This window comes from Enterococcus sp. AZ119, from assembly GCF_050546175.1.
GTDB lineage: Bacteria > Bacillota > Bacilli > Lactobacillales > Enterococcaceae > Enterococcus > Enterococcus faecalis.
The window spans coordinates 1671904-1728282 of sequence record NZ_CP172951.1 but is presented as its reverse complement, the minus strand read 5'-3'; the positions used below and the strand labels follow the sequence as shown (position 1 = coordinate 1728282).

Annotated in this window: 72 protein-coding genes, 2 tRNA genes, 1 other RNA gene and 1 pseudogene (2 of these 76 cut by a window edge); 66 read left to right on the top strand and 10 right to left on the bottom strand. The window is 34.9% G+C overall.

All coding sequences use genetic code 11. The features are described from left to right. The 4 genes and pseudogenes from comGA to comGD form a co-directional block, all read left to right on the top strand. Positions 1-295 carry the 3' portion of a competence type IV pilus ATPase ComGA gene (gene comGA, locus IGL37_RS08605; RefSeq protein ID WP_002364362.1) on the top strand. The gene continues 674 nt to the left of window position 1, outside the view, so 295 of the gene's 969 nt are visible here — the last part of the coding sequence; the start codon falls outside the window, past its left edge; the stop codon is at positions 293-295. Next, a complete protein-coding gene (comGB, locus tag IGL37_RS08600; protein WP_002369171.1) occupies positions 252-1298 on the top strand; it encodes a competence type IV pilus assembly protein ComGB in 1047 nt (348 codons plus the stop codon). Before comGA ends, comGB begins: the two co-directional genes overlap by 44 nt. After that, a complete protein-coding gene (gene comGC, locus IGL37_RS08595; protein WP_002356991.1) occupies positions 1298-1573 on the top strand; it encodes a competence type IV pilus major pilin ComGC in 276 nt (91 codons plus the stop codon). The genes comGB and comGC overlap by 1 nt, the downstream gene beginning before the upstream one ends. Then, positions 1570-2004: pseudogene (comGD, locus tag IGL37_RS08590) on the top strand (competence type IV pilus minor pilin ComGD); the annotation flags it as partial. The gene comGC and the pseudogene comGD, both read left to right, overlap by 4 nt. Before the next feature lie 36 nt (positions 2005-2040). Here comGD and IGL37_RS08585 read toward each other — a convergent pair. The 4 genes from IGL37_RS08585 to IGL37_RS08570 all read right to left on the bottom strand — a co-directional run bounded on the left by IGL37_RS08585 (position 2041) and on the right by IGL37_RS08570 (position 5016). Next, a complete protein-coding gene (locus IGL37_RS08585) occupies positions 2041-3189 on the bottom strand; it encodes a tyrosine-type recombinase/integrase (protein WP_002387264.1) in 1149 nt (382 codons plus the stop codon). Between the two features lie 105 nt (positions 3190-3294). Then, positions 3295-3924: an SHOCT domain-containing protein gene (locus tag IGL37_RS08580; RefSeq protein ID WP_002410530.1), complete on the bottom strand. Its 630-nt coding sequence runs from the start codon at positions 3922-3924 to the stop codon at positions 3295-3297. A 95-nt stretch (positions 3925-4019) separates the two neighbouring features. Beyond that, positions 4020-4670: an ImmA/IrrE family metallo-endopeptidase gene (locus IGL37_RS08575; protein WP_002387266.1), complete on the bottom strand. Its 651-nt coding sequence runs from the start codon at positions 4668-4670 to the stop codon at positions 4020-4022. Positions 4671-4674: 4 nt separating this feature from the next. Continuing rightward, positions 4675-5016 carry a helix-turn-helix domain-containing protein gene (locus tag IGL37_RS08570; RefSeq protein ID WP_002387267.1) on the bottom strand — a complete coding sequence of 114 codons (342 nt, stop codon included), beginning with the start codon at positions 5014-5016 and terminating at the stop codon, positions 4675-4677. Between the two features lie 295 nt (positions 5017-5311). Here IGL37_RS08570 and IGL37_RS08565 point away from each other — a divergent pair, with 295 nt between their 5' ends. From IGL37_RS08565 to IGL37_RS08555, 3 genes are read left to right on the top strand one after another with little or no spacing between them, the layout of a single operon-like run. Next, a complete protein-coding gene (locus tag IGL37_RS08565; RefSeq protein ID WP_002383936.1) occupies positions 5312-5503 on the top strand; it encodes a hypothetical protein in 192 nt (63 codons plus the stop codon). An 11-nt stretch (positions 5504-5514) separates the two neighbouring features. Further along, a complete protein-coding gene (locus tag IGL37_RS08560) occupies positions 5515-5826 on the top strand; it encodes a hypothetical protein (protein ID WP_002403885.1) in 312 nt (103 codons plus the stop codon). Between the two features lie 22 nt (positions 5827-5848). Next, positions 5849-6571: a Rha family transcriptional regulator gene (locus IGL37_RS08555; protein ID WP_002410531.1), complete on the top strand. Its 723-nt coding sequence runs from the start codon at positions 5849-5851 to the stop codon at positions 6569-6571. Positions 6572-6596: 25 nt separating this feature from the next. On the opposite strand, the gene IGL37_RS08550 is transcribed toward IGL37_RS08555, so the two are convergent. Then, the gene (locus IGL37_RS08550) at positions 6597-6785 is read right to left on the bottom strand and encodes a YegP family protein (RefSeq protein ID WP_002357001.1); all 189 of its coding nucleotides are present in this window, start codon (positions 6783-6785) and stop codon (positions 6597-6599) included. 54 nt (positions 6786-6839) lie between these two features. Here IGL37_RS08550 and IGL37_RS08545 point away from each other — a divergent pair, with 54 nt between their 5' ends. The 14 genes from IGL37_RS08545 to IGL37_RS08480 all read left to right on the top strand — a co-directional run bounded on the left by IGL37_RS08545 (position 6840) and on the right by IGL37_RS08480 (position 14703). Beyond that, positions 6840-7049 carry a hypothetical protein gene (locus IGL37_RS08545; protein WP_002378465.1) on the top strand — a complete coding sequence of 70 codons (210 nt, stop codon included), beginning with the start codon at positions 6840-6842 and terminating at the stop codon, positions 7047-7049. Positions 7050-7085: 36 nt separating this feature from the next. Further along, complete coding sequence (locus IGL37_RS08540; RefSeq protein WP_002402484.1) at positions 7086-7424, top strand: hypothetical protein; 339 nt, start codon at positions 7086-7088, stop codon at positions 7422-7424. A gap of 195 nt (positions 7425-7619) precedes the next feature. Then, complete coding sequence (locus tag IGL37_RS08535; protein ID WP_002402485.1) at positions 7620-7937, top strand: hypothetical protein; 318 nt, start codon at positions 7620-7622, stop codon at positions 7935-7937. Beyond that, positions 7930-8664 carry an ERF family protein gene (locus tag IGL37_RS08530; protein WP_002402486.1) on the top strand — a complete coding sequence of 245 codons (735 nt, stop codon included), beginning with the start codon at positions 7930-7932 and terminating at the stop codon, positions 8662-8664. Before IGL37_RS08535 ends, IGL37_RS08530 begins: the two co-directional genes overlap by 8 nt. Positions 8665-8668: 4 nt before the next feature. Further along, complete coding sequence (locus IGL37_RS08525) at positions 8669-9310, top strand: putative HNHc nuclease (protein WP_002402487.1); 642 nt, start codon at positions 8669-8671, stop codon at positions 9308-9310. Positions 9311-9314: 4 nt separating this feature from the next. Further along, on the top strand, positions 9315-9515 hold the full coding sequence (locus IGL37_RS08520; protein ID WP_010816620.1) for a hypothetical protein: 201 nt from the start codon (positions 9315-9317) through the stop codon (positions 9513-9515). Continuing rightward, entirely contained in the window at positions 9515-10387 is an 873-nt protein-coding gene (locus tag IGL37_RS08515; RefSeq protein WP_010715319.1) for a helix-turn-helix domain-containing protein, read from the top strand. The genes IGL37_RS08520 and IGL37_RS08515 overlap by 1 nt, the downstream gene beginning before the upstream one ends. Beyond that, complete coding sequence (locus IGL37_RS08510) at positions 10384-10686, top strand: hypothetical protein (RefSeq protein WP_002368214.1); 303 nt, start codon at positions 10384-10386, stop codon at positions 10684-10686. Before IGL37_RS08515 ends, IGL37_RS08510 begins: the two co-directional genes overlap by 4 nt. After that, on the top strand, positions 10687-10986 hold the full coding sequence (locus tag IGL37_RS08505; protein ID WP_002372047.1) for a MazG-like family protein: 300 nt from the start codon (positions 10687-10689) through the stop codon (positions 10984-10986). 8 nt (positions 10987-10994) lie between these two features. Beyond that, complete coding sequence (locus tag IGL37_RS08500; protein ID WP_002402491.1) at positions 10995-11429, top strand: RusA family crossover junction endodeoxyribonuclease; 435 nt, start codon at positions 10995-10997, stop codon at positions 11427-11429. Positions 11430-12335: 906 nt separating this feature from the next. After that, positions 12336-12752, top strand: a complete 417-nt coding sequence (locus IGL37_RS08495) for an ArpU family phage packaging/lysis transcriptional regulator (protein ID WP_002372045.1) — start codon at positions 12336-12338, stop codon at positions 12750-12752. A gap of 385 nt (positions 12753-13137) precedes the next feature. Then, a tRNA-Trp gene (locus IGL37_RS08490) sits at positions 13138-13209 on the top strand. Between the two features lie 538 nt (positions 13210-13747). Further along, positions 13748-13981 carry a hypothetical protein gene (locus tag IGL37_RS08485; protein WP_002410538.1) on the top strand — a complete coding sequence of 78 codons (234 nt, stop codon included), beginning with the start codon at positions 13748-13750 and terminating at the stop codon, positions 13979-13981. A gap of 143 nt (positions 13982-14124) precedes the next feature. Next, positions 14125-14703 (top strand): sce7726 family protein, encoded by a 579-nt coding sequence (locus tag IGL37_RS08480; RefSeq protein ID WP_002370953.1) that lies wholly within the window; start codon positions 14125-14127, stop codon positions 14701-14703. 37 nt (positions 14704-14740) lie between these two features. Here IGL37_RS08480 and IGL37_RS08475 read toward each other — a convergent pair whose 3' ends face one another. Continuing rightward, the gene (locus tag IGL37_RS08475) at positions 14741-15658 is read right to left on the bottom strand and encodes a beta family protein (RefSeq protein ID WP_002370955.1); all 918 of its coding nucleotides are present in this window, start codon (positions 15656-15658) and stop codon (positions 14741-14743) included. A 268-nt stretch (positions 15659-15926) separates the two neighbouring features. On the opposite strand from IGL37_RS08475, the gene terS reads away from it, so the two are divergent. From terS to IGL37_RS08295, 36 genes are all read left to right on the top strand, one after another. Beyond that, the gene (terS, locus tag IGL37_RS08470) at positions 15927-16730 is read left to right on the top strand and encodes a phage terminase small subunit (protein ID WP_010816619.1); all 804 of its coding nucleotides are present in this window, start codon (positions 15927-15929) and stop codon (positions 16728-16730) included. Continuing rightward, the gene (locus IGL37_RS08465; protein WP_002393615.1) at positions 16702-17991 is read left to right on the top strand and encodes a PBSX family phage terminase large subunit; all 1290 of its coding nucleotides are present in this window, start codon (positions 16702-16704) and stop codon (positions 17989-17991) included. The genes terS and IGL37_RS08465 overlap by 29 nt, the downstream gene beginning before the upstream one ends. Positions 17992-18002: 11 nt before the next feature. After that, positions 18003-19490, top strand: a complete 1488-nt coding sequence (locus tag IGL37_RS08460) for a phage portal protein (RefSeq protein ID WP_002393614.1) — start codon at positions 18003-18005, stop codon at positions 19488-19490. Next, positions 19465-21369, top strand: a complete 1905-nt coding sequence (locus IGL37_RS08455) for a hypothetical protein (protein WP_002393613.1) — start codon at positions 19465-19467, stop codon at positions 21367-21369. Before IGL37_RS08460 ends, IGL37_RS08455 begins: the two co-directional genes overlap by 26 nt. Then, the gene (locus IGL37_RS08450) at positions 21370-21600 is read left to right on the top strand and encodes a hypothetical protein (RefSeq protein WP_002380437.1); all 231 of its coding nucleotides are present in this window, start codon (positions 21370-21372) and stop codon (positions 21598-21600) included. 56 nt (positions 21601-21656) lie between these two features. After that, complete coding sequence (locus IGL37_RS08445) at positions 21657-21977, top strand: hypothetical protein (RefSeq protein ID WP_002380436.1); 321 nt, start codon at positions 21657-21659, stop codon at positions 21975-21977. A gap of 218 nt (positions 21978-22195) precedes the next feature. Further along, positions 22196-22819, top strand: coding sequence for a capsid assembly scaffolding protein Gp46 family protein (locus IGL37_RS08440; RefSeq protein ID WP_002393977.1), 624 nt, complete (start codon positions 22196-22198; stop codon positions 22817-22819). Positions 22820-22832: 13 nt separating this feature from the next. Continuing rightward, positions 22833-23720 carry a DUF5309 domain-containing protein gene (locus IGL37_RS08435; RefSeq protein ID WP_002357030.1) on the top strand — a complete coding sequence of 296 codons (888 nt, stop codon included), beginning with the start codon at positions 22833-22835 and terminating at the stop codon, positions 23718-23720. A 28-nt stretch (positions 23721-23748) separates the two neighbouring features. Next, positions 23749-23931, top strand: a complete 183-nt coding sequence (locus tag IGL37_RS08430; protein ID WP_002357032.1) for a hypothetical protein — start codon at positions 23749-23751, stop codon at positions 23929-23931. Positions 23932-23944: 13 nt separating this feature from the next. Beyond that, positions 23945-24289 carry a hypothetical protein gene (locus IGL37_RS08425; protein WP_002357033.1) on the top strand — a complete coding sequence of 115 codons (345 nt, stop codon included), beginning with the start codon at positions 23945-23947 and terminating at the stop codon, positions 24287-24289. After that, positions 24286-24654, top strand: coding sequence for a hypothetical protein (locus IGL37_RS08420; RefSeq protein ID WP_002357034.1), 369 nt, complete (start codon positions 24286-24288; stop codon positions 24652-24654). The genes IGL37_RS08425 and IGL37_RS08420 overlap by 4 nt, the downstream gene beginning before the upstream one ends. Next, the gene (locus IGL37_RS08415) at positions 24647-25045 is read left to right on the top strand and encodes an HK97 gp10 family phage protein (protein ID WP_002357036.1); all 399 of its coding nucleotides are present in this window, start codon (positions 24647-24649) and stop codon (positions 25043-25045) included. Before IGL37_RS08420 ends, IGL37_RS08415 begins: the two co-directional genes overlap by 8 nt. Before the next feature lie 2 nt (positions 25046-25047). Beyond that, on the top strand, positions 25048-25422 hold the full coding sequence (locus tag IGL37_RS08410; RefSeq protein WP_002387286.1) for a phage tail terminator family protein: 375 nt from the start codon (positions 25048-25050) through the stop codon (positions 25420-25422). Then, positions 25423-26271 (top strand): major tail protein, encoded by an 849-nt coding sequence (locus IGL37_RS08405; protein WP_002387287.1) that lies wholly within the window; start codon positions 25423-25425, stop codon positions 26269-26271. Between the two features lie 52 nt (positions 26272-26323). Further along, on the top strand, positions 26324-26674 hold the full coding sequence (gene gpG / locus IGL37_RS08400) for a phage tail assembly chaperone G (RefSeq protein ID WP_002357039.1): 351 nt from the start codon (positions 26324-26326) through the stop codon (positions 26672-26674). 247 nt (positions 26675-26921) lie between these two features. After that, positions 26922-29819 carry a tape measure protein gene (locus tag IGL37_RS08395; protein ID WP_002410539.1) on the top strand — a complete coding sequence of 966 codons (2898 nt, stop codon included), beginning with the start codon at positions 26922-26924 and terminating at the stop codon, positions 29817-29819. Further along, positions 29809-30543 carry a tail protein gene (locus IGL37_RS08390; RefSeq protein ID WP_002403868.1) on the top strand — a complete coding sequence of 245 codons (735 nt, stop codon included), beginning with the start codon at positions 29809-29811 and terminating at the stop codon, positions 30541-30543. The genes IGL37_RS08395 and IGL37_RS08390 overlap by 11 nt, the downstream gene beginning before the upstream one ends. Beyond that, a complete protein-coding gene (locus IGL37_RS08385; RefSeq protein WP_002410540.1) occupies positions 30525-33332 on the top strand; it encodes a phage tail spike protein in 2808 nt (935 codons plus the stop codon). Before IGL37_RS08390 ends, IGL37_RS08385 begins: the two co-directional genes overlap by 19 nt. A gap of 18 nt (positions 33333-33350) precedes the next feature. Beyond that, positions 33351-34232 carry a phage baseplate upper protein gene (locus tag IGL37_RS08380; protein WP_002387290.1) on the top strand — a complete coding sequence of 294 codons (882 nt, stop codon included), beginning with the start codon at positions 33351-33353 and terminating at the stop codon, positions 34230-34232. Then, complete coding sequence (locus IGL37_RS08375; protein ID WP_002357045.1) at positions 34225-34821, top strand: hypothetical protein; 597 nt, start codon at positions 34225-34227, stop codon at positions 34819-34821. The genes IGL37_RS08380 and IGL37_RS08375 overlap by 8 nt, the downstream gene beginning before the upstream one ends. Continuing rightward, complete coding sequence (locus IGL37_RS08370) at positions 34818-35105, top strand: collagen-like protein (protein WP_002357046.1); 288 nt, start codon at positions 34818-34820, stop codon at positions 35103-35105. Before IGL37_RS08375 ends, IGL37_RS08370 begins: the two co-directional genes overlap by 4 nt. Beyond that, positions 35105-35596: a hypothetical protein gene (locus IGL37_RS08365; RefSeq protein WP_002364194.1), complete on the top strand. Its 492-nt coding sequence runs from the start codon at positions 35105-35107 to the stop codon at positions 35594-35596. The genes IGL37_RS08370 and IGL37_RS08365 overlap by 1 nt, the downstream gene beginning before the upstream one ends. A gap of 13 nt (positions 35597-35609) precedes the next feature. After that, complete coding sequence (locus tag IGL37_RS08360; RefSeq protein WP_002389262.1) at positions 35610-35930, top strand: hypothetical protein; 321 nt, start codon at positions 35610-35612, stop codon at positions 35928-35930. A gap of 1 nt (position 35931) precedes the next feature. Further along, positions 35932-36087, top strand: a complete 156-nt coding sequence (locus IGL37_RS08355) for an XkdX family protein (RefSeq protein WP_002364192.1) — start codon at positions 35932-35934, stop codon at positions 36085-36087. Between the two features lie 34 nt (positions 36088-36121). Beyond that, positions 36122-36343 carry a hypothetical protein gene (locus IGL37_RS08350; RefSeq protein WP_002364191.1) on the top strand — a complete coding sequence of 74 codons (222 nt, stop codon included), beginning with the start codon at positions 36122-36124 and terminating at the stop codon, positions 36341-36343. Further along, the gene (locus tag IGL37_RS08345) at positions 36336-36569 is read left to right on the top strand and encodes a phage holin (RefSeq protein ID WP_002384371.1); all 234 of its coding nucleotides are present in this window, start codon (positions 36336-36338) and stop codon (positions 36567-36569) included. Before IGL37_RS08350 ends, IGL37_RS08345 begins: the two co-directional genes overlap by 8 nt. Next, complete coding sequence (locus IGL37_RS08340; protein WP_002394567.1) at positions 36570-37811, top strand: LysM peptidoglycan-binding domain-containing protein; 1242 nt, start codon at positions 36570-36572, stop codon at positions 37809-37811. A gap of 836 nt (positions 37812-38647) precedes the next feature. After that, on the top strand, positions 38648-38848 hold the full coding sequence (locus tag IGL37_RS08335) for a cold-shock protein (RefSeq protein ID WP_002357053.1): 201 nt from the start codon (positions 38648-38650) through the stop codon (positions 38846-38848). A 71-nt stretch (positions 38849-38919) separates the two neighbouring features. Then, complete coding sequence (locus IGL37_RS08330; RefSeq protein WP_002364188.1) at positions 38920-39171, top strand: hypothetical protein; 252 nt, start codon at positions 38920-38922, stop codon at positions 39169-39171. Positions 39172-39811: 640 nt separating this feature from the next. Then, positions 39812-39885: transfer RNA gene (locus IGL37_RS08325), tRNA-Ile, on the top strand. Positions 39886-39914: 29 nt separating this feature from the next. Then, positions 39915-40856: a ferrochelatase gene (gene hemH / locus IGL37_RS08320; RefSeq protein WP_033595884.1), complete on the top strand. Its 942-nt coding sequence runs from the start codon at positions 39915-39917 to the stop codon at positions 40854-40856. A 755-nt stretch (positions 40857-41611) separates the two neighbouring features. Next, entirely contained in the window at positions 41612-41983 is a 372-nt protein-coding gene (locus tag IGL37_RS08315) for a type II secretion system protein (protein ID WP_171025395.1), read from the top strand. Next, complete coding sequence (comGF, locus tag IGL37_RS08310; RefSeq protein WP_002378441.1) at positions 41973-42407, top strand: competence type IV pilus minor pilin ComGF; 435 nt, start codon at positions 41973-41975, stop codon at positions 42405-42407. The genes IGL37_RS08315 and comGF overlap by 11 nt, the downstream gene beginning before the upstream one ends. Next, a complete protein-coding gene (comGG, locus tag IGL37_RS08305) occupies positions 42407-42760 on the top strand; it encodes a competence type IV pilus minor pilin ComGG (RefSeq protein WP_010820074.1) in 354 nt (117 codons plus the stop codon). Before comGF ends, comGG begins: the two co-directional genes overlap by 1 nt. A 128-nt stretch (positions 42761-42888) precedes the next feature. Beyond that, the gene (locus IGL37_RS08300) at positions 42889-43896 is read left to right on the top strand and encodes a class I SAM-dependent methyltransferase (protein ID WP_002357063.1); all 1008 of its coding nucleotides are present in this window, start codon (positions 42889-42891) and stop codon (positions 43894-43896) included. 24 nt (positions 43897-43920) lie between these two features. Continuing rightward, positions 43921-45108 carry an acetate/propionate family kinase gene (locus IGL37_RS08295; RefSeq protein ID WP_002357064.1) on the top strand — a complete coding sequence of 396 codons (1188 nt, stop codon included), beginning with the start codon at positions 43921-43923 and terminating at the stop codon, positions 45106-45108. Positions 45109-45212: 104 nt separating this feature from the next. Here IGL37_RS08295 and IGL37_RS08290 read toward each other — a convergent pair whose 3' ends face one another. The 4 genes from IGL37_RS08290 to IGL37_RS08275 form a co-directional block, all read right to left on the bottom strand. Continuing rightward, complete coding sequence (locus tag IGL37_RS08290) at positions 45213-45686, bottom strand: universal stress protein (protein ID WP_002357065.1); 474 nt, start codon at positions 45684-45686, stop codon at positions 45213-45215. Positions 45687-46003: 317 nt separating this feature from the next. Further along, positions 46004-46336 (bottom strand): hypothetical protein, encoded by a 333-nt coding sequence (locus tag IGL37_RS08285; protein ID WP_002357068.1) that lies wholly within the window; start codon positions 46334-46336, stop codon positions 46004-46006. A 7-nt stretch (positions 46337-46343) separates the two neighbouring features. Then, positions 46344-46537, bottom strand: a non-coding RNA gene (gene ssrS, locus IGL37_RS08280) — 6S RNA. A 72-nt stretch (positions 46538-46609) separates the two neighbouring features. Then, complete coding sequence (locus IGL37_RS08275; RefSeq protein ID WP_002360030.1) at positions 46610-47887, bottom strand: replication-associated recombination protein A; 1278 nt, start codon at positions 47885-47887, stop codon at positions 46610-46612. Between the two features lie 128 nt (positions 47888-48015). Between IGL37_RS08275 and IGL37_RS08270 the strand changes: the two genes are divergently transcribed. The 9 genes from IGL37_RS08270 to aspS form a co-directional block, all read left to right on the top strand. After that, entirely contained in the window at positions 48016-48693 is a 678-nt protein-coding gene (locus IGL37_RS08270; protein ID WP_002364174.1) for a DNA-3-methyladenine glycosylase, read from the top strand. Continuing rightward, complete coding sequence (locus IGL37_RS08265) at positions 48650-49135, top strand: DUF3013 family protein (protein WP_002388170.1); 486 nt, start codon at positions 48650-48652, stop codon at positions 49133-49135. Before IGL37_RS08270 ends, IGL37_RS08265 begins: the two co-directional genes overlap by 44 nt. 15 nt (positions 49136-49150) lie before the next feature. Beyond that, positions 49151-50098: a 50S ribosomal protein L11 methyltransferase gene (gene prmA / locus IGL37_RS08260; protein ID WP_002357075.1), complete on the top strand. Its 948-nt coding sequence runs from the start codon at positions 49151-49153 to the stop codon at positions 50096-50098. 1 nt (position 50099) lies between these two features. Next, positions 50100-50852, top strand: a complete 753-nt coding sequence (locus IGL37_RS08255) for a 16S rRNA (uracil(1498)-N(3))-methyltransferase (protein WP_002357078.1) — start codon at positions 50100-50102, stop codon at positions 50850-50852. A 214-nt stretch (positions 50853-51066) separates the two neighbouring features. Next, positions 51067-53280 carry a RelA/SpoT family protein gene (locus tag IGL37_RS08250; RefSeq protein ID WP_002357079.1) on the top strand — a complete coding sequence of 738 codons (2214 nt, stop codon included), beginning with the start codon at positions 51067-51069 and terminating at the stop codon, positions 53278-53280. Positions 53281-53303: 23 nt separating this feature from the next. Then, positions 53304-53750: a D-aminoacyl-tRNA deacylase gene (dtd, locus tag IGL37_RS08245; protein ID WP_002357080.1), complete on the top strand. Its 447-nt coding sequence runs from the start codon at positions 53304-53306 to the stop codon at positions 53748-53750. 139 nt (positions 53751-53889) lie between these two features. Further along, positions 53890-54111: a hypothetical protein gene (locus IGL37_RS08240; protein ID WP_025189863.1), complete on the top strand. Its 222-nt coding sequence runs from the start codon at positions 53890-53892 to the stop codon at positions 54109-54111. Next, positions 54108-55409, top strand: a complete 1302-nt coding sequence (hisS, locus tag IGL37_RS08235; RefSeq protein ID WP_002362049.1) for a histidine--tRNA ligase — start codon at positions 54108-54110, stop codon at positions 55407-55409. Before IGL37_RS08240 ends, hisS begins: the two co-directional genes overlap by 4 nt. Positions 55410-55426: 17 nt before the next feature. After that, positions 55427-56379, top strand: the 5' portion of a protein-coding gene (aspS, locus tag IGL37_RS08230) for an aspartate--tRNA ligase (RefSeq protein ID WP_010717649.1). The gene runs 817 nt beyond the window's last position; only the first 953 of its 1770 coding nucleotides appear in the window; its start codon is at positions 55427-55429; its stop codon lies beyond the right edge, outside the window.

Below are 56379 nucleotides of genomic sequence, written 5' to 3'. Positions count from 1 at the left end.
CGCCTTAACGGGTCATACTATTTTTGCGACAATTCACGCCCGTAACTTATTGGGGGTGCAACGGCGTTTGATAGAATTAGGTGGCCCAGAGCATGAATTGGCTGAATGCTTGCAAGGTATCATTTATCAACAGATTTTGACAACCACGATTAATAAGGAACAAGTAGCGGGAATTCTTTATGATTATTTCTTCTTTAAGGAAGCTGTTATAAAGAGTAGTTGGCAAAAGAATCTAAGAAAGGCGTGGGCGTATGGGTTTATTACAGAAAAAACGTATTTTCAAGCCATCGAATAAATTAACGAAAAAACAACAGCAGCTTTTTCTGAAACTATTAGCGGATTTGCTTGCAAATGGTTTTAATATACAAGAAAGTTTTTCCTTCATGAAAAAATCAAACGCCTTACCTCAGCACAGTATAACTTTTTTAGTTGAAGGCTTTTCCTCAGGCATTGCCTTACAAGCTTTAGTCGAAGAATTAGGGTTTTCAACAATGGTCTCGGCACAATTGTCGTTTGCTACTGCACACGGGGATTTGGTAGGGACACTACAAGCGATTTCCGAACATTTTTTTCAAACGGAAAAATATCGGCAACAGTTCTATAAAATAATTAGTTACCCGCTGCTCCTGATTGTTTTTTTGATTCTCGTCATTGTTGGTATCCGGCAATTTTTATTGCCCCAATTAATGGAAAATGATGCCAATAGTTATTCTAAAAATATTGGGATTCTTCTGATTGTTTACAGTCCATACATTCTGGTTACCTTAGTTTTTGTCCTCTCATTTAGTTTCTTCATTTTAAACCGTTATTTGAAGCATCAGTCTGCTATTCAGCGGGCCTTCGTATATCTGAAACTGCCAATTATCCGTGGCCTTTATCGGGAATACGTCAGTGCTTTTTTTGCACTAGAATGGGGGAAGTTGCTTGCGCAAGGATTAGAAATGAAAGAGGTCATCGATTTGATGCGCCATACAACCAATTACCCCTTAATGAAAGAATTAGCTGGAGCAATTAGTGAAGGACTGCTAGTTGGTGAAACCTTACATAGACAATTAGCTGCTTATCCTTTTTTTACGAAAGCATTGGGTTTAATGATTCAACAAGGGGAAGTAAAAGGAAAATTAGGCAAGGAGTTGATGGTTTATAGTAATGTCTGTTTCCAAGGTTTTTTCAAAAAAATCGAACGAGTCATTACCCTTGTTCAACCATTTATTTTTATCATAATTGCTTGTTTAATTATCGGTGTCTATGGGGCAATGTTGCTGCCTATTTATGGCAATATGGAAGGAGTTTTATAATGAAAAAGAAACAAAAATACGCAGGGTTTACATTATTAGAAATGTTGATTGTCTTATTGATTATTTCCGTATTGATTTTACTTTTTGTTCCTAACTTAGCGAAACATAAAGAAACAGTTGATAAAAAAGGCAATGAAGCAATCGTAAAAATTGTAGAATCACAAATCGAGCTCTACACACTAGAAAAAAATAAGACGCCTTCCTTAAATGAATTAGTCAACGAAGGCTACATTACTAAAGAGCAGTTAGATAAATATACAGCAGAAAAGCAATGAACAAGTCAGCAGGATTCACATTAATGGAAACACTTGCTAGTTTAACGATTGTTTGCTTTATGACTATGCTCCCAACACTTGCTATTCACCGCTGGCAAGAAACATTAAAAATTGAACAGTTTCTTGCTACGGTAGAAAAACAACTTCGTTTTGCGCAACAGCAAGCAATTGTTTTAGAGGAAACACAAGAAGTTTGGTTTTTTGAAGAACAACAAAGCTTTTCATTTCCTGATAAATTGAACCAATCAGCTCGAAGGACTTCGCTAGCTGTACCTGAAAAAATGACAGTGAGTGGCCCAAGCAAACTCAGTTTTCTTCATTCGTCAGGGAACAATGGCCGTTTAGTGAAATATATTTTTACTTGGACTGAAAAGAAACAGCAACTTATTTTACAATTTCAGATGGGGAGTGGTAAAGTGCTTATATATCAATGGTTTTTAATGTTTTTACCACAGGTTTACCACAAATCACAAGTTCTCAATAAGTTTATCCATCATATCAGCTGTTTCTTTTTCTTCTTCTTTTAGCACATCGCTATAAACATCCAAAGTTATATTAATATTCTTGTGTCCTAACCGAGTTGAAACGTACTTAATGTTTGCTCCTGCTTCAATTAAAAACGTTGCATGGGTATGTCTTAGGCCGTGTACGGTTATGTTTTGAACTTCTGCTTTTTCACATAACAGGCGAAACATATACGTAATTCTTGATTGTTTGATAGGTAAATTTCGAGAACTTAAAATAAAATAGTCCTTATCGCTTAAAATTATCCCTTCTCTGAAAAGCCGTTCTTTCTCATGATTTTTGTATTTTTTTATTAAAGTGAGTAACGAGTTGTCAAAATAAACTTTACGTATGCTGGTTTTTGTTTTAGGTTTATTTTCACCGTAATCACCACGTGTAGAATTGATATCGAAATATTTTTCGGTTAAATCAATATCACTCCAACGCAGCCCCATCAGTTCGCCTTTCCTCATTCCAGATTTTAGCAGAGTTAAAAATATAACTTGCGTTTGAATATCTTCGTTTTCTAAAACCGCCACAAATCGCTGTAATTCCTTTTTAGAGAACGAACGAACATTATTACTTAAATCAAATTTAAAGCCTGTTAGCGTGTTGCTAGGGATGATTTGATTGTGTACCGCAGCGTTAATCATCCTCATTACAATTTTATGCCACGTTTGAATAGTTGATTCTGTATATTTGTTTTCTTGTCTTAATTTGTCAATAAATTCTCGTTTATAAGTAATCTTATTTAAAGAAGATAGCTTTTGATTTCCAATCAATGGTGATATGTGAAATTTAACAGCGGATTCAATGTTTTGTTTTGTTGAAACACTCCAATTGTCTTGGGCGTAAGGTATCCAGACTTTGATCCATTCATCTATGGTGAGTTGTTTATTTTCGACGAAGGAAGTATTTTGTGTTTCTAAATCATATTGGATTTTTAGCAATGCTTTATTCGCCGCTCTTTCACTTTCAAATCCACGTTTGCTAGCTTCTTTTCGGTGTTTTAGAGAGTTGTAATAAGGATAGCGATATCCCCAAAAAGTTCCTTTTTTATTTGAGTAAGAAAAAACATATTTGTATTTTTTGGACCAATTTAGTTTCGCCATATTTTCACGTCCTTTTCTTTGTGGTAAAATAGGCGTAACAAAATAAGCCTATTTTGGTTCTATTTTTAACGCACTAACTTCTTAGCCGGAGAGGGTGCGTTATTTTTATTGTAACAATTCACGTTTTTTTATTTCAAATTCTTGTTTTGTAATAATGCCATCATCTAACAAGGCTTTAAATTTTCTTATCTCGTCTGCAGAAGATAATACAGTGTTATCTTTATTACTTGAATTAGTTTTTAGTATTTGGTCCAGTTTTGCAATTAATTCGTTGTATTTATCCATTAAACCTTTACCAATCATAGAATCAGTTTTTGTTTCAGTTGTGATTAACATATATTTTACTGTCTGATTATTAGGAAGATGTAACATAACTCCTAATTGCTTAATGGAAGTAAATTCTTTTCCACCTGTTCCAGCACCAACTAAAGCCCCAACAGGACCAGCTAAAACGCTACCAACAACTGCACGAGTTATTCCGTGATGTTTTTTTATATTGCCACCAACAAAAATATCTGTGTAACTAATCAAATCATCATAGTTGATAACTTGTTGTTTTCTTGATTCAGAAATACTTTTTGGGATAAATATTTTTTTGTCTGAATCATTAAAATAAATACCGCCTATTACAATATCATGATTATTTTTAAAATATTCTTTTATTTGCTTTTCTTCTGCTTTCTTTACCTTTTTTTCTTCTTTATTTCCAAATAAAAACATACTATATTCCTCCATTTTTGTTGTTAGTTTTATCAACAAACTTCAAGATAAGTTTTAAGTCTGTGTCCTTACACGAGATTTTTTACGCAAAAATAATTCTTTGTAGTTCATCAGCACAAGCACATTTTTATATAACTGATTAATTTTGTTGAATTATAGTTATATCTATATTGATTAATAGCTGATCTTGCTAAGCATGGATTTAATAAGAATATTTTTGTTAAAAAATCATATAACCTTACGTGTAGTGCTGCAGCACTCATTTCAAATTCTTCGCAAATTTGACGGAAAGACATTTGCTTTTTTAAACATTCTTTCAATGCTTCATTGTTTATTAAAGCAAGGGATGCAAATATATTAGCTCTTATTTCTTTTGGTTCATCTTCGCTAGTGTATCCTTTTCCAGTAATTAAATCTGAAAAACTTTGAGACTTGCATTCCTTATTCATATCAAAAAAATAATGTGCAGATTCATGAAGTATTGAGAAATTTTGCCTTCCTTTAACCATTGTTGGATTATAGGAAATTCCGCATTTATCGTGAAATTTTATTATGTTTCCTGAAAATATTTTTCTTGAAACATCACCGAAACTATAGGGAATTATGTCAACATTTTCTACGTCAATCATATAATCTTTGTAGTGTTTCCATCTTAACTCCTTTAGTTCAATTCCATAGTAATTAGCAACTTTTTCAATAATAATATATGTCTGGTCATGATATTCAAAATAAGTATCGTAGTCTAAATACATAGGGGTCATCCAATCATTTATTTTTAAGTCTTGATTTCATGAATTCTAAGTACTCTTTTAATTCTTCTCTGAGCTGATCTTTTTCGGATTCGGTTAAATCTTCTGTATTTACACGGAAGAAAGTTGTAATTTCATCTTCTTCTAAGTTATTAGAATTTGGATTATCAGTTCGTCCAAGTAAATAATCTACAGATATATTGAAGTAGTCCGCAACTTTTTTTAATTTATCAGAACCAGGAGTATTCTTACGCCATCTATTAATTACCCCGTTTCCAAATCCCAATGTTTCTTCTAATTGTCTTATTGACATTTTCTTTTCGCTAGCAAGTAATTTTATTTTTTCGTATAAATCCACTTATATCAACCTTTCTAGAAATACAAAGAAAATATGTATACAAAAAATCTACAAAATGGTTGACAATGTAGAAAAAATGTATATAATAATTCTTGTAAGTTAATTGGATAGAAAAAAAGCAAACTAAAAACATACCTTACAGCATTAAGTTTGGCGACCGAGTGCATAATAAAGGTTTTGTTATAGGCTTATTTAACTATGTTCTGATTGTAGAATATTTGTATACATAAGTCAATAGTTTTATAAATTCTATCTAATTAATTTACAAAAAATACTAAAGAAAGGAGAAACTAATATGCCAGACACAACAGCGGGCAGAGCGAAAATTCGTGAGTACTTTGATGATAAGAAAATATCATTAACATCTGTAGCCACGTATTTCAATATTCATAAGCAAGATCTAAACGACTATCTTTCTGGTAAAAATCAAAGTAAAAAGGCTCACGAAACACTAACGGCTATTATTGAATACTACAAAATTAGATAGGAGTGTTTAGAATGGAAAATTTTCTAGATACATCTTCAAAAAACTTTCTATACAACATTATTGAAAAAATCCTGAGAAAAATGTTTGAGCAAGTCATAAATGAAGCTAGTCAAGGATTAAATGAACGTGCTGAGTATTTAGACATCAAACAATTATCGTCTATGTATTCAATGTCTGTTCCTGAAGTTGAACAAAATTTTGTAAAAGACAAACGTATGCAAATGATCGAAAAAAGAAAGCCTGGTACTAGCAAGGGAAAAAGATACTGGCCTGCTAAAGAAGCTATAAAAATTTGTAATGACATCATGAATCATTGGGATTAAAGGAAAGGACGATACAGAAACAATGGACAACTTAGTAATTATGAAAAACCAACAAGCAGTAACAACTAGTTTGCAAGTCGCAGAAACGTTTAATAAAAATCATCGTGATGTTTTAGCAGCGATTGATGATTTAAAAGAGGGGGTTGCGGAAAATTACGCAGGGCTATTTTACGAAGATAGCTATATTCATCCACAAAACAAACAAAAATATAGACAAATCATTATGAACCGTGACGGATTCACGCTACTAGCAATGGGATTCACTGGTCAAAAAGCTCTTAAGTTTAAACTGAAATACATTGAAGCTTTTAACCAAATGGAGGAACTGCTTAAAACTCAATCAAACTTACCGATTAATAACACAGAATTGTTATTAGAAGCTGCGTTAAAACATGAACGTGGATTGACTCTTGTAAATCAACGTTTAGATAAGCTAGAAACAGAAACTACAATTAATAGAAGCCAACAACGAAAGATACAAGGGCTAGTTTCATCAACTGTTATCAAAGTATTAGGTGGCAAAAAAACATTGGCTTATCAGGATTCAAGTATTAAGCAATCAGCCTTTAGTAATTGTTATAAACAATTGAAAGCATTATTCGATGTAGCATCTTATATAGACATTCCAAAAGTTCGATATGAAGAGGCTGTAGCTCTAATTCCTAGATGGAAGCCTAACTTAGAATTACAAGCAAGAATTGATATGGCTAATGATAATGGAGATATGTTTAAAGAAATAGGATAGTAATGATAAAAGGATAAGCCTTAACTTATCCCCAGTTAAAAGTAGTGTCAACAATAATAGCTTTTTGATCCATATCACTTTTGATGGATTCAATAATTTCTAAAACAGAAGATTTATAGTAATAAGTCTTGCTTGATGCGATTACTTCATTTTCTTCGGTTTTAATTACAAAATAGTATTTTTTATTAGAAGCTTTCTTTATTACAAAAAACATTTTGACACCCCGCTTTCAACTGAATTATATCAAAAAAATTATAGGAGGGTAAATATGAAAGCAATACGTGAAGCACGATTGATAGGCGCATTATTATTGATGATTGCGCTAGGTGTGTTATTGAAAAGCCACTTTTCAGTTCCAGTGTTGGCAACAATAAGTGTACCTCTTTTTATCCGTTGGTTTTTCAACTGGGATGAAGCGGAGTATCAGCATTTTCAAAAAAGACAAAATAAAAAGCCCCAATCGTCTGCCAACGATTAGGACACATACAAAATGAACTAAGGAGAGTATATCAAAATGAACGATAAAATTCAAAAATTAATTAAAAAACTAGCAAAAGAATGCCAGAAAGAAGATGTAGGTTTATCTTTGGCAGCTATCGATTTAAAAGGAGAGATGGCAATATCTCAAGTTGGAAAAGGCACGATAGTAGCCATTGCTGCACATAGCCAATATACACTAACAAAAGAAAAACTGGAACAATCAGATTGTGATTGTCCAAAACATCGTTTATTAAAGGAGATGTACGGTATTGCAACAGAAACTACGACTAAAAATACACATACTTTTGTCACAGATAATCCAAACGATTTGATGGATATATTATCGAAGGTTTTTCGAGGTGAGTTGAAATGACTAGAAAAGAAAAGTTAAACCAAGCAAAAAGATTAGCTGATTTATGGTACAAGCAACAAAAAAGTCAATTATACATTGCGCAACAAAAAGAGCGCAGGGGGATTGCATGATGAAAAAAGCGACTACGCCGCCAAGCAAATAGTCGCATACAAAATTATACTAGAAAAATTGTAACACAGAAAAGAGGTTTTGTGAATGAATCGTAGAGAAGCAAATACACTAGATAGATATTTAACAGAGCCGACTGAAAAACTATATAAGGAAACCTATGAAGATGATCCAGTGGACACTACTGATTGTTTTGGAAATGAAATTGCTGATGAAGACGGTGTGTTTGAGCTAACTTTTGCAATGAAATGTCTTTATACAGGACAACCAGTACTCACTTGTAAAAAAATTGCTACACAAGATACAATCGTTGATTTGATAGAAGAATTAGGCGAAGAAAACGTGTATTTAATTGAATATGTGAGTTCAGGAAAAAGATATAAGGAGGGCTTATTGAATGGCTGAAGCAACCAAAACAGATTTTTCTGAGTTGAATGTTTATCAAAAATTAGCGTATGTGAGACAAAAAGCACCATATATTCAAAAAAGTAAACGTGGCCAGCAATACAGCTATGTGGGGTCAAGCGATGTACTATCCGCATTAAATACAGTCATAAATCAAGTTGGATTAATTTTGAAGCCAGAAATTGTTGCTCATCAAGTTCGGGAATCACAAGATGAGGTATGGAAAGCGGATAAAGTAAAGAAAGAGCCTGTAGCCAAAAAACGTACAACGTATTTTACAGAGCTAGAGTTAATGATGACATGGATTAATATTCATAATCCTTCTGAGATTGTTGCTTGTTCATGGTATAGCCAAGGAGTAGATATTGAAGGAGAAAAGGGTGTAGGAAAAGCACTAACGTATGCGGAAAAATATTTTTTATTGAAATTTTTTAATATCGCAACAGATGATGATGATCCTGATAAATACCAAAAAGAACAGCTGAAAAATACTGCAATTACTGAACGGCAAATTGATATGTTGAACGCATCAATTAGTAGAGTAGCCGAGCTGGCAGGGCAAGAATTTGAAGCTGTGAAATCGTTAGCTATAAATGATTCTGATTTGAATCCTAAAAAAGCATTTGAAGAATATAGTGCTTATGATTATGGTGTTATTTCTAAATTGCTTGCGAAGTGGATAAATTTTTATGAATCTAGGCAGAAGGTTCAAGAAGATAAGAAGTGATTGAATGATTGGAAAAATCATAAAACACAAAGGAAATAAATTGGCGATTGAGTTTGAGGATGAGATCAACTCGAATTTCCTCAAACTCCTAGCTAACAACGATGACAATTTAGTAAAAGTTGAACTATTAGATAATCGACAAATGTCTCAAAAACAGAATGCACTTTCTCACGTTTTAATAGCTGATATAGCTCGTTGGAGTTATGACGAACCCAAATGGATAGAGGAAGTTCTAAAGTATTATTACGAAGCTAAAAACGGTGTGTATTTTGAACACAGTAAGGCTACACGACATGAGGCAACAGAATGGATTAGTTTTTTAATCGAATTTATTTTGAAAAACGATGTACCACTAGAAAAGAGATACCAATACTTGCTAGAAAATAACAAATGGTTTTATTACTGCCTAAAATATCGTAAGTGTTGTATTTGTGGAAAACATGCCGATGTTTGTCATATCGAGGTAGTCGGTATGGGGCGAAATCGTCAAAAGATTAATCACGAAACATTTACTTTTTACGCTGGTTGCCGTCAACATCATCAAGAAGAACATCAGATAGGAACTAAGAACTTTTTAAACAAATATCAAATTAAACCAGTAAAACTAAACGTTGAAGAACGTAAGAAGTTGAACATTGGAGGTTAACAGTTTGGTAAAGGAATTACTTGTAGAATACAGGCAATTAACATCGAGTCAAAAACTATTTTTTGAACTATTAGCATTTGTCTATATCGGTTCAAGAAATGGTAAAGGAATAGCTATTGAAACACAAACAATAAAAAAAGTCGTTAACGGAGAAATTAAGCATAAATATGTTTATACGGTCGTTGTTAATGAGGAGGATAACTAGTGAATGAACATAGAGGATATTACGCCATTATCCCAGCGATTGTTCGCTATGATAACCACTTAAATGGGAATGCAAAATTATTGTATGGAGAGCTAACGGCATTAGCAAATGAAAAAGGCTATTGTTGGGCAACGAATCAATATTTTGCAAATCTGTATAACGTTAGCAAGCGAACAATTATTTCATGGCTGAAACAGTTAGAAGAAAGAAACTATATAAAAATACAAATTTTTTATAAGCCAAACAGCAAAATGGTAGATCGGAGACATATCTATATCTTACCGTATCCAACTGATACAGAATTTTACACCCCTAGTGAAGAAAATTTCATCACCTATGGAAAAAATCATCAGGAGGGGAATGAAGAAAATTTCACTACCCCTAGTGAAGAAAACTTCACAGAGAATAATACATTAAATAATAATACAAAGAATAATACAAAGAATAATACAAAGAATATATATAGTGTTGAACAAAGTTCAACCATGTCTGAATTATTTGAAAAAGTTTGGAAAACATATCCGAAGAAAACCAATAAGAAAAAAGCCAAAGAGCAATTCTTAAAGAAAATTAAGTCAGATGAAGACTTCGAACGGTTTAAAACAGGATACAAAGCTTATCTTAAGTATATCAAATTAAACGACTGGTATCATCCACAAGAATTGTTCCGCTGGATACGTGATGAACGTTTTAACGATGAATACGACTTGTCTGAAACGACAACGCAAGCAAGATATACGAATCCTCCAGTTAGACAAGAGCAATTACCAGATTGGGTAAATGAACCAAAACAAGAAGAGGAAAAACTATCACCAGAAAAGCAAGCTGAACTTGATAGGCAAATAAAAGAATTTTTGGAGGGCAAGTCATGATTGAAATGAGAGTACTTGATTATCGAATTACTAGTGATGATAAGCAAGTAATCGTAAATAAAGCGAGACGAAACGAACACGGAGAGTTAACCATTTTGACTGATAAAGACGGTACACAAAAAGAATCACTCGCTTTGATTGGTTATTATGGCAATTTAAGTAAGGCTCTCGTCGCAATAGAACGCGATTATGTGCTTTCTAGTGGTAAAACAATACAAACAGTCAAAGAATACAAAAAAGAGCTAGAATCGATTCACAGCAAGCTAAAACGTGAATTAGATTTCGGGGAGGAATTTTAGATGAATGAATTAGTTAAATTAGTGGAAGAATGGGCGAAAGAAAAGCGTTTAGATAAAGCGGAACCTGAAAAGCAAATGCTAAAAGTGATTGAGGAAGTCGGAGAAGTTGGCGCTGCATTGGCAAGAAACAACGAAAACGACTTAAGAGATGGTATCGGGGATATGGTTGTGACGTTAATTATTCTCGCTATGCAAAATAACATGGATTTATACGAATGCTTAAATCAAGCATATAGCGAAATTAAAAACCGCCAAGGAAAAATGGTAAACGGAGTATTCGTCAAAGAAGCCGATTTGTAAGGTTCGAGGTGGAAGAGATGCGAATTATTCTACCGATTGAGCCCAAGCCACAAAGTCGCCCGAGATTTGCAAGGCGTGGAAATTATGTTCAAACTTACGAAGATCGAGCGATGAAAGAATACAAAAATCAAGTAAAGAATTATTTTCGTAAATCAAGAGCAAAGTTGATTGAAAAAGGGCCAATTTCCGCACATGTGACGTTTTACATCCATCCGCCTAAATCTGCCTTAAGTAATAAACAGAAACGCTTAGAAGTGGAATTAGAGCGAAAATATTGCGATAAGAAACCTGACTTGGACAACTATTTCAAAGCAGTCACTGATGCTGCCGAAGGTATTTTATATAAAAACGATGGTCAAATTGCTGTGATGGTTTGCCAAAAGTTGTACAGTATGCGACCACGAACAGAACTAGAAATTACAAGTTTGGAGGAACAAGTGTAGTGGGTAAAACGGGTAAACAGATCAAAGAGAATTATTCGGTTAGAAAGCGAGTAAAGAAGATGATTAAATTTAAAGAATTTAATATTCAATTATTCGACGTTCACATTTATATAAAAAGGCTAAGTAGTTTTAAAACCAACAAAAATAGTATAAAAAAACTAATTAGTTTCCGCTAGCTAGTTATAGATACATTTTCATCTCAGATAGAGACAATTAATAATACATTACTATGAAATTTAAGGCAACAAAAAAAGCCAGCTGACCACTAGCTGACTTATGTGGTAGAAACAACTGTTTTCCGCCAGTTGTTCTTTAGGTGTGAGTTAGCACTTTCCCCAAATAAAGTGCTATTAAATAGCCGATTAAAAATCGACAATAAATCTCTTGTAGAGACGTGTACTACTATTAACTGTTTACCAGAAGTTAATGTAGAAAAGGAGGAAATTTATTTCATAAATAAAATCCCCAAGAAAGTTAAAGTGATTATACCATTGAAAAATAGATTTGAAAATACTTTCTATGCCAAAAATATTTATTAGATGGAAAATATCAAATGAATAAAGATGATGTGAAAGATGACGAATGGAAGATTGTAAAATACTGTAGAATTATGATTGTTTTCTTTATAGTCAACCAATAATTTGTTGACTACAAACATGTATGAGTGATGAATATTTTGATAAATAAATAGCCAGTCGGTTTCCGCCGACTGGCTGAGAAGTGAATAGCTATTGGAATAGTATTCTTAGTATAATTTATATCATATAGAGTCGCTGATGAGCAAAGGATAAGCATTACTTATATATATTTGGATAAATAAAAAAAGCTACTTAGTTTCCGCTAAGCAACTCTTAAATGATGATATGTTTATTATAAATTATTATACCACAAAAGGAGCGATTTCACTTGATTAAATTGCTAAGAGAAGTAGATTTTCGACAAACAAAAGCGAATGCCAGAAATGTGTTGAAGAACTTTAGACGTTTAGAGCGAATAGCTGGTCGCTCTTTGATAGATTTAAAATCACCAATTATTACAGATATGCCTAAAAGCCAAAGTCACGGGAATAAAGCAGAAGATGCGCTAGTACAATTAGCAGATGCAGAAGCAGAAAGAGACGCAATTTTATCTGCGCTTATGGCATTGAGCCTAACTAGCAGACAAATTTTGCATTATAGTTTCTGTGTGCAGGATCATTACTCTAATTACAAGATAGCTAGGGAAGTTGGATATTCCGAAAGAAGTATTCAACGAATGAAATCAGAGGCTTTAATTGAATTTGCCGAAGCGTATCGAAATGGAAAAATAATTGCATATAAATAAAATTTTTGGCGGTTTTTTGGCGGAAAGTTGGCGGTTTTTATCAATATTTAGATGTTACTATGGTAGTGTCGAAAGATAAGGAAACGAGGTAAGGCATGCATTACCTATCTTAGCTCCGTTTCGCTTATCTTTGGAGGCTACCTACAAAAAAAATAAAGAATAAGGATGTGGAAAGTCCAGTTCTTTCTGTCTCGTTTAGTCTAGGTAGCAAATATTGCAATAAACTTGGTATTAAGCTTACACGTAGACGTACGCTGAAAGCACTTGTCAAGATAGCGCTATGTAAGTTTAAGTTGCAATGATCACTCACAAATCAGACGTTCTCAAACTAAAAGAAATGGGGTGTAATTCCTCTCTCTTTTTTCTACAGGTTTGTGAGTGTTAATGGGATATAGCTTAACTGGTAGAGCAGCGGTCTCCAAAACCGTCGGTATAGGTTCGAGTCCTATTGTTCCAGTAGGTAGCATAGCTACTTAAATAAAAGAATCGTCAATAAATGTTTCTTACTTTAACGGTCGGTTCACCTCCTTTCAGAACAGCCAGCCTGCGAAACAGGATAAAATGGCTAGCAACCTAGTATTGTTAAATAAGTGTTAGATTGGCTAGGCAGTCTAATATAAATCTTTAGACTACTCAATAAAAATGAGTGGTCTTTTTTTGTGCAAAAAAAGCCACTAGAAATGGGATCTAGTGGCTAGGTAGCGTTAGTGAAAATCTCGTGTCACTTGTAGTTTATGAACTTTAGCTATTATGAAAGAGTGCTACCTAAAACAAGTGTAACACAGCTGTCAAGTTTTGTCGGATATTTGGATTGTTTTCGCATGAAAAACCACCAGATAAAATATCTAGTGGCCAGACAGCAGATTATGTTTTGAAATAACTGGAAGTGTTACATGAAGCAAAAAGGAGTTGCTGTCTTGCAGTGAGTATAACAGGAATTGAAGCGTTTGTCTTACAATAAACAAATATACATAAAAACAATTAGGAGAGAGAACATGAAAAGTTATTGGTATGTACCGTTAACACATAAATATCCACAGCCGAACCGCTCAACTGGTTCAATGCGTGTTGTAATGTCTGTGCAGATAAAAAAGAATGCATCTATTGTCGAAATGACGAGAGAAGCCACACCAAAGGAAATTGATGATTGTAAGCTAGTTTATTGTGGGCATGGCTATTTTGATGAGAAGAACATTCAAGATAATATTAAGCGAAATATGAGGAACTAGATATGAATATTGAAAAGATACATCAGTTCTGAAGTTAAAGGAATATTTCATTCTTGATCATTGTGAAACAGTTAGGTTGTTAAATATATGTTGATTTTTTTTTAGTATATGGGTAAAATTAATAAATGTTTGGAGGTGATAAAGTGCGATTAGATGATAAAGATATTCGAAGAGTCATTATCGAAAGATTACAGTCGTACAAGAATTGCCAAGTATATGAAGAAGTAACGGTTCCGTCAGGAAAGGCAAGAGCTGATTTAGTTGCAATAAATGGTCATGTTACTGCCTATGAGATAAAAAGTGATTTTGATTCATTGAAAAGGCTAAGTTCACAAATAACTGAGTACGACTTAAATTTTGAAAGAAATTATGTGGTTGTAGGTGAAAAGTATGTAGAATCTGTTGCTTATATTGTCCCAAAATATTGGGGAATTATATTGGTCAGTGGTGAAGAGTTAAATGCTTTGAAAATTCGATTTATTAGGAAAGCAAGATTAAATCCTAATATTTCTTTTAGTAATTTTATGTCATTGCTTTCCTCAAACCAAATAAAATTTTTAGCGAAACAATTGTCGGTATTTACCAAAGAATATAGTAAAACAGAAATACAAAAAATGTTTAAACAAGATTTGGTCGAAAAAATAGATTCTACAATATCAATGACAGCAAAAAATAATCTGAAAAAACGTATAAGAGAAAATTTAAAAAAAGAAGCTTTTTAAAATAAACAACCAGATAGAAACTATCTGGTTGTTTATTTTAACTAAATTCATCAATGCACATTTGAATGTGCCTATTAACACACACTGAAACCCAAACAGAAGGATTTCCTTTATTGACATCTGCATCAATAACAGACTGAATATATTCATCTCCCCAACAATATTCTGGATTAAAAGAAGGCACGTTGTGGGCAATTTCTTTACAAACAGATACGAAATCGTAATTTCCTCGGCGTTGACCATTGCGAACAAACCAATAATAATTCTCAAGTGTGTATTTAAGCTGAACTATGGGAATTATTGGTCCATCTGTTGAAATTGGAATAGGACTAATTGTAGTGTAATCTCCATAATAACTATTAGACATAGTTGAATCGTTTATATGATTGAATAGTTCTTTTTCATACCTTTCTAGACGATAGTTTTCTGTTGATTTAACAGGTATTGTGCTTGGAACGGCACCACTTAGAATTATGAAATCAATTTCAGGTAAACTGTCAATTAAATCAATAACAATTTCTATTAATTGAGATGAAATTTTATCATCTATATCTTCAAAATCGATAAAAATGTTTTTTGGTAATAAGTTTTTATTCGATACTAACCATTGCAAGAGAAACCTGTTTATACTGTTTTTTGGAATCCGAACATATTCACAAATGATTTCATTATCCATGGGTTCAAGAAGAATATCAATTGGATAAACGATTGCATGATTGGAATATTCTTGTTTTTTTAGTAATTCTTCTAAAGCTTCAATATTGTCTGCATCTAATTCTCGGATATCTAACAAAGAAAATAATGGGAATTTTCGATTTATTAAATTCAATATTTCTTCTGATCCATCTGAAACAATTATATTTGGAATAAAGTTATCTAGATTGTTTCCGGTTTCATAAAGCTTTTCTAAAGCGCGAAGCTCTCCTTCTTTCGAGCGAATAGTTGAATAATACATAAAATCATCCTTTCAAATTTGATAATTTAATTATATAATTTTTTGTAATATAAGGCAATTGATTGCAGGTATAAAATTTATGTAATTGAATAGATGAGGAATATATTATTTCTTGTTATTTTAGTCGAAAATAACAATATTATTGGATAATAAAAGGTTTAATGTTTATATGTTTTTAGATAGAGGGTAGCAAGGTTGTAAAAAATGACTTCATTAAATTTGAAAAACAAAACTTAACTTAAAAAGAATGCGAGGTGGTGTGTATTGAATGGCAAGGAAACGTGATCCAAGACGTGACAAAGCTAAAAAGATTTGGCTAGAATCCAACGGAGATAAGCAATTAAAGGAAATTGCTTCTGAGTTAAATGTTTCAGATTCTCAAATTAGAAAATGGAAATCGATTGATAAATGGAGTGCTGAATTGAAAGGTAATGTTACCAATGCAAAAGGTAACGTTACTAATCGAGGAGGCGCTCCTTTTGGTAATCAGAACGCAGTAGGCAACAAAGGTAATAGCCGAGCCTCGCCACCACTTGGTAATAAGAACGCTATTAAAACTGGCGAATACGAAATAATATTTGCCGATATGTTATCTGATGAAGAAAAGGACATCTATTCTAATCTGAATGATGATCCTTTTTTTATTTTGAATGATGAGATTCGCTTATTAAAGGTACGGCAGTTTAGAATGATGAAACGTATCAAAGAAGCTGAAAAAGGACTAAATGATGAAGAAGTTGAACGGTTACAACAGCTAAGGAAAATTAAAACACCGATTGAAAAAGACGGTAGAAAACTAGAAATAAAACGTGAAGTTATGCAAGACGTTCAAGTAACTCGTAAAACATTTAGAAAGTTAGATGACATCTTAGCTATTGAAGATGCGTTGACTAGAATTAGCAATCAGTTAACAAAGGCTGTTAAGCAACAGAATGCCTTGCTAGCAAATGATGCCAAATTACAATTGTCGAAAGTTCAAACTGAAAAAGCTAAAGCTAGTTTAGGTGCTACAAGTGGAGACATGGATATGCCAGTTTTTATTGATGATATATCAGGTGATGGATATGAGTAAAAAACTATCTGAATTTCTTCCTAAAGCATTTCATACTACTTGGAAGGTAGCATTAAACTCAAATATATTACATGTTGTTGAAAAAGGTGGCCGTGGGTCAGGTAAATCATCTGGCATAGCGCACATAATCGTTCAATTGATTATGAGATATCCTGTAAATGCTGTGGCCATTAGATACGTTGATAATACGATTGAGCTATCTATTTTTGAACAGATTAAGTGGGCAATTGAAGAACAAGGTGTGTCTAAGTATTTTAAAGTAAATAAAAGTCCTATGAAAATCACCTATAAGCCTAGGGGGAATTATATTGTTTTTCGTGGCGCACAGAATCCAGAAAGAATTAAGTCATTAAAGGATTCAAGATTTCCATTTGCTATAGCTTGGATTGAGGAATTAGCCGAGTTTAAAACAGAAGATGATGTAAAAACCATAACTAACTCATTGCTACGTGGTGAATTAGCAGATGGTCTTTTTTATAAATTCTTTTATTCGTACAATCCTCCTAAGCGACGACAATCATGGGTTAATAAGAAATATGAATCTAGCTTTCAACCTGAGAATACTTTCGTTCATCATTCAACATATAAGGATAATCCATTCATAGCTCAAGCATTTATTGAAGAAGTTAATGCTACGAGGGCTAAGAATCCGAAACGTGCTGAGTGGGAGTATGACGGCAAAGCTATTGGTTCAGGAGTTGTTCCTTTTGATAATCTACGAGTAATAAAAGGATGTATTACTGATGAAATGGCTGCTAACTTTGACAATATCAGAAATGGTCTTGACTTTGGTTATGCTACTGATCCATTAGCATTTGTTAGATGGCATTATGACAAAAAGAAAAATGGCATCTATGCTATTGATGAAATTTATGGTGTGAAAATTAGTAATAGGGAATTTGCTAATAAAGCTAAGTCTAAAGGATATATATCAGATAGAATTGCAGCTGATTCAGCAGAGCCTAAATCAATAGCAGAGCTAAACAGTGAACATGGTATGCCACGAGTTTTCGGAGTAAAAAAAGGTCCTGATTCTGTTGAGTATGGCGAAGAATGGTTAGGCGATTTGGATTTTATTTGTATTGATCCATTAAGAACTCCTAACATTGCTAAAGAATTTGAGAATATTGATTATCAAACTGATAAAGACGGTAATCCTAAACCTAGGTTAGAAGATAAAGACAACCATACAATTGATGCAACAAGATATGCTTTCAGTGAAGATATGGATAAAAATAATGTGAGATTTATCCAATATTAGGAGGTGGGAAAATGTTTCAAAACAATTTAAGTTTGAAGCGGTATAAAAGAGTGCGAACAAAATATTCTACACAAATTAATGAAGAAGTTTTCGATCCTAATGATTTTATTACTGAAATGAAGCCATTTTTTGATGATAGAGAGCGTAAGTACAAAGCCTATACAAGCGAACAAAATGAGATCGATAGAAGACCTAAACCAAACACAGAGATTATAAAAGTGAATAATAAACTTCATGCTGGTTTATACAATACTATTGTCGACCAAGCAGCTGACCATTTCACAGGCATTCCAATTAAGTGGGATTATGATATTACCGAACAACGCAAATCTATATTGCAAAAAATGGGTTCAAAGGTAAAAGACTTGTTTTCAGGGAATGTCAGAAATGAGACAAAAACTCCTGAAGAATTCGACAAATTAGCAGAGTTAGTAAACGATATGCGGTTTGCCATGCTTGATTCTGATACAGCTCGGTTTCAAGGAGCTTGTGGTGTTGCTTTTCGTTTGTTAGAACCTGTTGAAACCGTGGAAGGTTGGCAATTATGGGCGAGCAATATCGAACCATGGAAAGCTGAAAAATACGAAAATGCAGATATCTTTATTCGTGAAAAATACGATACACATCAAAAAAAATTTTTCGAAGAAATGAAAGTCATTACTAAAAAAAGAATATGTATATATAGCAGATATGTTGAATCTAATTTAGTCAGTGCATCTGGAACATTTAAATTGATTGAGGAAGTAGAAAACCCGCTAGAAACGTTTTACTTATCAGAATTTAAAAATAACACGAATCGTTATTGCGATTTTGAAGTGGCGGAAGAACTTTCTGATGCATTTGATAGAAGCTTATCAGACCAACAAAACGAAGTTGAACAGTTTAAACTTGCTTATATGGCCATTAGTGGCTCACGATTAGATGAAAAAGAAGCACAAAGAATGATGGAACAATTAGGTATTATTAATTTGCCAGATCCACAAGCTAAGGTTGGGTATGTAACGAAAGACATTAATAAAGATTTCAACGAGTATCATCTTGATAAGCTGAAAAAGCTTTATTACACGGTAACTAAGTCAATCGATTTCAATGATGAAGTATTTAAGTCTAATAGCTCTGGCGAAGCTCGCAAATGGCAAATTATTGCACTAGAAGCTAAAACAAATACTAAAGAACAGTATTTTAAAGAAGGATTGAAAGAAGCAGCTGAGACGATGTCTGCCTTTATTAAATTTAGGGATAAATTAGATGTTGATGTGTCAAAAATTGTATTCACATTCAGTCGTAGCTTGCCAACAGACATCGGTTATCTTGCTGATGCATTGCCTAAACTTTCACCGTTTGTATCCAAACGAACAATTATTAATCAGATTCCATTTGTTAAAGACCCAGATTATGAAATGGACTTGATGAATTTAGAACAAGGTCAAGATTATCCTAGCGGTGAATATGATGAACTAGGTGGTGCAGGTAATGACGAAGAAGAAAACAACGGCTAGTGAACGTTATTGGGAAAAACGTCGTGAATTAGAAGATAAAGCACGTTTGAAACTGGAAAAGAAAACTCTTAATGAGCTAGAATCTGTTTTCGAACGTGCTTTAGTTAAAATTCAAAGACAGCTGTTGTCACAAGCAGATTTACACGATATCACTCAAAGTGAAATGCTAGAAGACTTTAGCAAACAAGATCAAGAGAAGTACCGCAAGTATATCGAAAAAAACTATGAAAAGTTGATGGAATCAGATGAAGCTTATAAACAATTCATTGATGAATATTTTCCATCCTTTGACTATGCGAAAGTTAATCGCTTGTTACAATTACGAGCAGACATTTTTTCTACCCTTGCAGGTGAAGCAATAACTAGTGATGTTAACGGTAAATTTAATAACGACTTAGAGAATATCACAAAACGAATCTACAATTCTAATTCTAATGCGTTGATACAATTATTAGGCGGTTCAGCACCTGGTTTAACTAAGAATGAACTAGAAAACATCATGAACTATCCGTGGAGCGGAAAAACATTTTCATCTCGTTTATGGGGCAATATATCAACCTTAGAGCAACGTTTGAGCAATTCCATTATTAATTCATTGGCAAGTGGTGAAGGAGTTGTGGAAGCTCTTAGAACGATGAAAAACGATGGTGTTATTAGCGGTATGTTTAAGTTGGAACAAGGAAAGTTTAATCGTTCGATTGAAAATCTTGTTAGAACGGAATATTCACATTTTGCGGTAGAAGGTGTAAGAAAATCGCTAAAGGATATAGGTGTTAAGCAAACACAAAGCTGGTCGGCAGAAGATGAGCGTGTTTGTTCTATTTGTGGTGGACGTCATGGAAAAGAGATTAAAGATGATTGGCATCCACCGTATCATGGACGTTGCCGTTGTACTGAAATACCAATTGTTCCTGAAATTAGCGATGACATAGATAAATTGTATGAAGAGATGTTTGGTGATTTATTGGATGAATTCGCAAGTAAGCAGTGGGGTATTAAATTAAATCATCCAAAAGTTAGTGCAACTAAACTCGATTTAAAATCCGTATTAGACAAAACAAACATGCAAGAAGCTTTAGGAAAAGAAAATTATTCTAATTTTTTAGATCATTTAGATGGGATAACTGACCAAAGGGTGCTAAACTTAATAAATGTGATAGGGCATAAGTTGGAGTTTAAAGACATCAAAGAAGTAAGAGCATTTGCACAAGGAAAATCAATTCAACTTAGTCAAAAATCATTTGATGGGGATAGGGGTGTTAATCCTTATCAAACAGTTTATCATGAGATAGGACATGCTTTGGATCATCTTGGGCTTGAAGTATTAACAGGAAAAAATACGATGCCGACAGGAAAACTGATAAAAAGAAAGCTAGGAAGACGAACCACTTTTATAGAAGTGCATATAACACACGCATCGTCACTTTCTGAGTATAACATTAAAGAAGCGCTAGAACGCGATTTTTGGAAATATGTAAACGGAGATTTGCCATCCTATAATGATTTAGGTAATAGACCTAGAAATGCGGATAAGAAAAAGGCTTATGATGACTTAAGGGCGGAAATTTATAAAAAAAATACAGAGAACTTACAAAAAACTAGAGAACGATTATCAAAAATAGTTAGGGAAAATCCTAACTCAGTATCCGCTATTTCAGATATGATTGAATCTATAGGTTCTCTAGGAGACTATCCGTTAGGTTTTGGTCACGGCAAGCGCTATTGGCAAACAACAGGTAGCACAGAAACGGAATTTTTTGCACATATGACAGAAGTGGTTGCTAACGATAAGTCAAGAGAATTAATGAAAGAGATTTTTCCGACAGCAGTAAGCCAATGGGAAAAATTAGTAGATGATATTTTAAAGGCGGTGAAATAAGTGTTTAGTTGCGAAGATGGCGCATGGTCTATTATTGATGATGCAGTTAAAAAGTATGAACAACATTTCCATGATGAGTTTCCAATATATGAATATATCGATGTAACAAAGAGTGATGACTTCGATTTTTCTATTCTAGGTGCAAAAAAATTAGCGAAATTCATTGATGAGCATATTAAAGAAAATAAATCGGTCCACGTCCCGTCAGATTACCATAGCAGACTTTACTAAGCACTTAAAGGATAACTTTGAGTGCTATTTTTATACCCTAAATTGGAGGTGAGATCATGAAAGGATTATTCGAAGCAGTATTAAATCTAGAAGTTACCAATGGTACAGAAAAAGCCTATAAAAAAGCTTTTGAACAAGAAAACGAACGATACTTAACCAAACACACTTTGAGAGATGGCAACGGTAATATCGTCAAAGATGAGCTTAAATCAGTTTGGGGTGGTAATTATTGTCACGTTGATATTTTGTATTCGTTACCAGGTAAAAAAAGTAAATTAACTATTTCGATTGTGTCTAGGACTCTGCAAAACGTAAAAGATGCTGTCACTGATTATCAAATGTTAGGTGCTGAACTGGTCCATAAGAATTGGAAGTGATTAGATGGATCCCTATGATTACTTAGATGCAGATTATGAAGAGCATTTACTAAGAGAAGAAAAGCAATTAAAGTCTGACGAAAGTTAGGCTTTTTATTTTGTCCGAAATGACGTTAAACTAGCGCAATGCTGGGCTTAATTGAATGGTGGGGCGCAATAAATAAATCTAAAGCAATGCGGGGCGATTAGTCGAATCGTGGAGCGAAAGGAGAAACAAAATGAAACCAAACCTATTACCAATGAATTTACAAATGTTTGCTGAAGAAGACGGTGGTACAAACTTCACTTTCGATGATTTTAAGGCATTTGTAGAATCAAATGAGGAAGCACAAAAATTTGTACAATCACAGTCACAATCAGCTGCAGATAAACAATTAGAAGCTTGGAAACAAAATAATCTTGAAAAAATCAAGGAAACAACAATCAAGGAGTATGAAGAATCTAAGAAAAATAAAACTCCTGAACAAATTAAATTAGAAGAATTACAGGCTGAATTTGAAGCTGAAAAGGCATTACGTGTGACTAGTGATAATAAGGCTTTTGTTGCAGAAAAAATTGCTGGCTTAGATTGGGACGGGGATTTGAAAGATTCTATTTCTCAATTTATGTTAAATAATCTTGTTAGTTCAGATACTGAATTTACTAAGAAGGCTGTAGAAGGCTTTACAGAGCTTTTAGAAGCAATAAATGATAAGCATGCAGAAGCTATTAAAAATGTAGAAATGACTAAAGCTTTTGGTAATAAATCGCAACAAACCAACATGGTAACTGGTAATCAAACAAAATCGTTTGAAAATCCAGAGGCAGCATTAGGACAAAAATTACAAGCATTTATCGATTAGGAGGAAACTACAAATGAAAAAAAGTTCATTAAATAATCTTGAGTATTTAGATATTTCACAGGAAGTTAATGCATTACAAGTTCCAAATACACCATTTTTAAGCTATTTGTTAGGCGCAGGCAAAGTTGAAGCTGCCAAGTCAACTGAGATTAAATGGCGAGAATACGGCATGAATAATGATGATTCATCTGCTCAATTAGAAGGCGGAGAATACGCAGATGCGGAATCTGATCGTACATGGTTTAACAACTATACTGAAATTTTCAGAAAATCAACTTCTGTATCTGGCACATTAGATGCTATTAATGTAGATGGTGTAGGAAATGAATTGAATAGCCAAGTAGCTCTTCGTGCTACAGAAATGAAAATTGACTTAAATCGTAAATTGATTGTTGGTGTAAAGGCTGATGAATCTGGTTCTAAAGGTCGTCAGATGAACGGAATTTTAAATTTGATTAGCTCAACGAATAAAGTCGAAACAGCAGCTGCGGGGGCAGTAACAAGAAAAGATATTGATGCCTTATTTAAAACAATGTTCCAAAAAGGATACATGGGCGAAAAATTATGTTTAGTAGCACCTGATATGCAAGAATTAATGACTGATCAGTTGGATGAAAAATCAACAAAAATTGTGCAATTTGGCGATAAACTTACTTTTGGATTGCAACTTGGAAATATTGTCTCAAATTACGGCTCAGGAATTGCGTTAATTGAACCTAATTTACCTAATGGAACAATCGCAGCTATTGATACTAATTATGTAAAATTACGTCCACTACGTGAATGGCGTGCGGAAGAATTAGCAAAAACAACAGATTCAAGACGGATTGGATTAGTTGGTGAGTATTCAATTGAATACAAAGCTTCTAATTCTGGAGCAATCTTGAACTTGAAAGCCTAAAATATAATAACGAAGGAGGAAATTAAAAATGGCAACAGCAAAAAAAGAAGTAACCTATCGTGTGCTTGACAAGAAAAACTTTGTGGGCTTTATGCATCCTAAAACAAAAAAATTTATCACAGCAAACGAAAATAATGAATTTGTAGTTTCAGAAGATGACAAAGAAGCTATTGAGATATTAGAACGTGCTGCAGATACTTTTAAAGTTTAGGTAATGATGCTTTATGGTTGATGAAAAAAAAGAAGAAATCGTTGAGAAAATTCAATTGATGCTACCTAACGCTTCTGAAGATAGGATTTTGTCTGTTTTAAACCTTGTTATCTTTGAAATCAATTCTTACAATACTTGCAAAATTGATATTGCTTGGGACGAGTTTGAACAACTTATAATTGAGGTTATCTACAAAGCTTTAAAAAACGAAATAGATAAGTCTGTAGCTAGTGTAAAACGTGGTGATACATCAATTAGTTATGTAGTTGAATCAAAAGACATACAATCACTCATGAAGAACTATAGCAGTGCTATTAAACGTATTTTAGGCTGTGATAGCGGGGTGTTTTTCTATTGAATGAAGCAGAAATTTTAGCAGCTACTTATTTTGATACCTGTGTTATTGAGAGAATGAGCGATATTGAAAATACGGAAAGTGGGATTACTGAACAAGTTTATTTTCCAATTCATGTTGGCAAGTTACCCTGTGCTTTCTCTCAAGGAAGTATGGGGAACTTACCTGTAATAGAAAACAAAGAAGCGTTTAATATCTCTTATGAAGAACAAAAACTTTTTTTAGAACCTAATATAAAAGTTAAAAAAGGAGATAGAATAACTATTACTCAAGGTACAGGTCAAAAACATGTGTTATTTTCAAAAAAACCTTTTTATTATCCAAGCCATATAGAAGTAGTGCTATCAGGAAGTTCAATTGATGAGTAAAAGCGATCTTAGAATGAAATCAAATGCTGATAAAGTTATTGCAAATTTAAAGAAAATGACACCCATTGCTGAAAAAGAAGGTGCTGCAATGGTGAATGATTCGTTAGCTAAAATTTATCAGTTAATTGTACCTATGACACCAATTAAATCGGGTGATTTAAGACGAGGCTATCGAATCATTAAAGCTAGAAAGTTGTCTAGTGGTCGTATCGTGGGAGCATTGATTAATAATGAAAAATACTTTAGATATGTAAACGATGGCCACCGAACAAAAAATGGCGGATTTGTTAAAGGCAGATTTATGTTGCAAAAATCTAATAAATTAGCTAATGCAACATATATTCCGAAACGATTTAAACAAATGGCGATTATCATTGTTAAGAAAGGATAGATATGTACGATAAAATTTTAAAAATGCTTACTGACACAATAAAACAGTTCTCGGATGCACCTATCTATCTTGATAATGTGATGCAATCGTCAGAACCGTTTTATTTCGTTTTGAGCGTAGAAGAAAGCATGACTGATAATGTAGGTCAAAACGTTCAAAATAAAGCATACAATGTTGATATTGCACTGGTTGATAGTAAGAAAGATAAACAATTAGTAAAAAGCCTAACAGAAAGCTGTGGGGCTTTTTTTAATGTGTTGAATTTGGACGGAAACGAATTGTTTCCAGAAGATTATCAAACGTTTAAAACAGACGGAATTCAACATATCAATTTTAATGTTGCGTTCCCTCAATTAATTGAATGGAGTGAAAAATAGATGGCAAAAAAGAAAAATGTAAGTGTCATTTCTGTAGAGAAGCCAACGTGGTTCCCACTAACAGACGAAACGGGCGCTTTTCCAGTTTACGGAGCGCCAATTACAATCGGTACTGCTGTAAGTATCAAACCAGATGTTACAACAGAAACAACGCCTGACTATGGCGATAGTGTAGTTCAAGATCAGTATGTTGCATTTGGTGGTGCAGAAGTTACTTTAGAAACAAACGGCTACCAAAATGAAGTTTTAGCTGAAATTACAGGGGGAAAAAAATTAAAGGGTGGCGTATTGCGGTCTGCGGATGATATTGCATCAGATGGCGCATTTGCTTATCGTCGCCGAAAATCGAACGGTAAATATCGCTATACGATTTTCTATAAAGGAAAATTTGCTTTAACATCTGATGAAACATCTACATTAGAAGGAAGTTCAGTATCTTATACCCATCCAGAATGGACGGGGTCTTTCGTTGATGTTCCAGGGTTGGGTTATATGTATTCCGTGGATGAAGACGATGAAGGTGTTGACTTAGAGATGATTAAAAACTGGTTTACTGAGGTAATGGATCCACGTAAAGAAAATACTACTGCTGTTACTGGTGTAACTTTAGACCAAACAGAGTTAAATTTAAAAGTTGGCCAAACAGCAACCTTAACACCGACAATTACACCAGATAACGCCTCAAATAAAAAATATCAGTTCCGTTCAGAAAGTGAGGCTATTGGAACTGTAACACCAATTCAAGGGAAGGTTACTGCTGTAGGAGAAGGGACAACGGAAATCGTAGTCACAACAGAAGATGGTAACTTTACCGCAAAATGTACATTAAATGTAACAACAGCAGATTAAAAATAACAGTTTAGGACGACCTTGTCGTCCTATTTTATATGGAGGAATTAAAATGGCAAGTAAATTTCAACAAAAAATTAAATTAATGATTAAAGATGGAAGCAAATATACTACAAAACAATTCACGTCGGCAGAATTTTTACCAGGTTCAGTCATGGATACAGGTACGGATTTACAAATCAGGTTAGAAGAAGCAACAAAAACAAATGATATGGAAGCAATTCGTCCTATTTTAAGAGAATGCTATGACTTTATTGCTGACGTTATTTTTGAAAAACAGTTTACTGGACAAGAATATATTGACGGTATGGATGCTCGTGAATTATTGAAAATTACAGCTCAATTGTTAGGTTCTGTTACTTCTGGTTATGATGCAATTTATTCTGAACAGAAAAAAAAGTAACGGAACTTTTATATCATCCTCATTTTAAGTACACGCCACAATATCGAGAAGCAGAACTAAAAAGTTCGCTTCTTGAGAATGGGTGGACTTTAAATGAGATCGAAAACACAGATTTAAACGAGCTTTTGAAAATTTATGCATTTAAAGATGCTGTAGACGAATTTGAAAATATCAAATATCTTGATGAAAATACTATGTTCTAAGAGGGAGGGGGTACTTTTTGAACAATGAAGACTTAGTCTTAAAAATGATACTGGATGAATCTGGCTTTTCACAAGGATTAAATTCAGCAGTAAAAAAGTTACAAGGCTTTGATGTTGAAGTTGATAGAACAGGACAAAAAGGCGGCCGATCTCTTGGGAGCATATGGACGTCTTTTGTTGGTAACTTTTTAGCTAGCGGAGCAACTAAAATTATCTCTAAAGGTATTGGATTGATTACCAGCAACATCGACGGGGCCATTAATCGTGTAGATACGTTAAATAACGCAAATCGTGTGTTTGAAAATATGGGCTTTTCAGCTGGTGAAACATCTAAAACAATGGATAGCTTAAAGAAAAGTATCCAAGGGCTGCCTACGCCGTTAGATAGCGCTATTAAAGGTGTTCAATTAATCGCTTCATCAACAAATGATTTAGGTAAATCAGAACAGATTTTCGCAGCTTTAAATAACGGTATCCTCGGTTTTGGTGGTTCTGCTGAAATGGTAGAAAATGCTATTATCCAGCTGTCCCAATCGTTCTCAAATGGTAAAGTAGATGCTGAAACTTGGAATTCAATGATTAATAGTGGTTTAGGACCAGCATTAAACGCTTTAGCAAAACAGATGGGATTAACAGCTGGACAGATGAAAGCAGGGCTTTCTGATGGCTCAATTTCAGTTGAAGAATTTCAAGATGCTTTAATCAAATTAAATAAAGAAGGCGGTGGCGGTCTTAAATCATTAGAACAGATTGCTAAAGATTCTACCGCTGGTATTAAAACAGGTTTAGCTAACATGAAGACTGCAATCGTTCGTGGTGTGGCTAACGTTGTAACTAAAATTGACGAAGGCTTAAAAAGTGCAGGTTTTGGAAGTATTAGTGAAATCATTGCTGACAAAGGGGCAAAAATGGAAGCAGCTTTATCTAAATTTGCCGAGATGATTCCGCCAATGATTAAAACAGCCAAAAAATTGTATGATACGTTAAAACCTTATGCTTCATTGCTTGCAGGTTTAGCTGGCAGTATTGGAACGTTGATGCTTGCTAAAAAAGTAAGTGCAGCATTCACGGCTTGGCAAAAAGCAACAGAAGGATTATCAATTGCGCAAGCGATATTTAATTCAACTATGTTGGCGAATCCATTTGTCGCTATTTTAGCTGCAGTTGTAGGTTTAGTTACAGGATTTATTTATCTTTGGAAGACTAACGAAGGGTTTAGGGATGCTGTTAAAAATATTTGGAAAAATATACAAGAATTTATTTCTAGTGCTGCAGAAACAGTTGTGAAAGCTTGGGATTCCACAATGAAATTTTTCAGTAACATGTGGGATGGCACAAAAGAGGCTTTTTCGAATGCTGGCACATGGATGAAAGAAGTACCTGGAAATGCAGCCGACTGGGTTAAAAATAAGTGGAACGGTACCAAGGAATTTTTCAGTGGACTTTGGAATTCAACAAAAGAAGGCTCAAAAAATACATGGGAAAATATTAAACAAAGTGCTGCTGACAGTGCTAAAAGTGTTGGAGAAAGTTTTAAAAATGGCTTTGATAATGTGAAAGATTGGTTTAAGGGTGTTGGAAAATCAATATCAGATGTTTTCACAACAGCATTTGATTTTGTCTGGAAATATATTGGTCCATATGTAACAGGAATCAAAAATGCGTTTAAAATGGTTGTTAACGCTATGAAAGCGAACATTGAAAATGTCAAAATGATCGCTGAAAATGTCGTCACCATTCTAAAAAATGTTCTATTAGCTCCAATTCTTTTCATTACATCAATGATCACAGGCGGATGGGAAGAGGCAAAAGAAAACATGATTGCCGTTTGGGATAATATTGCTGAAGCTGCTCAGACTATTTGGTTCGGGATTAAAAATATCTTTTATAACACTGTTACAGCTATTTCCTATTCAGTCACTTCTATTTTTAATGGATTGATGTTGACAATTAAAAAGATTTGGATTGATGTGAAGTTATTTTTCACCTTACTCTGGATTGACATTAAATATGGAGCGATCAACGTTTGGATTGAAATTAAATATTCTATCATCGAAACGTGGATAAATATTAAATTTGAAGCAATTAGAATATGGGAAAGTTTGAAAACTTGGTTCTTTGAAACAGTAGAAAACATTAAAAATGGTGTAATTGATGGTTGGAATAACTTAAAACAAGGCACAGTTGATACATTTAACGCAACTGTTCAATGGTCAAAAGATACCTGGAATAATTTTAAACAGTGGATTGTTGATCTTGTGACAGGTATAAAAGACGGCATCATTAACGGTTGGGAAAACTTAAAACAGGGAACAATTAATATTTTCAACAATTTGGTACAAGGTGCTAAAAATGCGTGGAATAATCTTAAAAGAAGCGTTAGTGATACTGTTGAAAATGTGAAGCAAACCTTTAATGATATGCGCCATATCGATTTATTTGAAATTGGTAAAAATATTATCCAAGGATTAGTTAACGGTATTGGTTCAATGATTGGTGCTGTGAATAAAAAAATTAAAGAAGTTGCTGGTAATATTAAAGAAAAAATCAAAGGTGCTTTAGGCATTCATTCACCTTCAAGATGGATGCGGGATATGATTGGTAAAAATATTGTATTAGGTGTTGTAGCTGGTATTGACCAAGAAAAAGTAACGCTTGACAAATCAGTGAAAAAAATGACCGATTTACCAACAGAGTTACCAAATTTTTCTACTACTGGCAGATATATCAACCAACAAGGAGCTCAAACAGAAAGCTTAGCTAAAAATAAAGGTAATGCTACGACTAATATTGGCGGTGATACTTTCAATATCAATATACAAGCTATGGGAAAATTAAATGAAAAACAATTAATGGATATGGCTAAAGACCTCGTTAAGTATATTCAAATTGTTAAAAATAGAGATAGTGATGCAACGGGGGGTGCTTTTGGTGGAATTTAAAAGAGGACAGTTTTTTCTTAATGGAAAACATAGTTCTGAATTCAATGTATTTATGAGAGAAAGACCTGAACGACTTTCTGCAGGACGTGTGGTAGAGCTTAGGGAGCGAATGGGTAATGATTCAATAGCCGTTGATTTTGCATATTATAAAAATGTAGAACGTACCATTACATGCTATGCGAAAGCAAATACTTTACAAGAAGTTTCTTTTTTAGAAGATGAAATTTCCTTTTGGCTCGATATGGGAAACTATTCTGATTTTATTGTTTATTTTGATGAGCATTATATTTATCAGGCGATTGTAACGAGTCCACCAAAATTTACAGGAACAAGAAAAAGCGGGTTTTTAATTCCTTTTGAATTTACTGTAAGTATCCGACCTTTTAAGAAAAATCGTATTGGCCAATATTGGATAAGTAATCCTAATCAGTTAATCAATACAGAAAAATATCCTTCAGAACCCATTATTCAGATTTTGGGGTCTGGGGATATTTCTTTTTTTATCAATAATCAATCATATTCATTAAAAGCAATTAACGGTGACATCATTATAGATTCAGAAAAACAAGAAGCTTATAGAAAATCAGGCGGAGCATTTGAAATCTTGGATCATAAAACACTTTTTAAAGATTATCCGATTTTAAAATGTGGAGAGAATAATTTTCGCTGGACTGGTAAAGTAACAGAGTTTAAGGTTCAGCCGAATTGGAGGCGAAAGGTTTGATTCCAGTTATTTTTAAACCTGGAGAAAAAGATTTTTCAACAAATGGATTAGGACGTCTTGTTGATGCGACACGTTGCGAAATCACTGAAGAAGCAAACGGAAAATATGAACTAGAAATGGACTATCCAGCGATTAGCAGATTTAGTGATTATTTCGAAAATGGCTATCAAATTAAAGCAAAGCCAAATGACTTAGAAGAATACCACATTTTTGAGATCAAACAAACGTTTAAAGATACTTTTACTAATAGCATTGTTATTTATGCCCAATCTCGTACTTATAAGCTAGGAAACAGACAAGTGAGGCTAGTAACAGTTGATAATCGTAATGGTGCAGAAGCAATGAAATTAATCGAACAGAACATGGACGAACCTTGTGATATCAAACTATATTCTGATATAAATACAGCTTCTAGCACTACATTTGAAGCTAGAAATGTATTGAATTGTATTGCAGGGGAACAAGGTTCTCTACTTCAATACTGGGGCGGAGAAATAAAACGAGAGCCTTTTAAATTATCTTTGCTAAGGCGTAGAGGACGAGATAACGTTGGAACTGTTCGTTATGGTAAAGATTTAAAAGGATTAACCATTAAATTTGATTGGCAATCAATTGTTACTAAAGTTTTGCCATTTGCAGAGCTTCAAAGTGGAGCAGACGGAACTTCTCAACGGATTTATGGAAATGCAGTTAAAAGCGAATATATCAGTAAGTATCCTGATGTTTACGCTCAATACATTCAGTTTACTGAAGATCAAGGAGTAAAAGATATAGCTAGCTTAAATAAAGTGGCAAGTAAATACTTCACTACATTATATCCAGGAAGTGATAAGCCTAAAGTTTCTATTGAATTAGAAATTGAGAAACTTACAGATTCAGAAGAAGCAAAAGAATTTGCTAAGATGCGTAACTATAATTTATTCGATACATTCACTGTATACCACAAGCTTTATGATATTGACATTCAAACGAAAGTTACAGGAATTGTCTATGATGCTTTAGCAGAAAAAACAATAAAAATCACTGCGGGAGATATCCAAGTTGCTTTTTATAAACAGCAAAGCCAAGACTTTCAAGAAGCTATAAAAACATTGACAAAAAAAGAGTATATGAGTGATTTTGTAGATTATATTACTAATTTGATTAACGGTGTTGAAGGTGGAAGTATACTTCAATATCCTAAAAATCGACCTAATACCCATTATTACTTAGATACGGAATCCACGGATACTGCAAAAGATGTGATTGCAATTAATAACAAAGGAATTGGATTCTCAAGAACTGGTTGGAAAGGTCCATTTAAAAATGCGTGGGGAATTAATGGAGTATTGAATGCGGACTTTATAGGAGCTGGCAAAATAAAATCTAATATTTTTGAAACATCATTTAATAGCTGTGGAGATATTTTACGTATGGTAAACGGTACTTTACAAGCTTGGAATAATAAGAAAAAAATCATGGAATTAACTAAAAAAGGGATGGAGTTTTGGAATGGTAATAGTCACGTTGGCACGATGGGAACAAAGGGAAATCCTTTTCCAGGGTTAGCAGATAAAAATGGAAATCCTGTAGTTTCTGATGGGAATTCATTACTATTAGTCGCAGATAATCCCCAAAAAATTATTGGTTTGTCTAACCAATCAGGCACAGGACATTTAATTACTGGTCCTACACAGTTTTTTGTTGGAAATAATTTTAACTTTTTTGGTCCAAATGGAAGTAAAGCAATTCTGACAGTTGATCGATTGATTGTGGGCGGCAAAGAAGTTATACCTGGTCAAAATGGTGGTGGCGGTTCTGGAGCTGGAACAGGTGGTTATCCATCAGAAGTTACAAGCGATGCAGATAAATTTGCTTGGGACTTATGGAGTTACCTATTAGCTAACGGATACAGCAAAGCAGCTGCTGCAGGTATCCTTGGAAATGTACAAGGAGAAGTTGGTCCAAGTATGAACCCAGATACCGAACAAATAGGCGGTCCAGCTTACGGATGGGTTCAATGGGACGGTTCAGCATATCCATTGGTAGGCGCACCAACTTGGAATGGCCGAGAATATGTACAACGCTTAATCGCAGCTGCAGGTATCAAACAAGACTATAGGACGTCATTAGCCCAAGCTCAATTAATTAATTGGTGTATGTTCAATGGGCAATGGTTAGGACAAGTAAGTCCATTAACAGTTGATGAATTTAAAGTTGTCAGCTCGTCTAAAACAGCTGCTTATGCGTTTGAATTAAACTTTGAACGTCCAGCTGCAGCACATCCAGAAAGACAAACCTATGCACAAGTATGGTATGACAAATTCAAAGATTTGAAAGCTTCTACTGCAACAGGAAAAGCTGGCATAGAACATTTGGAGACCTTAATGGGCAAATGGCTTGGTAATGGGCAATGTTATGCCGTTCCAGCCGAATATTCTGGTTTTATGGGCGGCTGTGGTTTAGGTGCAGGAACAATTTATGGCTTTTCACATGTAATTGGTGATACATCATCTGCTGCAGATATTGGTGAAGCATATGATTGGAATGCGGTAGGTTGGCGAGTAATCCAAAATCCAACGTATCAAGATTTAGTGGTAGGAGCAATCGTCAATATTAGACGAGGTGGCCAATGGGGAACAGGTTGGACAGTAGACCCAACATATGGTCACACGGGCGTGATTTACGGCTTAAATAACGGACGTATCCAAACCATAGAACAGAACGCCGAGCAAGGGCAAATTGTCGCAAAATATGACCGATTATATTTTGCTAATTCTATTCAATCGATTGTTATTCCACCAAAATAACGAAAGGAGGATTTTTCAATGGTTAAATGGCAAGCAACGCTAAGTACAACTGAACCTTACAATTACATTGGGATTCAGAATGTACGACAAGGAAATCGAAACACAGAAGTCTTAGAAGCCATACTAGTTGAAAATGCTTTGCCACTTGATTTAACAGGTTGCGAAGTTTTTTTTGAATCGGTTATTGATAATAAATATCCGATTCAACGTTCAGCAAAAATTGTGAATGCCAAAAAAGGGATTATTCAGTATACCTTTGATGAATATTCTATGCAGTCGTTACACAGACAAGAAGCATATTTCAGTATTCATAAAGGTGATAACCTGATTGGTGCAACGCAAAACTTTTCTTACTTTGTAGTGAATGCTGCTTCGAAAACAGAAGGTGAAATGGGTTCTTATTGGCAGTCCATTGAAGATTTAATCGCGGACATGAACGCTTTTATCAACGAAAATAAGGGTGATTTTACTGATTGGATGAATGCTAGAAAAGAAGAGTTCGAAGCGTGGCGAGATGCGCAAAAAACAGATTTCACTTCATGGTTCGAATCAATCAAAGATATTTTAAAAACGATTGATCCTGGCGGTACGATGTTAGCCGAGCTAATGGATGCACGTGTAGACATTCAAGGAGTGCGCCATAATTCAATTTCTGAACGTTTATTGGCAGATATGGAATATTTGTATCAGAAATTAGAGAAACGCTTATATACGTTAGAATATGGCGAAATAAGTGACTTGATTATTTTACAAGATGATGCTTTTTCACTGAATCATGAAACAGAAATTGTTGGAACAGTTGATTATCCTGCGATCGATGGGGCATTGGTTATCGCAACAGTTGATGATACAAAACAGAACGCTTATGTGTTTGAAAAAGTGGGTGAAATAAGTGGTTAAAGCAAAACGAATGATGGAAACCGATGAAAATGGCGTGGAACGTCAGTTTTATCCTATTACACATGCATCCGCTGTTCGAGGATTAGAAAAAATTATTGCGGGTCAATCAAAAGTATTATCTGTTAATGGATATACTGGGGCAGTAATTATCACTAAAGCAGATCTAGGCTTAGAAAATGCACTGACAGAACTTCCTTATGCGACAGAAGAAACAGACGGTATTATCACTGCTGAAATGTTTCAACGGTTGTCAAATGGCGAGGGAGGCGTGTACATTCTTCCAATCGCTACCGCAGATGAACTGGGCGGAATAAAGGTTGGCCAACTGTTAGAAATTACAGAAGACGGAACGTTGTCTGCGGTAAAGCAAACAGATCAAAATTTCACCACTGAACTAAAATCGAAACTGGAAGAGTTGAAAGGTTATACTGCTGGAGCGAATATTTCTATTTCAGAAGATGGTGTTATTTCAGCAACTGGTGGTGGCGATGGCGGCGGAGTGAATCAACAATATGTTGACCAAAAAGTTCAAGAAGCCATTGACAGAATACCTGATATTACGTTTGAGAGAGTAGGGGAAGTTGAATGACAGATATTGTTAAAGTAAAACAAGGAGGAACACAGGTATTTCCTCAAACACATTGGAATGCTGTGGAAGGGAAACCAGAAGTATTGAAAGGTGAAAAGGGAGACCCAGGTCCACAAGGTCCAAAAGGAGATAAAGGAGACGTTGGTCCGCAAGGTCCAGCAGGGCAAAATGCAACAACGACAGACGTTGCAACCTCAATAAAAAATGGCTTGATGTCTAAAGAAGATAAAACAAAGCTAGATGGATTGCCAGCAATTACGTTTGAAAAGGTAGGGGAAGTGTAATGACAACAGATATTGTTCAATTAAAAGAAAAAGGAAAACCAGTCTATCTTAAAACACATACTGCCGCAATTGATGGGCTTGAATCTTATATAAAAAAAATAGATGCGGACAAAGCATATCAAAAAATTACCAAAAAAGAACCGTTGTGGACAGGTGCATGGTATGGCGGAGCTGCAGGAAATGGGCAAGTACCTTCTAAGTCTCTTTCACAGTGTGAGAATGGTTGGATTTTACAATGGCAAGAATATACCAAAGAAGGAGCTTTGAACGGTGCGTGTTATCACTTTTTCTTAGTGCCTAAACAGCATGCGCAGAATCCAGGTTCTGGGGGAGTTATTTTCCTTTTACATGGATACTATACTAATTTAGTACGGAAATATTTATATATTAAGGATACTAAAATTACTGGAAACGACTTAAATGCCTCTTCTAGTGATACGGCTGGTTCAGGCAGTAAAATGTTTGCGTTAAGTGCGATTTATGAATACTAGGAGGAAAGAGAACATGAAAATTTGGATTGATGATATTCAAGGTTATTTAGACGGATATTCCACAATGGAACAACCGAATAAAATTGAACTTGAAGTAGAAAAAGAGCCAACAGATTTTTTTAATTATCGCTGGGACGGAACAAGCTTAATATACGATCCTGATAATGTGCCAGAACCAGAGCCAACGCCACCTACGGAATTGGAACTTTTACAAAAGCAAAATGCGGAATTAATGAAGCAAGTTTCTCAGCAGAATCAAGTTATTCAACAAACACAAAGAATGACTGGCGAATTGATGAAACAAGTCGCTGAACTTACGAAAGGAGCGGAATAAGATGAAAACGAATGCTTTTCCAGGTTTCGATAATATTAAACAGTTGTATGATTGGAATTGTTATACAAAACAAGATTTAGTAGATTACGTGAATATGAATTGCTTAACAAAAGAAGAATACACAAAAATTTGTGGGGAACCGTTTAGCGAAAGCTAAGCGGTTTTTCTTGTAAGTAGAAAGTAGGTGCAGGATGAACTTAACAGTAGAACAATGGTTAGCAGTGATTACATTCTTAGGCGGAATTATTTTCGCATTAATGAAATTTTATCATGTCTTTTCTCAATTAGAAGATAGCATGAAAGAACTAAAGGAAGCTGTTGAACGTTTAAATAACCATGAAATACGCATTAGCCGATTGGAAGAGCAAAATAAAACCCTCTTTAGAGGGATTGGAGGAAATAAAAATGATTAATTGGAAATCAAGAATAAAGAACAAACAATTTTGGCTTTCGATTATTCCAGCAGTTCTATTATTAATTCAAGTAGTAGCCGTTCCTTTTGGATATAAATTTCAAATTGAAATGATTAATAAGCAACTGCTAGATGTTGTTAATGCATTATTTGTTGTGCTAACTATTCTAGGTATTGTGACAGATCCCACAACACCTGGATTATCAGATAGGAAAGGAGATAAATAAATGAAAAAGAAACTATTGGCAACATTACTGGTAGTCTTATTTTTTGTATCACCAGTTAGCACATTTGCTGCAAAAGGAGACCAAGGCGTTGATTTGTCTATTTGGAATGGGTATCAAGCAACATTTGGTTATGCACATGATAAATTCTCAATTTCACAAATTGGTGGGCAAAACAACTATGGGATTTATGATCAAGTTACTTATTCTAGTCAAGTAGCTAGTACGATTGCTCAAGGTAAACGAGCGCATACGTATGTATGGTGGCAAAATGTTCTTACCTATGAAAATGCAAAGCAAGTATTAGATTACTTTTTACCTAAAGTTCAAACACCAAAGGGATCAATTGTCGCCTTAGATGCGGAAGACGGCGTTCAATCGACGGATGTAACGCTATGGGCGTTAGACTACATCAAAGAGGCTGGATATACACCGATGCTTTACGGATACAAAGGGTATCTTACTTCAGCTTATGATCTATCACGAATTGCAAAGAAGTATCAATTATGGATGGCAGAATATCCAGATTATGAAGTGACACCTTATCCAAATTACAATTATTTTCCTTCATTTGAAAATATCGGTATTTTTCAGTTCACGTCAACCTACGTTGCAGGAGGGCTAGATGGTAACGTTGATTTAACAGGTATTACCGATAATGGTTATACAAAAAATAACCAACCAGAAACAAACACACCAGCTATTGAAGAAGGTAAAGAAGTTGAAAAAACACCTACTTCTGCAGTAAAAGTTGGTGATACCGTCAAAGTAAAATTTAATGTAGATGCTTGGGCAACTGGCGAAGCTATTCCAGATTGGGTAAAAGGAAACAGCTATAAAGTGCAAGAAGTAACTGGAAGCAGAGTATTGCTAGAAGGTATCTTGTCATGGATTAGCAAAGGCGATATTGAATTATTGCCAGATGCGGCAACTGTTCCTGATAAACAACCAGAAGCGACTCATGTGGTACAATATGGCGAAACATTATCAAGCATTGCTTATCAATACGGAACAAACTATCAAACATTGGCTGCATTAAATGGATTGACAAATCCAAATCTTATTTACCCTGGCCAAATTTTGAAAGTAAATGGATCAGTAGTAAGCAACATTTACACAGTTCAATACGGTGATAATTTATCAAGTATTGCAGCTAAGCTTGGTACGACTTATCAAACCTTAGCTGCATTAAACGGATTAGCAAATCCTAACTTGATTTATCCTGGTCAAACATTGAGCCATTGATTTTTTGCAAAATCAGTTGAAATTTAGAGGTAGCTCATTTACAATAGAGTTACCTTTTCATATTATGACTCTTTTCGATTTAGAAAAGAGGTGCTCCTATCTTATGACAAGTTCTTAGGTAGGAGCATTTTAATTTTACTAATAAGTAGCTTAGTTTAAAGCTATTGTATTACATAAGAAAACACCTACCACAGATGCACGTACTTCCCCAAGCAGTTGACTGTGCGGTAGGTGTTTTTTTTAGATTTTACTTGTTAATCATAACCGATTTTCTTTTTTTATAACAAGGTTAAGCTTGAATTTATGAAAAGGATAATGTGTACGGAATTTATCCTAATAAAAATAGAATTAGACTATTTCTAAGCTACTATTACTTGAGAACAGTTTCCTTTTAAATAAGTGGAAAAGTGTAGTATAGCTACTTTAGCGATATTCCTTAATATCCCAGTTCTAATTTAAAGCCAAACACAATTTTGTTAATAAGTCGTGAATGATTTTATTGGTTGAATTAACAAAACTAATTTGCTAGAATAATAAAGCAATTACTTGTAGTAAAAGACTACAGGCCCCTTGTATCATAATTGTGCAAGGGGGTTTTTGTATCGTATATTTATATTTCATGTCTAGAGTAGATGGATTATAACCTTTTTATAGTATTGGTCCATCATGTTTTAATACACTCATTTGCTTTATAGGAAATAGTATGGTATTATAAATAAGTAATCAATTTTGACATGTAACGAGAGCGCTATACATAAGACTATAATTCTCCTTTTGCTTATCAAACATTTTTTGCAACAAATCGCATACAGGGTATGCACAAGGAGGAAACATATATGAACAACGGTACAGTAAAGTGGTTTAACTCAGACAAAGGTTTTGGATTTATTACAGGTGAAGATGGCAATGATGTATTTGCTCATTTTTCAGCAATTCAAGCGGATGGTTTTAAGTCATTAGAAGAAGGACAAGCAGTAACTTTTGATATTGAAGAAGGACAGCGCGGTATGCAAGCTGTTAATATTTTTAAAGCATAATAAAGGTTTTGGTAAAACGTTCCAATTTAATTGGAACGTTTTTTTTATAAGATTAAATTGATAGGCTCTGAATGTTGAAAACGAAAGGAGATCATCATATGGGATTTGGAACATGGAAAGAAGTTATACCATCAGATAAAAGTAAACAGTTTGAAGAAGGACAGAAAGTATCATTTATTTACAGAAAAGAAATTAGAAGTGGTATAATAGCTGTTTTATTAATTAATTCAGCAGTAATTAATATTATAGACAGTTCTAAGCCAAAAAACAAAAAAGAAAAAACAGTAATTAGTTATGAGAAACTATTATCGATGTACCAATAAAAAGACCCTAGTTTAGATTAGGGTCTTTGTGTTAAACTTAAGACAAGGATTTATGGCATACTCTTTTTTCTAAACAGATTCTTTACATGTTAAAGGATCTGTTATTTTTTATTTAAAAATTGTTAGCTTAGCTAGTTAGAGCATACGGCTCATGACCATTAGGTTGATGGTTCGAATTTATCATAGTAGTTAAAACGAAATTATCTTGTGTATATAGAAAACACCTACTTAAGACGCACAATACTTCCCCAAGTTGTGTATGTTTAGTAGGTGTTTTTAATACAGTTGTATATTTGAATTATAAATAAAATACAATTGTTTTGTAAAATGAAAACTTGAAATTAAAAAAAGAAAGAGGTAAAATATCTTTACCAAACAATTTTATTTTTCATTTTATTACTACCTCTTGTCGCCTTACCCCAATGAGGCGGCTTTTTTTACATAAAAATATTGAACTCAAAAAATAGATATTGTAAAATATCTATACATATTTAAACTCTTATTTTTTCACGCAGACCGCCTTTTCTCAATAAGGTGGTCGTTTTTTTGTTGAAAATTGAAAATCAGTAAAGTAAAATTGTTATATATTAAGCTATAACTAGTAAGAACTATTTTATCCCCAATAAGCTAGTTATTACTTGGACCATTAGCTCAGCTGGTTAGAGCAAACGGCTCATGACTATTCGGTCGATGGTTCGAATTCATCATGGTCGATAATAGAATTAGACAGGTAGTGAATTATTTTGAAAAGAACAGGAATTCTCTTAGTGAATTTAGGAACACCAAAAGATTCTTCCAAGACGGAAGTAAGGAAGTATTTAAAAACTTTTTTATCAGATAGAAGAGTAATAAAATTACATCCTATAATTTGGAAACCGATTTTGAACGGTATTATCTTGAATATACGTCCAAAAAAATCAGCAAAACTCTATCAAAAAATTTGTACTGAAAATGGATTTCCTCTTTTGGAATATACTGAGAAACAAATGGAAAATTTGAAAAATATATGTCCAGAAGTGGAAGTTACAATCGGAATGTCATATAGTGAACCGAGTATAGAAACTGCTCTAGATACATTATTATCAAAAGAGATTGAAGAACTCAATGTCATACCAATGTATCCGCAATACTCTGGGACAACGGTAGGATCGGTGTTTGATTCCGTTATGAATTATTTTATAAAAAGTGATAGGATAGTGGATATTAAATTTATTCGATCATTTTACAATAATCCACAGTATATAGATTACTTTTCAAAAAAAATAAATGAAGCTTTGAATGAAAGTCCAATAGATGCTATCGTTTTTTCATACCACGGAATTCCTATGTCTTATGTAAAAGATGGGGATAACTACCCGAAGGAATGTACTAAAACAACAAAATTAATAATGGATAAATTAGGAGATATTCGTTATTATCAAACCTATCAATCGAAATTTGGGCCATCTGAATGGTTAAAACCAGCAACTGATGATACCTTGAAAAAATTACCATCAAAAGGTATTAAAAATATATTAATTGTTGCACCAGGTTTTGTTGTAGACTGTCTAGAAACAATAGAAGAATTGGAACACGAAAACAGAAACTATTTTTTAGAAAATGGCGGGGAAGTCTACAAATATGTTCATCCATTTAATGGAGATATTGAATTTGCAAAATTAGTAAAGGACATTATTTCTTTGTAGTAATTTGTTTTAGTTTTTTATTTTAGTTTGAATTTGTTAAACAATTTATTCAGGGTTTGCACGAATATATTTACTGGTATAGCATATAGTAGAATTAAGCAAAAATTAAACGGCTTATCTGCAGTTCAGTTTAGGAAATAAGCCGCTTAAAAAAGCTTGATTTTTTTGCACTGCAGTTCGAGTCCTGTATGGTCCATAAAAATACGTTGTATGAAAAGTCAATTCTTTTTAGATATTTTTGACTTCCCAATTTGATATACTGCGGAAAGTATCTGAGAATTTATTTAACACATTTTTTATTTACTAAAGAAAGTAAAGATCAGAGCTGTGCAAATAGAAATGATTAAAAACATCCCAATATCATCATCTAATGTTTCAAAAACTTCAACAGGTTTCATAAAATGTTTAATTATTTTTTTCATTGTATTCACCTCAAAAAGAGAATAGAATGAAATATTCTACTTATCCATTGATATATCTAACGATTGACTTACAAAATTGAAATAAAAGTCTAAAAGTCAGTTGGTGTGATTATTATTATAATACAAAAAAGACCTCCATTCTTTTAAGAATAAGGTCTTTTTTTTCGTAGTCGCCTTCTAGGCAAACTAATTCAGTTAGCCGTATTCTAAACTCAATAAAATGTCAAATACTCATAGGTGTATTTTTACCACAAAATTTACCACAGATTTGCGGTATTATTTACATATCTTAGATTATTAAAAATGACAAAACAGCTATTTAATGCGTATTGTATGATTTTTTTGTTCCTTAAATTGTTATGGAATTTCAGATGGGGAGTGGCAAATATACGAAGAAAATTAACTATTTATAGCGGTTTTATTTTATTAGAGAGTCTCGTTAGTTTTAGTATTGTATGTGTGATAGCAGGGATATTCTCCCTGACTATTACACAATTAATTCAGCAAAATTATCAACGGGAGCAAGAATTAACGCGCACTCGTCTAGGATACGAAGCAATTTTATTTTTAGAGCAGACGGGTGATTTACGTTTCAAAGAGCGGATATATCAAGGAGAAACTTACCGATTTTCTTTGATGGAGAACGAGGGAAGAAGGATACTAAAAGTCACAGATTCAAGAGGAGCGATTTTGATTGGTCAATAAAAAATATGCGGGTTTTACAATGTTAGAGTGTTTAGTGGCACTAGTCGTTTTAAGTTGTATGTGTCAATTGTTTCAGTTGATGATTCAACAAAGTTTTATCGGAAATCAATATTTGAAAAACAATGATTCGAAATCCTGGCATATATTTTTAATTCAATTAGAAAAAGAATGTCAAAAGCTCGTTTTCCAAACAGGCTCTGCTCAAGAGATTTCTTTCCTCGACTCAGAAACAAACAAGACTATTTTAATTCAAATCAAAGAAGATAAAATTATTAAGCGAGTCAATGGTAAAGGCTATCAACCGCTGTTAATTGGTATCAAAAATGGACAGTTTAAAAATGAAGGACAATCGTTTACTTTGGAAGTTACTTTTACTTCTGGAAAAACATTTGATAGTTTTTTTCCGATAAAGGGAGAATTTTAATGAGGCAAAAATATTCAGGAAACTTATTGTTCACGGCCATGGCCTTTGTTTATTTGATGAGTTTTCTCGCCCTTCAGTTACTAGAAGAACGTCAGTTAACACAAAAATTTACGCAAGCTACCCAGGAATACTATGCAGGGAAAAGTATCCTTCATTTATTTCTTGCAGATGTTAAACAAAATAGACGAAAGTTAAAAACAGAAGAAAGGCTCGTATACGCGCAAGTGACCCTCGATTATACATACAAAAATGAACAATTAAGAATAACTGTTTTATTAAACAAATCTGGTCGAAAATACCAATATCAAGAGAGAGTTTCTCATCAAAAAAAAGCGGAAACAATGCTGGAATAGCGTTGTTTTTCTACAAATTATTAGATTTTAGAAGAAAGACAGTAAAGGCATTGATTATTCTTTCTTTTTTCGTTAAAATAAAACAGGTATGGAAGTTGTTACATTTTGAATAGAATAGAGGTGCTAATTTGTTCCCAGAAAAAATTGAAGAGGCTTTCGAGCCAATGGAACAAGCAATCCAGTTATTGCAACAGTCATTGGATACTTCTTTTTTAGATGCGTATATTGAAAATGGTGAAAATATTTTAGATGATTTTCAAGTACGAGTACTTGACGGAGTACCTAATCCAGAGACAGTGAAACAATTAGAAACGCTGTATCATACGATTAAAAAAATTGATTTAGCTCCTGAAGATGTGCGACGCTTGTCCCAATTACTTTTGTTAAAAGGAACGAGAAAAGAGCAGCTTCAAGCAAATCATCAATTGACGCCAGACGGTATTGGCTTTTTGTTTGTTTATTTAGTAGAACAATTAACAAATAAATCAGAGCCATTAAAAATTTTAGATCCTGCTTCAGGAATGGGAAATTTACTGTTAACGGTTCTGCTGAACCTTGAAACAGCTGGTTACAAAGTTTCTGGTTATGGTGTGGATATCGATGAAACACTTTTGGCAGTATCTTCTGTGAACAATGCTTGGTCACAAGCCAATATTCAGTTGTTCCATCAAGACGGATTGCAAGATTTGTTATTGGATCCAGTTGATTTAGCATTAAGTGACTTGCCGATTGGCTATTATCCAAATGATGAGCGAGCAAAGGGATTTGCTGCTGCTGCGGAGGAAGGCCATAGTTATGCGCATCATTTATTAATGGAACAAGCCATGAAATACGTGAAGCCAGCAGGGTTTGGCTTATTCTTAATCCCGACCAATATTTTAGAGACTGAGCAAAGTGAATTCTTTAAAAATTGGTTGACAAAAAATGTCTATTTACAAGGAATGATACAGTTACCTGATGAATTGTTTAAGTCAGAACAATCACGTAAAAGTATCTTGCTTGTTCAAAACAAGGGTGCAGATGCTGAGCAAGTGAAGGAAGTTTTGTTAGCAAAACTTGCCTCTTTGAAAGATATCAATAAAGTAACGGAGTTCTTTAAACAATTTGAAGCTTGGAAAGCTTCAAATTTAAAATAAAATAGTAACGAAGAGGAGAAAATTATGTCTAAAACAATTGCAATTAATGCAGGTAGTTCAAGTTTAAAATGGCAATTATACCAAATGCCAAATGAAGAAGTGATCGCTAAAGGAATCGTTGAACGTATTGGCTTAAAAGATTCTATCTTCACAATTAAATATGGTGAAGGACAAAAATATGAAGTAATTGTTGATATTGATAACCATGAAGTGGCAGTAAAAATGTTACTAGACCAATTAATCGACTTAAACATTTTAGGTTCTTATGATGAAATTACTGGTGTTGGTCACCGTGTAGTTGCTGGTGGAGAAGAATTTAAAGATTCTGTTGTTATTACAGACGAAGTATTAGAAAAAATTGAAGCTTTATCTGAATTAGCACCTTTACACAACCCAGCGAATGCAATGGGGATTAAAGCATTTAAACATATCTTACCAGAAATCATTAGCGTGGCAGTCTTTGATACGTCGTTCCACACAACAATGCCAGAACACAACTATTTATATAGTGTACCGCGTGAATACTATGAAAAATTTGCTGCACGTAAATATGGGGCACATGGAACAAGTCATCGTTATGTCTCTCAACGTGCTGCAGAAATGTTAGGTCGTCCAATTGAAGACTTAAAAATTATCACTTGTCACTTAGGAAATGGTGCTTCAATCACTGCAGTTGATGGTGGTAAATCAGTCGATACATCAATGGGCTTCACTCCTCTTGCTGGCGTTACAATGGGGACTCGTTCAGGGGATGTTGATGCGTCACTATTACCTTATTTAATGACAAAACTTGGCTTGACTGATGTACAAGACATGGTTGATATTTTAAACAAAAAATCTGGTTTATTAGGTTTAACAAATGGTTTATCAAGCGACATGCGCGATATTCAATCAAACTTAGATAAACCTGAAGTTCAAACAGCATACAACATTTTTATCGATCGTATTCGTAAATACATTGGTAGCTATGTCACTGTTATGAATGGCGTTGATGCGATTGTCTTTACTGCTGGAATCGGTGAAAATGCAGTGGGCGTTCGTAAAGATATTATTGATGGCATGACTTGGTTTGGTTGTGAAATCGATGATGACAAAAATAATGTACACGGTGAAGAAGCAGTTATCTCAACTGATGATTCAAAAATCAAGCTTCTATTAGTACCAACTGATGAAGAGTTAATGATTGCCCGTGACGTAGAACGTCTAAAATAATTAAACGAACACACCTTGTGAGATGCTCTCACAAGGTGTGCTTAATAGGTAAATAAGAAAAAACTGAGCCAACTATCAAAAGTGATAGTTGGCTCAGTTTCTTTTTATTTTTCTTCATTTTTTGGTAATTTGTTGTCTAAATCCGTCCGTACAACGAGAACATCGCAACTAGCGTTACGGATAACTGATTCAGAGACAGAGCCAATAAATAAACGCTCAACGGCATTTAATCCAGTTGCTCCTAACATAATTAAATCAATGTTGTATTCTTTTGGTAATTCTTTGGCAATGATATTCTTAGGAGAACCATAGGCTAGAACGCTAGAGACTTTTGTTTGTCCCATATCCACCGCTTGTTGTTGGTAGGTGTCTAAGGTTTCTTTTGCCATTGACATTGCTTCTTCTGCTAGCGCACCATCAAAAGAGGACACTGATTGGAAAGAGCGCGTATCAACAACATGTGCTAATAGTAATTCAGCATCGTTTCGTTTAGCGACGTTGACCGCTTTTTTAAAGGCTAAGTCTGCTTCGTCAGAACCATCGATTGCTATCATAATTTTTTGATATTGTTGTAACATAATAACCGCTCCTTTCAGCGTAAAAAAAATCATTAATTGTTTCTATAATAATTGTAAAACAAACAAAGAAAAAAAGAAACTGAAACCGCTTCTTTTTTTTCTGAATATTGGCATTTTTTTTGTAAAAAAAGAACCTGGGACAAAAATCACTTTGGATTTTTGTCCCAGGCTTAAAAATTGATAAACGGCGGAAACAGAAGCAACTCCTTCGGAAATAAGTCGAAATTCTCCAAAAATTAAAGAACAATTTTCGGAAATTCCTTCTTATTTCTCGGAGTTAAACACTTCTGTCCCGACCTCTTTAAATTCATCGTCTTTTATGACATTTTTTTTGCAAAAGTTAAACTAAACAACGTTGAAAGTAATAAAACAAAAAAGATAAAACCAATTGACAATAACGGGCGATTAAAAATAGCCGCTAGAACACCTAGAATGGCGATAATCAAGTAATAACGCCCAAAACGTTCGATAAACTGTTGACTTTCTGTTGCAGTTTCTTTTTTTAAGAGTGGTAAAAAAGCTGCACTTTTCTTCATCAAATAATAACTGGCTACGCCTGTGACAACGGCGAGTAATAGTACGAGTATACGAATCATCTTGTCCTCCAAAAAAAAACAACTTGCCAGAGCAAATTGTTTAGAAATCTTCATAAAAATGGTAAAATCCGTCGATGCCGGTAATCGTCCTAGAGTATTGAACCCGCAAGATAAGCAGGTGGGTTCCTCGATCGCAGTATTGAACTACCAAAAGAAAAGGCATGTTACCAACTTTGATACAAGCAGGATCCCTAGATATCAATAAAAATGTTCGGTCAACACAGTGAAAGGACAACGCGTACATCACAGATTTACCATCTTTATAATAGCATACTCTCTCAAAATCGGCAACGAGATTGTTTCTTTTTTTGAAAGCGTATTATTTTGTTATTTTTTCTGTTTCCATTCTTGGATACGCTTGAGTTGCTGATGTAAGGCTTGTTCATATTTACCAATATCAATCGGTTCGTAATAACGTGCCTCTTTTAATTTGTCAGGTAAGTATTGCTGATTGACCCAACCGTTTTCAAAATTATGTGGGTATTGATAACCAATGCCACGGTTTAATTCTTTGGCTCCAGCATAGTGGGCATCACGTAAATGATCAGGAACATCTCCCACAGAGCCTTGTCGAATATCTGCCAAAGCAGCATCAATCGCTGTGACTGCAGAATTTGATTTTGGCGATAAACATAAATCAATGACGACACTAGCTAGAGGAATCCTAGCTTCTGGAAACCCTAGCTTTTCGGCGGCTTGAACAGCGGTGACCGTCCGAGCGGCGGCCGCAGGATTCCCAAGACCGATATCCTCGTAAGCAATGACCATTAAACGACGACAAATAATCGGTAAATCACCTGCTTCAACTAAGCGACCCAAATAATGAAGTGCAGCATCTACATCGCTTCCTCGAATTGACTTTTGGAAAGCGGAAATCACGTCATAATGGGCATCGCCATCTTTATCATGCGTTAAGGCTTTTCGTTGCACGCACTCTTCAATAATCGGTAAGGTGATCTTAATTTCGCCTTGTTCATTTTTGGGTGTTGATTTAACAGCTAATTCTAGTCCATTTAGCGCACTACGTAAGTCACCGTTCGTTGCGCGTGTCAAATGTTGTAATGCTTTTTCTTCTAAGTGGACAGGATAATCGCCTAAGCCACGTGTGCTATCGGTTAAGGCTTCTTGAATCGCTTGCTGAATGTCTGTTTCTGTTAAGGGCTTTACTTCAAAGATTTGCGTACGACTACGAATCGCAGGATTAATTGTGATATATGGATTTTCGGTAGTGGCTCCAATCATAATAATTCGTCCGTTTTCTAAATGAGGGAGCAAAAAATCTTGTTTTGTTTTATCTAATCGGTGAATTTCATCAAGCAGTAAAATCACTGTGCCACTCATTTTGGCTTCTTCAGCAACGATTTGTAAATCTTTTTTGGTGTCTGTGGCCGCGTTCAACATGCGAAAGGCATAATTTGTTGAACCAGCGATTGCGCTGGCAATACTGGTTTTTCCAGTACCAGGCGGCCCATAAAGAATCATCGATGAAAGCATTTTGGCTTCGACCATCCGACGAATAATTTTACCAGGGCCGACTAAATGTTGTTGACCAACTACTTCGTCTAAGTGACGAGGTCGCATTCGATAGGCTAAAGGTTGTTGCATAAAAGGACCTCCTTTTTCATAATCATCTTATTATAACATAAAGAACGTACATTCGCTTTTTGGTGGTTTTTTGGGTTTTAGATGGATATAGCGGAAGGTTTCGTGTATGATAGGGAGTGGTGAAAGAAATGAAAGAAACGATAAATATCTTTAACACAAAAACAACTGAAGAAGTGGCACAATACTTGTTAGGGATGTATTTAGAGCACGAAACAGCAACAGGCGTTTTAGGTGGGTACATTGTGGATGCAGAAGCTTATTTAGGTCCTGATGATGAGGCGGCCCATAGCTTTGGCTTGAGAAAAACGCCACGCTTACAAGCCATGTATGACAAACCAGGCACGATTTATTTATATACTATGCACACGCATTTAATTTTAAATATGGTGACACAAGAGCAAGGCAAACCACAAGGGGTGATGATCCGCGCGATTGAACCTGTTGAAGGTGTCGACAAAATGATTGAAAATCGCCAAGGACGTCAAGGCGTGGAATTGACCAATGGACCAGGTAAATTAGTTGCAGCCTTAGGAATTGATAAGCAATTATATGGGCAGTCGATTTTTTCTAGTTCGTTACGGCTCGTGCCAGAAAAACGAAAATTTCCGAAAAAAATTGAGGCACTACCACGAATTGGAATTCCCAATAAAGGTCGTTGGACAGAGTTGCCTTTAAGATACGTCGTGGCTGGCAATCCATATATTTCTAAACAAAAAAGAACAGCAGTAGACCAAATAGATTTTGGCTGGAAGGATGAAGAAAATGAAAAAAGCAACAATGCTCACATACTTAGAGGAACAACTTGAAAAACACTTAGGAGATTACGAAGTAGGCCTTGATTGGGATCGCAAAAACCATACCATCGAAGTCATTGTTCGTTTATATGCAGAAAACAATGAGCAAGTGGCGATTGATGATGTTGATGGTACGCTTTCAGAAGAAGAATTCATTGAATTTGAAGATGGTTTGTTATTTTACAATCCGCAAAAGTCTGTCGTTGATGACGAAGAGTATTTAGTCACAATTCCTTATGAAGGAAAAAAAGGGCTACGCAAAGCAGTTTTAGACGGATTCATTCACTATTTAAAAGTGGTTTTAGATGAAGGGCAAAGTGATTTGTTAGACTTTTTATCAGATGAAACAGCGGAAGTTTTTGAATTGCATTGGGAGCCAGCAGATTTTGAAGCGATGATTAAAAAAGTGGCAGAAACAGAAAAAGAACAATGGATTGCGTATCCAAGTTATTAATTTAGAGGTGAGAACATGAAGTGGACAGAAGTAAAAGTAGAAACGGCTAGCGAAGCAGTTGAAGCAATTTCAAACATTATGATGGAAGCTGGCGCAAGTGGCGTGGCCATTGAAGATGCGTTGGACATTGAAAATTTTGAAAGTGATCTGTATGGGGAAATTTTAGATAAAGAGCAATTCACCCACATTAAAGAAGGAGCGATTGTGATGGCTTATTTTCCTGAAACAACCTTCTTACCAGAAATTTTACCATTTATGAAAGAAAATATTTTACGCTTGCCTGAGTACGGCTTATCCATTGGTAAAAACGAAATGACAATTAGTGAAGTAGCAGAAAGCGACTGGGCAACTGCTTGGAAAAAATATTATCATCCTGTCCGTGTCACACGATTCTTAACGATTGTGCCAAGTTGGGAAGCCTATCACGCACAAGATGAAGCAGAAAAAATTATCACATTGGATCCGGGCATGGCTTTCGGTACAGGTACGCATCCAACGACTCGTTTAACCTTGCAAGCTTTAGAAACTGTTTTACGTGGTGGCGAAACAGTTCTAGATGTAGGAACGGGCTCTGGTGTTTTGAGTATTGCAAGTCGCTATTTAGGGGCTAAAGACGTCTACGCATATGATTTAGATGAAGTAGCAGTTGCAGCGGCAAAAGAAAATATGGATTTAAATCCCATTGCGGCCGATGTTCATGTGTCAGCCAATGATTTACTAAAAGGGATTGACCATTCTGCTGATGTAATCGTCGCAAATATTTTGGCAGATATTATTGTGTTAATGATTGAAGATGCTTGGCGTTTGCTAAAACAAGACGGTACCTTCATTATTTCTGGAATTATTGAAGATAAAAAAGCAATGGTTTTAGAAGCACTAACGAAAGTCGGGTTTGTGGTGGACCAACTCTTTAATCAAGGCGATTGGTATGCGATTATCTTGAAGAAACCAGAGGAAGAGTAAAATGCAACGGTATTTCATGAAAGAAGATTATCAAGAAAAAGATTTGTATAAAGTCGCAGATGAAAACTATCATCATATTGTGCGAGTTATGCGAATGACGCCGAATGATCGTTGTTATTTAGTATTTCAAAATAAAACTGCCATTTTAGCTGAGATTGTGGAAATTGATTCAACATCTGTTTACTTTAAAGAAATTAGTAAAGAAGAAATGGACAAAGAATTGCCAATTGAAGTGACGATTGCGTGTGGGTTACCAAAAGGGGACAAGTTAGAATGGATTGTTCAAAAAGGCACGGAGCTAGGTGGCAATCAGTTTATCGGCTTTCCTGCGAAAACTTCCGTTGTCAAATGGGACCACAAAAAAAGAGCAGCCAAAGAAAAAAGATTACAAAAAATTGCCACAGAAGCGGCGGAGCAATCGCATCGGCAGCAGACACCAAGTGTTTCTTTGGTGGAAAAAACACAAGAAATCATTGCGCAATTTGACTCATATGACACAGTCTTGGTTGCGTATGAAGAATCAGCAAAACAAGGAGAAAAAAGTCAATTAGCACAAGTATTATCCACTTGCCAGCCAGGCGCACGTTTGTGTGTGCTCTTTGGACCTGAAGGTGGCTTTGCACCGCAAGAAATTGAACAATTTCTGCAGGCTGGGGCGAAACTTTGCGGGTTGGGTCCGAGAATTTTACGAGCAGAAACAGCACCGTTGTATCTTTTAAGTGCGGTTAGCTACCAAATGGAACTTTTAAATTAAACGAAAGCCCGCCTGTAAAATTCTTGTAGGCATTCTCTTTGAATAAACAGAGAGTAAAAAAGCGACAGTGATTGAAATTTAAGGGAAATTTAGTATAATAGAGTTGTTGAAAGTGCTACTGTTTCAAGTGGTACTTTTCTTTTTTATTAAAATAGATAAAACGTGAACGAAGTGTTCTTTATCCAAAGGTCACCTTCATAGAGGAGTGAATACCATGCCAAAAGAAGAAATACTGACAGGCCCAGCGGTCATCAAAATTGTAAGTACCTATATGGGACCAGAACATGTTGAGTTGGTTCAAAAAGCATTAACTTATGCTGAAAAAGCACACGAAGGTCAAGTCCGACAATCAGGTGAACCTTACATCATCCATCCGATTCAAGTGGCAGGCATTCTGGCTGAATTACATATGGATCCCCATACTGTAGCAACAGGATTTTTACATGATGTTGTCGAAGATACGGACGTAACACTGGACGATTTAAAAGAAGAATTTGGCGAAGACATCGCGATGTTAGTCGATGGCGTAACGAAACTAGGAAAAATTAAATATAAATCTCATGAAGAACAATTAGCCGAAAACCATCGGAAAATGTTATTGGCAATGGCGCAAGATTTACGGGTTATTATGGTGAAACTAGCCGATCGTTTGCACAATATGCGCACATTAAAACATTTACGTGAAGATAAGCAACGACGGATTGCGCAAGAAACTTTAGAAATTTATGCGCCTTTAGCACATCGCTTAGGGATTAGTCGAATTAAATGGGAATTAGAAGATACGGCCTTACGTTATATTAACCCCAACCAATACTATCGAATTGTTAATTTGATGCAAAGTAAACGCGATGAACGTGAAGCTTATGTGGCAGAAGCAGTCGAAGATATTCGTTTAGCTACGGAAGATTTAGAAATTTACGCAGAAATATATGGTCGACCAAAACATATTTATTCAATCTATCGTAAAATGAAGGACCAAAAGAAACAGTTTAATGAAATCTATGACTTATTAGCCATTCGTGTTATTGTCGATTCCATTAAAGATTGCTATGCCGTGTTAGGGGCGATTCATACACGTTGGACACCAATGCCAGGTCGCTTTAAAGATTATATTGCTATGCCAAAAGCGAATATGTATCAATCTATCCATACGACAGTTATTGGGCCAAAAGGGAATCCAGTAGAGGTCCAAATTCGGACCCATGAGATGCACCAAATCGCCGAATTTGGGGTGGCGGCTCACTGGGCCTATAAAGAAGGCAAAGCGGAAAAAATTGAAACAGATGAACTGACGAAGCAAGTCGATTGGTTCCATGAAATTATTGAATTACAAGATGAAAGCTATGATGCTTCTGAATTTATGCAAGGTGTGAAAGAAGACATTTTTAGCGACAAAGTCTATGTCTTTACGCCAAGCGGAGATGTAACCGAACTGCCAAAAGGCTCCGGACCACTAGATTTTGCCTACAGCATTCATACTGAAATTGGGAATAAAACAACCGGTGCGAAGGTCAACGGCAAAATGGTACAGTTAGACTATGTCCTAAAAAATGGGGATATTATTGAAGTCCTAACATCACCGAATTCTTTCGGACCTAGTCGCGACTGGTTGAAAATGGTTAAAACAAGTAAAGCTAAAAATAAAATCAAACGTTTCTTTAAAGAACAAGACCGTGAAGATAATATTATTAAAGGGCATGATGCTGTCATTAAATACATGACAGAAATCGGCTTTACACCAAAAGAATTTTTAACGAAGAATAAAATGGCGGAAGTGCTAGATAAATTCAAATTTCAAACGGAAGATGATTTATTTGCGGCAGTAGGTTATGGCGAAGTAAGTGCGCAAGTAGTGTGCAATCGTTTAACAGAAAAAGAACGCCGCGAACAAGAGTTGGAACGCCAACGTCAAGAAGCAGAAGAGTTGTTAAATCAGCCAGCTAAAAAAGAATCAGAAAAAATGAAAGTTCGTCATGAAGGCGGCATCGTGATTCAAGGGGTGGACAACCTATTGATTCGTTTAAGCCGCTGTTGTAATCCAGTGCCTGGTGATGAAATCGTTGGTTACATTACCAAAGGACGTGGCGTTTCAATTCATCGTGCGGACTGTCCTAACGTACAACATCAAGAAGAACTAGCACAACGTCTAATTGAAGTTGAGTGGGAAGATACCGAGCACAGTCGCAAAGAATACGCTGCCGATTTGGAGATTTACGGCTATGATCGTAGTGGCTTACTGAGTGATGTTTTACAAGTCATTAGTTCGATGACAAAAAATTTAGTTGGCGTTGAAGCTCGTCCATCCAAAGATAAGATGGCCCAGATTCATGTCACTGTGAAAATTCAAAACCTTTCTCATTTAAAAACCATCGTTGACAAAATTAAAAGTGTACCAGATGTTTATAGTGTTCGTCGAACCAATGGGTAAGTGTTAAAAGTGAGGCAAAAAAGATGAAAGTAGTTATTCAAAGAGTCAGTCAAGCACAAGTTGCGATAGAAGAGCAGATAGTGGGACAAATCAAACAAGGCTTCATGGTGCTGGTGGGCATCCATCAAGAAGACACGCCAGAAGATGTGGCTTATGTTGTTGGCAAAATTAGTAAATTACGTGTTTTTGAAGATGACGAAGGAAAAATGAATCGCAGCATTCAAGAGATTGAAGGATCAATTCTAAGTATCTCTCAATTTACCCTCTATGCAAAAACTAAAAAAGGCAATCGTCCCAGTTTTATTGAAGCGGCTCGTCCAGATGTGGCGATTCCTTTGTATGAATTATTTAATCAACAATTAGAAGCAGAAGGAATAGCGGTAGCCACAGGAGAATTTGGCGCGGATATGCAAGTGTCGTTGACCAATGATGGTCCAGTAACCATTGTGATTGATACACGAGAAAAATAATTGATTTTCCTGTCGGAACCCCTTGACTTTCTAAGAGAACTTTAGTAGTTTATAGATAATATTAAAAATCTACGAAGGAACGAGTAAGTTTCATCTGTCTGCGAAGAGAGAGTTGCCGTGGCTGAGAGCAACTTCAACAGTGAAAGTGAAAGACATTCTGGAGATGGACGGAAGAAAAGCCGTCCCGTTACGAGCGTTAATCGTTGAGGAAAGAGTAGAATCTTTCAAAACTAGGTGGTACCGTGTAAAAGAGACTTTTACGCCCTTGTATGTTCAACATACAAGGGCTTTTTTCATTTTTAGAAAAAAGAAAATGGCGCACACATTTTTGTGGAATGATAGAAGGAGAGAAAGACAATGAGTTATCAAAAACCAAAAGGAACAAACGATATTTTGCCAGGAACTTCTGAAAAATGGCAATTTGTGGAAGAAACAGCTCGTTTGATTTTTAAAGATTATCAATACCAAGAAATCAGAACCCCGATTTTTGAACATTATGAAGTAATATCTCGCAGTGTTGGCGATACTACAGATATTGTTTCAAAAGAAATGTATGATTTTTATGATAAAGGAGACCGTCACGTGACGCTACGTCCTGAGGGGACAGCGCCAATTGTTCGGGCCTTCGTTGAAAATAAATTATATGGTCCGGAATATACGAAACCATATAAAACCTATTACATGGGGCCGATGTTCCGCTATGAACGCCCACAAGCTGGTCGTTTGCGTCAATTCCATCAAATTGGTGTGGAAGCATTTGGTAGTGAAAACCCAGCATTGGATGTTGAAATCATGGCTATGGCTTTGGACTTCTTCAAACAATTAGGCATCCAACAAATCAAATTAGTTATTAATTCCTTGGGGGATAAAGAAACACGTGCTACGTACCGTCAAGCATTAATCGATTATTTAGAGCCCCATATGGCAGAATTAAGCGAGGATTCACAACGTCGCTTACACGAAAATCCATTGCGGGTGTTAGACAGCAAAGATAAAAAAGACAAGGTGATTGTCGCAGAAGCGCCCTCCATTTTAGATTATTTAAATGAACCATCTAAAGCACATTTTGAAGCAGTAACTGATATGTTAGATTTACTAGAAATTCCTTATGAAATTGATAGTAATATGGTTCGCGGCCTGGATTATTACACACACACAATTTTTGAAATTATGAGTGAAGCGCCTAAAATGGGTGCGCAATCAACTATTTGTGCAGGAGGCCGATACAATGGTTTAGTTGAAGAATTAGGCGGCCCAGACACACCAGGTTTTGGTTTTGGTATGGGCATTGAGCGAGTGTTGTTAACAATGGAAGCTGAAGAAGTTGTGATTCCAGCGTTATCTGAATTAGACGCATATGTGGTTGGCATTGGTTCAGAAACCAACGTCGCAGCTTTGCAACTTGTTCAAAGCATTCGTAACTTTGGTTTCTCAGCTGATCGTGATTACATGAATCGCAAACCAAAAGCGCAATTTAAAACGGCCGATAAATTACAAGCAAAATTAGTTTTAACAATCGGTGAAAATGAATTGAATGAAGGCATTGTCAACGTAAAATCAATGGCAACACGCGAAGAAAAAGCCTTCCCGTTAAGTGCTATTCATGATTCATTTGATGAAGTGTATGACGAAATGATGACAAAAATGATTGAAGAATAAAAAGGAGAGATTGAGAAATGGCAAAACGCACAACCTATTGCGGCAATGTATCTGCCGAATTTATTGAAAAAGAAGTTGTATTAAAAGGATGGGTTCAAAAACGTCGTGACTTAGGAGGCGTTATCTTTATTGATTTACGTGACCGTGAAGGAATCGTCCAAGTGGTCTTTAACCCAGAAAAGTCAAAAGAAGCATGGGAAATTGCTGATAAATGTCGTAGTGAATACGTCATCGAAGTTAAAGGTCAAGTCGTTTATCGTGATAAAGAAGCGATTAATCCCAAAATGAAAACTGGCGAGTTTGAAGTGATGGCGACTGACATTACGATTTTAAATACTGCGAAAACAACGCCATTTACCATTGAAGATGACAATAACGTTAATGACGAATTGCGCATGAAATATCGTTATTTAGATTTACGTCGTCCATCAATGACAAACAACATTAAATTACGTCACCAAGTAACGAAAACAATCCGTCACTATTTAGATAATCATGACTTTTTAGACATTGAAACTCCTTATTTAGGCAAATCAACACCAGAAGGCGCTCGCGATTATTTGGTTCCTTCTCGTGTCCATGCCGGTCATTTTTATGCTTTACCACAATCACCACAACTCTTTAAACAATTATTAATGGGGGCAGGCTTCGATCGCTATTACCAAATCGTTCGTTGTTTCCGTGATGAAGATTTACGAGGCGACCGTCAGCCAGAATTTACACAAATCGATATTGAAACGACCTTTTTAACACCAGAAGAAATTCAAACATATACAGAAAATATGTTGGCTGAAGTGATGAAAGAGACAAAAGGAATTGAGATTTCTGTTCCGTTTCCACGAATGAGCTATGACGAAGCAATGGCACGCTATGGTAGCGATAAACCCGACACTCGTTTTGCTATGGAATTAATTGATGTTGCAGAGGTAGTGAAAGACGTAGACTTCAAAGTTTTCCAAGCAGCGTTGGA

Excerpts from the sequence above, each read along its gene's own strand:
- IGL37_RS08360 (WP_002389262.1), top strand. The coding sequence starts at position 35,610 with ATGAAAATTTGGATTGATGATATTCAAGGTTATTTAGACGGATATTCC.
- IGL37_RS08560 (WP_002403885.1), top strand. The coding sequence starts at position 5,515 with ATGGAAAATTTTCTAGATACATCTTCAAAAAACTTTCTATACAACATT.
- hisS (WP_002362049.1), top strand. The coding sequence starts at position 54,108 with ATGAGTTATCAAAAACCAAAAGGAACAAACGATATTTTGCCAGGAACT.
- IGL37_RS08380 (WP_002387290.1), top strand. The coding sequence starts at position 33,351 with ATGGTTAAATGGCAAGCAACGCTAAGTACAACTGAACCTTACAATTAC.
- terS (WP_010816619.1), top strand. The coding sequence starts at position 15,927 with ATGGCAAGGAAACGTGATCCAAGACGTGACAAAGCTAAAAAGATTTGG.
- IGL37_RS08350 (WP_002364191.1), top strand. The coding sequence starts at position 36,122 with ATGAACTTAACAGTAGAACAATGGTTAGCAGTGATTACATTCTTAGGC.
- IGL37_RS08530 (WP_002402486.1), top strand. The coding sequence starts at position 7,930 with ATGGCTGAAGCAACCAAAACAGATTTTTCTGAGTTGAATGTTTATCAA.
- IGL37_RS08405 (WP_002387287.1), top strand. The coding sequence starts at position 25,423 with ATGGCAAAAAAGAAAAATGTAAGTGTCATTTCTGTAGAGAAGCCAACG.
- IGL37_RS08525 (WP_002402487.1), top strand. The coding sequence starts at position 8,669 with ATGATTGGAAAAATCATAAAACACAAAGGAAATAAATTGGCGATTGAG.
- comGC (WP_002356991.1), top strand. The coding sequence starts at position 1,298 with ATGAAAAAGAAACAAAAATACGCAGGGTTTACATTATTAGAAATGTTG.
- IGL37_RS08545 (WP_002378465.1), top strand. The coding sequence starts at position 6,840 with ATGAAAGCAATACGTGAAGCACGATTGATAGGCGCATTATTATTGATG.
- IGL37_RS08585 (WP_002387264.1), bottom strand. The coding sequence starts at position 3,189 with ATGGCGAAACTAAATTGGTCCAAAAAATACAAATATGTTTTTTCTTAC.
- IGL37_RS08460 (WP_002393614.1), top strand. The coding sequence starts at position 18,003 with ATGTTTCAAAACAATTTAAGTTTGAAGCGGTATAAAAGAGTGCGAACA.
- gpG (WP_002357039.1), top strand. The coding sequence starts at position 26,324 with ATGGCAAGTAAATTTCAACAAAAAATTAAATTAATGATTAAAGATGGA.
- IGL37_RS08425 (WP_002357033.1), top strand. The coding sequence starts at position 23,945 with ATGGTTGATGAAAAAAAAGAAGAAATCGTTGAGAAAATTCAATTGATG.
- comGB (WP_002369171.1), top strand. The coding sequence starts at position 252 with ATGGGTTTATTACAGAAAAAACGTATTTTCAAGCCATCGAATAAATTA.
- IGL37_RS08275 (WP_002360030.1), bottom strand. The coding sequence starts at position 47,887 with ATGCAACAACCTTTAGCCTATCGAATGCGACCTCGTCACTTAGACGAA.
- IGL37_RS08330 (WP_002364188.1), top strand. The coding sequence starts at position 38,920 with ATGTTGAAAACGAAAGGAGATCATCATATGGGATTTGGAACATGGAAA.
- IGL37_RS08365 (WP_002364194.1), top strand. The coding sequence starts at position 35,105 with ATGACAACAGATATTGTTCAATTAAAAGAAAAAGGAAAACCAGTCTAT.
- IGL37_RS08430 (WP_002357032.1), top strand. The coding sequence starts at position 23,749 with ATGGCAACAGCAAAAAAAGAAGTAACCTATCGTGTGCTTGACAAGAAA.
- IGL37_RS08315 (WP_171025395.1), top strand. The coding sequence starts at position 41,612 with ATGATTTTTTTGTTCCTTAAATTGTTATGGAATTTCAGATGGGGAGTG.
- IGL37_RS08415 (WP_002357036.1), top strand. The coding sequence starts at position 24,647 with ATGAGTAAAAGCGATCTTAGAATGAAATCAAATGCTGATAAAGTTATT.
- IGL37_RS08345 (WP_002384371.1), top strand. The coding sequence starts at position 36,336 with ATGATTAATTGGAAATCAAGAATAAAGAACAAACAATTTTGGCTTTCG.
- IGL37_RS08485 (WP_002410538.1), top strand. The coding sequence starts at position 13,748 with ATGAAAAGTTATTGGTATGTACCGTTAACACATAAATATCCACAGCCG.
- IGL37_RS08290 (WP_002357065.1), bottom strand. The coding sequence starts at position 45,686 with ATGTTACAACAATATCAAAAAATTATGATAGCAATCGATGGTTCTGAC.
- IGL37_RS08505 (WP_002372047.1), top strand. The coding sequence starts at position 10,687 with ATGAATGAATTAGTTAAATTAGTGGAAGAATGGGCGAAAGAAAAGCGT.
- IGL37_RS08410 (WP_002387286.1), top strand. The coding sequence starts at position 25,048 with ATGTACGATAAAATTTTAAAAATGCTTACTGACACAATAAAACAGTTC.
- IGL37_RS08255 (WP_002357078.1), top strand. The coding sequence starts at position 50,100 with ATGCAACGGTATTTCATGAAAGAAGATTATCAAGAAAAAGATTTGTAT.
- IGL37_RS08565 (WP_002383936.1), top strand. The coding sequence starts at position 5,312 with ATGCCAGACACAACAGCGGGCAGAGCGAAAATTCGTGAGTACTTTGAT.
- comGG (WP_010820074.1), top strand. The coding sequence starts at position 42,407 with ATGAGGCAAAAATATTCAGGAAACTTATTGTTCACGGCCATGGCCTTT.
- IGL37_RS08580 (WP_002410530.1), bottom strand. The coding sequence starts at position 3,924 with ATGGAGGAATATAGTATGTTTTTATTTGGAAATAAAGAAGAAAAAAAG.
- prmA (WP_002357075.1), top strand. The coding sequence starts at position 49,151 with ATGAAGTGGACAGAAGTAAAAGTAGAAACGGCTAGCGAAGCAGTTGAA.
- IGL37_RS08335 (WP_002357053.1), top strand. The coding sequence starts at position 38,648 with ATGAACAACGGTACAGTAAAGTGGTTTAACTCAGACAAAGGTTTTGGA.
- IGL37_RS08295 (WP_002357064.1), top strand. The coding sequence starts at position 43,921 with ATGTCTAAAACAATTGCAATTAATGCAGGTAGTTCAAGTTTAAAATGG.
- IGL37_RS08265 (WP_002388170.1), top strand. The coding sequence starts at position 48,650 with ATGAAAAAAGCAACAATGCTCACATACTTAGAGGAACAACTTGAAAAA.
- IGL37_RS08250 (WP_002357079.1), top strand. The coding sequence starts at position 51,067 with ATGCCAAAAGAAGAAATACTGACAGGCCCAGCGGTCATCAAAATTGTA.
- dtd (WP_002357080.1), top strand. The coding sequence starts at position 53,304 with ATGAAAGTAGTTATTCAAAGAGTCAGTCAAGCACAAGTTGCGATAGAA.
- IGL37_RS08270 (WP_002364174.1), top strand. The coding sequence starts at position 48,016 with ATGAAAGAAACGATAAATATCTTTAACACAAAAACAACTGAAGAAGTG.
- IGL37_RS08440 (WP_002393977.1), top strand. The coding sequence starts at position 22,196 with ATGAAACCAAACCTATTACCAATGAATTTACAAATGTTTGCTGAAGAA.
- IGL37_RS08445 (WP_002380436.1), top strand. The coding sequence starts at position 21,657 with ATGAAAGGATTATTCGAAGCAGTATTAAATCTAGAAGTTACCAATGGT.
- IGL37_RS08575 (WP_002387266.1), bottom strand. The coding sequence starts at position 4,670 with ATGACCCCTATGTATTTAGACTACGATACTTATTTTGAATATCATGAC.
- IGL37_RS08510 (WP_002368214.1), top strand. The coding sequence starts at position 10,384 with ATGATTGAAATGAGAGTACTTGATTATCGAATTACTAGTGATGATAAG.
- IGL37_RS08550 (WP_002357001.1), bottom strand. The coding sequence starts at position 6,785 with ATGTTTTTTGTAATAAAGAAAGCTTCTAATAAAAAATACTATTTTGTA.
- IGL37_RS08395 (WP_002410539.1), top strand. The coding sequence starts at position 26,922 with ATGATACTGGATGAATCTGGCTTTTCACAAGGATTAAATTCAGCAGTA.
- IGL37_RS08535 (WP_002402485.1), top strand. The coding sequence starts at position 7,620 with ATGAATCGTAGAGAAGCAAATACACTAGATAGATATTTAACAGAGCCG.
- IGL37_RS08285 (WP_002357068.1), bottom strand. The coding sequence starts at position 46,336 with ATGAAGATTTCTAAACAATTTGCTCTGGCAAGTTGTTTTTTTTTGGAG.
- IGL37_RS08355 (WP_002364192.1), top strand. The coding sequence starts at position 35,932 with ATGAAAACGAATGCTTTTCCAGGTTTCGATAATATTAAACAGTTGTAT.
- IGL37_RS08340 (WP_002394567.1), top strand. The coding sequence starts at position 36,570 with ATGAAAAAGAAACTATTGGCAACATTACTGGTAGTCTTATTTTTTGTA.
- IGL37_RS08370 (WP_002357046.1), top strand. The coding sequence starts at position 34,818 with ATGACAGATATTGTTAAAGTAAAACAAGGAGGAACACAGGTATTTCCT.
- IGL37_RS08555 (WP_002410531.1), top strand. The coding sequence starts at position 5,849 with ATGGACAACTTAGTAATTATGAAAAACCAACAAGCAGTAACAACTAGT.
- IGL37_RS08475 (WP_002370955.1), bottom strand. The coding sequence starts at position 15,658 with ATGTATTATTCAACTATTCGCTCGAAAGAAGGAGAGCTTCGCGCTTTA.
- IGL37_RS08435 (WP_002357030.1), top strand. The coding sequence starts at position 22,833 with ATGAAAAAAAGTTCATTAAATAATCTTGAGTATTTAGATATTTCACAG.
- IGL37_RS08540 (WP_002402484.1), top strand. The coding sequence starts at position 7,086 with ATGAACGATAAAATTCAAAAATTAATTAAAAAACTAGCAAAAGAATGC.
- IGL37_RS08455 (WP_002393613.1), top strand. The coding sequence starts at position 19,465 with ATGACGAAGAAGAAAACAACGGCTAGTGAACGTTATTGGGAAAAACGT.
- IGL37_RS08465 (WP_002393615.1), top strand. The coding sequence starts at position 16,702 with ATGATATATCAGGTGATGGATATGAGTAAAAAACTATCTGAATTTCTT.